This window comes from Streptomyces sp. NPDC088745 (assembly GCF_044751045.1).
In the GTDB taxonomy this organism is placed as follows: domain Bacteria; phylum Actinomycetota; class Actinomycetes; order Streptomycetales; family Streptomycetaceae; genus Streptomyces; species Streptomyces cremeus.
In genome coordinates this window covers 1-55,858 of the sequence record NZ_JBIVLB010000012.1, presented here as the reverse complement: position 1 = coordinate 55,858, position 55,858 = coordinate 1, and the positions used below count along the sequence as shown (strand labels likewise).

The window sequence follows — 55,858 nt, the reverse complement described above, 5'->3', positions numbered from 1 at the left end:
TGAAGGGCGCGAGCGACGCGTCGCTGGAGGCCCTGATCGCCGGTGGCACCGCCTTCCGCGACGCCCACCAGCAGGACTTCGTACACGGCAACATCAAGGCCAGGCAGCGCATGATCGCCCAGTTCGCGGTGGCGGGCGCCAAGAACGGCCTCGTCGTCGGCACCGACCACGCGGCCGAGGCGGTCTCCGGCTTCTTCACCAAGTTCGGCGACGGCGCGGCCGACGTCGTACCGCTGACCGGCCTGACCAAGCGGCGCGTGCGTGCCGTCGGCGCCGGCCTGGGCGCGCCCGCCGAGCTGGTCGGCAAGGTGCCGACGGCCGACCTGGAGACGCTGAGCCCCGGCAAGGCCGACGAGGACGCGCTCGGGGTCACGTACGACCAGATCGACGACTTCCTGGAGGGGAAGGCCATCGACCCGGCCGCGTACGACACCATCGTGCGCCGCTACCGGGCCACCGAGCACAAGCGCCGGCTGCCGATCGCGCCCTGACCGCCCGCCGTCGGACCGGAGCGGTCCCGGGGAAGAGGCGGAACGGGGCCGGCTGAGGCATGTTGGAAGGGCCGGGACCGTACGTTCGCCGTCCGGAGGGAGAACGGCCATGGACACCAGGTGCGAGGGGTACGTCGAGTACTTCAACCGCAGCGGGGGGTACGGCTTCGTCGTCCCCTTCGGGCAGCGGGACCAGGTCTTCGTCCGGAGCGAGGACGTCGAGGGGGACGTGCAGGTGCTCACCGAGGGACAGCACGTCTCCTTCACGCTGGAACTCGGCGCCGGACGCTGGGAGGCGCACCACGTCCGGGTGTGACCGCCGCGGGCCCGGCCGCCACGGCGGGCGGGCCCGCGGCGCTCAGGGCCCGGCCACCAGCCAGGTGATCAGGACCGCGTCGAGTTCGCCGCTGTAGCGGTGCACGACCGAGATGCCGCGCCCGCCGGTGGTCTCCGGGAGCAGTTCGACGACGTACGAGTCCGAGCCCTCGCCCGCGTCGGGCACCGGGCGGCCCCGCTGCGGGTCGGTCTCCAGGGAGGCCCGCACCGCCTCCACGGCGGCCCGTTCGCGCGGGGCGAGGTCGATCCTGGCCTTCTCCGCGCCGTCGCTGTAGAAGGCCAGGGTCACCGGCGGCCGGCCTCGCCCAGCTTGCGGCGCAGCTCGGCGGCCACGTCGTCGTTGGGCCGGGCGAGCGCGGCCGCGCCGTCGGGGTCCAGACGCAGCAGGACCCGGTGCCGGTAGGCCTGGATGAGCTCGCGGACCTGGGCGAGGTCGTCCAGGTCGGCGTCGTCGAGCTCCGCCTCGAACCGCTCCAGGTCGACCGTGCTGTGGGTCCGCAGGGCGGCGCGGAGTTCGTGCAGGGTGCCCATGGGGGGCCCGGCTGCGGGCAGCTCGACGCGCTGGTGGGCCGGTTGTGCGGTCACGGGCTTGCCTCCTCGTCACTGCCCAGAAGCTACCCGGGGGACGGGACGGTACGCACCCGCCCCCCCGGGACCTGGCCTCGCCTGCAGTCGCCGGGTGACCGAACCCCCCCACCTCGCCGCCGTCCGCGAGTCCTACGACACCGTCGCCGAAGCCTACGCGGACCAGGTCCCGGCGCCCGCCCGACTCGACCCGCTCTCCCGGGCGTTGCTCGCCGCGTTCGCCGAGACGGTACGCACCGCCGCGCTCGGCCCGGTCGCCGACCTGGGCTGCGGCCCGGGCAAGGTGACCGCGCACCTGGCGGGCCTGGGCGTACCCGCCCTCGGCCTCGACCTGTCGCCGAGGATGATCGGACTGGCGCGGGCGGCCCACCCCCGTCTCCCCTTCGCGGTGGGCTCCATGACCGCGCTGCCCCTCGCCGACCGCTCGCTGGGCGGCATCCTCGCGTACTACTCCACCCACCACACCCCGCCGGACCACCTCCCCGGCGTCTTCGCGGAGTTCTGCCGCGTGCTGGCCCCCGGCGGCCACCTCATGCTGGCCGGTCACGTGGGTGAGGAAGGGATACGACGTCCCCGGCAGGCGTACGGCGGCCACCCCGTCTCGTACACGAGCCATCTCCTGCCGCCGCCCCGCGTCGCCGCGCTGCTGCGCGGGGCGGGACTCGCGCTGGACACGCACGTGGTGGACGAGCCGGCCGAGGGGGCGACCAGGTCCTTCGCCACCTTCCTGGCCCACCGGCCCGAGGCCGCGCCGACGGTCTGAGTTCCGGGGCGGGGGCGCAGACCCGCCGGTTCGAGCCGACGAGGCTCACGCGGTCCTGGCCGGAGGCGTCGCGGAGTTCGCCGGCCGCGTCCTGCGGGAGGGACGCGCGGGGTTGTCCGCCGCCTCGGCCTGCCACTAGCGTGCCCGCGTGGATCTCTTCTCGCACACATGGGCCGCCCTGCGCGCCGCGGTCGCCGGTCTCGCCGACGAGGACTTCGCCCGCCCCTCGGGCTGCGACGGCTGGCTCGTACAGGACCTGGTCTGCCATCTGATCATCGACGCCCAGGACGTACTGATCACCCTGGCCACCCCCGAGGACGGCGCGCCGACCCGCGACGAGCTGACCTACTGGGACGTCTCCGGCACCCCTCCGACCGGCGAGGACCCGCTGGACGCGCTGACGGTTCGGCTGGCCGCCGCCTACCGGGACCCCGGGCTCCTCAAGTTCCACCTGGACGACATCGGTTCGGCCGCGGGGCGGGCCGGGGCGCTGGCCGACCGGACCTCGCGGGTCGGCACGCGCGACGAGGTGCTGACCGCGGGGGCCTACCTCTCCACGTACGTCATGGAGTGGACGCTCCACCACCTCGACCTCGTCGCGCACCTCCCGGCGGGCGTACCGGGCCCGCCCGCCGAGGGGCTCGCGGCGTCGCGGCAGATGCTGGAGCGGATCGCGGGGACCTCCTTCCCGGCGTCGTTCTCCGACGAGGACGCGCTGCTGGTGGGCACGGGGCGGCGGACCGCCACGGCGAAGGAGCGGGCGGAGCTGGGGGAGTTGGCGGAGCGGCTGCCGTTCGTGCTGAACTGACGGGCCCGCACGCGTCGTACCCCCTGAGCGACGGCGGCGACGACAGTGACGACGCCGAGCCGGCCCCCGCCGGGTGTGACGCGGCCGTCAGGCGGAGCGCCGGTCGTCGACCCGCACCTCCAACTGCGGCCAGGCCCCGGCCAGTCGGAGAAGGCCCCCGGGCGTCGGCGCGCCCAGCGCGCGTACGGCCCCGTCCGGCCTGAAGCGGACCAGCGTCCAGGTCGTGCCGTCGGGCTCGACGGGCTCAAGTCCGGTGACGGGGAAGCCGTGTTCGTAACGCTGGGTCCAGGCGCCGTTGCGGCGGCGGTTGGTGTGGACGAGCCAGTCGCTGAGCGCGGCGACCACGGACATGCCGCGCCGGGGGTGGCCGTCGGGCAGCGTCCCGGCCTGCGGGAAGTCGAAGAACCGCAGGTCCTTCGTGGCCATGACCGGCTTCTTCACGGTCCGGCCGTGCTCGTCCACGCGCGTGTCCGTACCCCGCCCGAAGTCTCGGACGGACAGGGAACCGTCGGCGTGCAGTACGACGTCGCAGGAGCCCCCGCCCGCGCTGGAGCTGGACGCTTCGTCCGCGGCATGGGCGAGCACCTCCAGGAGGAGGTGCTGAGGGCCGCCCGGAGCGAATTCCTCGGGACTCCGCCGGATCCGCGCCAGATGACCGGCGTCGACGAGACCGGACCAGTCGTGCGTCGTATTGGCCCAGGAGGCCCGCGACGGGTTCACAGCTCGCCGACGAACCGGTCCAGCTCCGCGACGACCTCGCCGAGCAGTCCCACGGACGCGGCGGCGTCACCGGGAATCTCCAACCCGTGGTCCGCCGAGGGCAGTTCGAGGACCCGGTGCGGGAGGTCGCGGGCGGTCCCGGACACCCACGTCCTGTCGCCCGTGCCGCCGACCAGCAGGGCGGGGGCCGTCGCCCGCGCGAGGTTCCGGGCCACCAGGGGGAGGTGCAGCAGGGGTGTCAGCCAGACCGCCGGAATCCCGCGGTCGGCGACCAGCCCGCTCGTGAGCGAGGCCAGTGACTTGCCGATCACGGCATCGCACGCTCCGTTCTCGGCCTCGACGGCCTCCGCGACCCGCCCTTCGGCCCAGGCCGCCTGCTGCTCGGTGGACAGCTCCCGGAAACCGTCCGGCAACCGCCACCACACCTCCCGCACGGTCCAGCCGTGTTGCAGCAGCACGGAGCGGGCGAAGTGCAGCAGCGGCCGGGCGGGTGTGTATCCGGCTCCCGGTACGACGAGCGCGACCCGACCGGTGCCGGCGCCCGCACCGGTGCCGGGTTCGAAGCGATGGGCGGGCACGGGGTGCGTCATGGGCTCAGGCTAATCCGCGCCTTCGCAGGCGAGGACCCCGGGACCGGACGGAACCGCCCCCGCCCGCAGCGGACGGGAACGGCCCCCTTCCTCAGGGCCGCACAGCCCCGTGCGCGCTCACCGGCCCCTGGAGAGGGCGTACAGCTCGCCCAGCGGGCTGCCCTCTCGCGTGACCGGTTCGTCGCACGTGCCCTCCTCGCGGATGCGGCCCCGGTCCAGGACGACCACCCGGTCCGCCCTCCGGACGTTGTCCAGCCGATGGCGGCCTCCAGGCGTGGCCGCCTCCAGCGCGGCCGCGGGGCTCGCCGCGGTAAGGAGGTGGGGGAGGGCCTGCGCGACGGCGGTCGGCACGACCGCCGTGCCGAGGCCCGGCAGGAGCTGGCAGGCCGGCACGGTGATCACCATGCACCGGTCGACCGACCAGGCCGGGCGTGCGGTCTGTGCCGACGCGGTCGGAATGCGCCGGGCCACGCCGAGGAGGGTGAGGCCCTCCATGGCCCGACGGTGCCGCCGCCCGGTGTGGTCCAGTTCGGGCGGCGGGCCGGGACGCGGCCGCGCGGGCCGGGGCGGCGGGACGGTGGGGGAGGGGGCGGGCCCGGTGGCCGGGCCGTGGTGGGGCCGGCCGTGCGGGGCCGGACCGGACGTACCGGGTCGGGCGTCCTCGGATTCGCTCATGCCGCCCACCACGGTGAACGGCGTGAGGAGACGCCGGGCAGGTTCCTGACGGCGTCAACCCGGTGCCGGGAGCAGCCGAACGTACCGGGAAGGTTCTCGAACGCGAAGTGACACTGGATGCGGATGCGGACGGGATGCACGATTCCCCCGGGAGAGACGCGGTCGGACGTGACAGCGAGGAAACTCTCCTGATCAAGGACCCGTTACGGGGGTCGGGCGAGGAATCATCGAATGGAAGTGCGATTCGATGGCGCGCGCCGCACCGGTACTGCGCGAGCGGACCGTGACCCGGCGTTCGATTCACTCGAAGGTGGCCCGTCCCCCGGGGGAGGGATTGCCGGGGGGCGTCCTGATGACGTGACAGGTGCGGCGGGCCCGGCGGTGCGGTCGCCCGGGGCCGTCGGGCCGCCGTGCCGCAGCCCCGGTCGGCCGCCGAGCCGTCCCCAAGGCGGCCGGGGAGGGCTCGGCGGCCGTTCACGGGCAGCGCGTCGCGAGCACGCAGAATTCGTTGCCCTCCGGATCCGTGAGCGTCACCCAGCTCTCCTTGCCCGTCTGGCCCACGTCCGCGTGCCGTGCCCCGAGCGCGAGCAGGCGGCGTACCTCTGTCTCCTGGTCCGTGTCGGTGGGATTGACGTCGATGTGCAGCCGGTTCTTGACCGATTTGCCCTCCGGGACCCGGGCGAACGCCAGCGTCGGCGGAACCGGGCCGGGCCGGTCCCTGCCCTCCGGCACCGCGGGCGAGCCGATCGAGACGTACTCGCCCCCGTCCTCCTCGGCCCGCGCCTCGTACCCGAGGACCGCGCACCAGAACCCGGCCAGCCGGAGCGGGTCCGCGCAGTCGATCGCGATCTCGGTGAACTTGCTGGTCATGGCAGGACCTCCGGAGCGGTGGCGGGTGTGTCGGGAGCCCAGGTTAGTCAGGGGAGTGTCAGAGGGCGGTCGTACGCTGCCTGGAGACGGAAGGGCGGAGGGGGGTGCAGGGCCGCAGGTGCATGACACGATGAAGGGTGCCCGGCGGCCGTCCGACGGCAGCCGCGGGCCGGCAGCGCGGGACGCCCCGGACGTACGGACGAGAGGACTGCCATGACCGCCACCGTCAGCTTCGAGGGCACCGAGACCGCTCCCGGGGAACTGGACGCCAGGGCCAGGAAGCTGGCGGGCGGGCTGTACGCTCTCGGGCTGCGCGCCGGCGACGTCGTCGCGGTGCTGCTGCGCAACGACGCCGCGTACGTCGACATCATGCTCGCCTGTCGCCTCGGGGGCTTCCACTTCTGCCCGCTGAACTGGCACTTCACCCCGACCGAACTCGCGTACATCGTGAAGGACTGCGGCGCGAAGGCCGTCGTCGGCCACACCGATCTGCTGGACGCGGCCCGCCAGGCCCTTCCCGACCACCTCACCGTCCTCGCCGTCGGCTCCGGCGACACCGACGGCCCGGCCGCGCCCGCCCCCGAACTGTACGAGTCCTGGCTGGCCCAGCAGCCGGACTACGACGGCCCGTTGGTGTCCCCCGGCGCGCACATGGCCTACACCTCCGGCACCACGGGACGCCCCAAGGGCGTCGTCCGCGCGCCCGTGCCCGTCGAGGAGATCGACGAGTTCCGTGACCGCACCCTCGCCGTCGTCGGCCGGGTCTACGGACTGCGCCCCGGCTGCCGCGCCCTGATGACCGCCCCGCTCTACCACAGCGCCCCGAGCATGTTCGCCCAGTACGCGGCCATCGCCGCCGACCTCCTCGTCATCGCCCCGCGCTTCGACCCGGAACAGACCCTCGCGCTGGTCGAGCGCCACCGCATCGACGCGCTCTACTGCGTACCGACCATGTACGTACGGCTGTTGAAGCTCCCGCGCGAGGTCCGCGAGCGGTACGACCTGTCCTCGCTGCGCTTCGTCGGCTCGACCGGAGCGCCCTGCGCGCCCGAGGTCAAGCGCGCCCTCATCGACTGGCTCGGCCCGATCGTCCACGAGACGTACGCCTCCAGTGAGACCGGTTACATCACCGTCATCGACTCCCACGAGGCCCTGGAGCGCCCCGGCAGCGTCGGCCGGCCGCTCGGCGACGCGCAGATCCGCGTCGTCGACGAGAACGGCAAGGACTGCGCGCCCGGCGAGGTCGGCGTGCTGTACGTCCGCCAGCCCGCGCACACGGACTTCACCTACCGGGGCCGCCCGGAGGCCCGCGAGGAGGCCGGCCTCGACGGACTGGTCTCGGTCGGTGACATGGGGTACCTGGACGAGGACGGCTACCTCTACGTCTGCGACCGCGCCGTCGACATGGTCATCTCCGGCGGCGTCAACATCTACCCCGCCGAGATCGAAGCCGCCCTGCTCGGTCTGCCCGGTGTCCTCGACTGCGCGGTCTTCGGCGTCCCGGACCCCGAGTTCGGCGAGCGCCTGCACGCCCTCGTCCAGCCCGATCCGGGCGCGAACCCCGACCCCGACGAGCTCCGCGCCGCCCTGCGCACCACGCTCGCGGGCTTCAAGGTCCCGCGCGCGCTCGACCTCGTCCCCGACCTGCCCCGCGATCCCAACGGCAAGATCGCAAAGCACCGCATCCGGGCCGCGTACGCCCAGGGGGGTGCGTCGGGAAGGGCGGACGCGAGGTCTTCCGGCACGCGGCCCGGCGGCTGACAGCCTCCTCCCCGCCGGCCCTCGCCGACGCGGCCGGGCCGGCCCCGCACGAGGGCTGCTGGTCAGCGCTGGTGCGCGGGGCGGACGTGGCGGGTTCCGCCCCCCGCGTCCCACGGGCCCGGAGCGCCAGCATGTGGACCGCTGTGAGCGTCCTTGACATGCACTGGAACAATCACCGGTCAGACGCGTCCGCGTGCCCCGGGTACGCGGACGGGGAATTCCCGAGTCGGCGCCCGGCCGACGGGGCCCCGGGCCGTCTCCCCGGTGGGCGCCGTGCCGGATGCCGACCAGCATGGAGAGGATGTGACCGATGTCCGCGACCACTTCTGGGCACACGCACCACGGCGCCGTCAGGAACGGTGCCTTCGACGACGGCGTCATCGAGAGGCTGTACGCCGAGGTGCTGCGCCGCAACCAGGGCGAGAGCGAATTCCACCAGGCGGTGCGCGAAGTCCTGGAGACGCTCGGCCCGCTCCTCGGCGCGCGCCCCGAGTTCATGGACGCCCGCATCGTGGAGCGCGTCTGCGAGCCCGAACGGCAGTTGATCTTCCGCGTCCCGTGGGCCGACGACAAGGGCGACATCCACGTCAACCGGGGCTTCCGGGTGGAGTTCTCCAGCGCCCTCGGCCCGTACAAGGGCGGGCTGCGCTTCCACCCTTCGGTCAACCTCGGCATCGTCAAGTTCCTCGGCTTCGAGCAGATCTTCAAGAACGCCCTGACCGGCATGCCGATCGGCGGCGGCAAGGGCGGCTCCGACTTCGACCCCAAGGGCCGCTCGGACGCCGAGGTGATGCGCTTCTGTCAGTCCTTCATGACCGAGTTGCACCGTCACATCGGCGAATACACGGACGTGCCGGCCGGTGACATCGGGGTGGGCGGCCGGGAGATCGGCTACCTCTTCGGCCAGTACAAGCGGATCACGAACCGTTACGAGTCCGGCGTGCTCACCGGCAAGGGCCTGGGCTGGGGCGGCGCACAGGCCCGCACCGAGGCCACGGGCTACGGCTGCGTGATGTTCACCGCCGAGATGCTGCGCGCCAGGGGCGAGAGCCTGGAGGGCCGCCGTGTCGCCGTGTCCGGTTCCGGCAATGTGGCCATCTACGCGACCGAGAAGGCCCAGCAGCTCGGCGCGACCGTGGTGACCTGCTCGGACTCCAGCGGTTACGTCGTCGACGACAAGGGCGTCGATCTCGCGCTCCTGAAGGAGATCAAGGAGGCCGGACGCGGCCGGGTCGCGGAGTACGCGGAGCGCCGGGGCCCGCACGCCCGGTTCGTGGCGGGCCGCGGCGTCTGGAACGTGCCGTGCGACGTGGCACTGCCGTGTGCCACGCAGAACGAGCTGGACGAGGACGACGCGCGCACTCTGGTCGCCAACGGCGTCCGCGCGGTCGCCGAAGGCGCGAACATGCCGACCACGCCGGGAGCGGTGCGGATCTTCCAGGAGGCGGGCGTCGCGTTCGCACCCGGAAAGGCCGCGAACGCGGGCGGGGTGGCCACCAGCGCCCTGGAGATGCAGCAGAACGCCTCGCGCGACTCGTGGACCTTCGCCCACACCGAGGAGCGGCTGGAGGAGATCATGCGCCACATCCACGAGGCCTGCCACACCACGGCCGAGCGCTACGGGGTGCCGGGCAACTACGTGGTCGGCGCGAACATCGCCGGCTTCGAACTGGTCGCGGACGCGATGTTGGCGCAGGGCCTGATCTGAGCAACGCTCAGGGGTGCGACGCCACCGGTCCTGGGCTGGGCCTGAGGGCCGCTCAGGGGTGCGACGCCACCGGTCCTGGGCTGGGCCTGAGGGCCGCTCAGGGGTGCGACGCCACCGGTCCTGGGCTGGACCTGAGCGCCGCTCAGGGACGCGATGCCGGTCCAGGGCTGGACCCGAGCGCCACTGAGACCCCGGGCCGGACCTGATTGCCGCTCAGGCAACCGACCGCGGAGCCGCGCGGCGAGCGCTTCAGGTGACGGGGCCGAGTCCCCGGCCCGACCCGTGACCGTCCACCGGTCCGCGCCACGCCACGGCCCGTTGTCAGTGGTCGCGTCTATGTTCGTTCCATGTCCCGCCGAACCGACGGGGCCGCCTTCCCGAGGCGTGCCCCGTTGCTCGGCGTACCCGGAACGAAGGAGTTGACGTGACGGCAGAGAGCGTTCACAGGGAGAGGTCGAGCACGGTGCGCGTGATCGCACCGGCCCGGCCCCGCAAACTGGCCAAGGTGCCGTTCGTGGAACTGGCCGACGGACGCCTCCAGGGGGTCGTCTCCAGCGGGTCCGACATCCAGCGGGTGTACGTGTCGTCGGTCGCCGCCAAGGACTTCGCGTACACGTGCAGCACGAACAACAACCGCCCCTGCGGCGGCCTCCGGGGCGGTTACTGCAACCACATCCGCGCGCTGGTCACCGAAGCGGTCGTGCAGTACGGCGTCGAGCGCGTCGCCCGGTACCTGCGCGTGGAGATCGCCGGGGCCGACGCCGGCGCCGCCGACCTCGTCACCGCCATGACGGCCACCCGCCCCTCCGGCGGGGAGAGTTCGGCCGCCGCCTCGGTCTTCAGCCGCTTTCTGCGGCATCTCGCCTACCTCGAACTGGCCCCGGTCACCGCCCCGTTGCCCGAGATGCACTGGTTCCCGCCGACCCGGGCGGTGGCGTGATGCGCATGGATCTGCTGACCGACGACGTGGCGGGTCTCGACGCGGCGCTGGCCGCCGTCGACGCCTTCGACCGGGTGCTGGTGGACGGGCTGCTGCGGCCGGGTTCCGCGCAGGCCGGGGGGCTGACCGAGCTGGCCCGTGCCGTCTCGGGGAGCCCGCTGGCCGCGCGGGTCGCCCGGGCCGCCGAGAAGACCGCCGGGGGCGGTGGCGGCGAGGACGACTTCGTCGCGCTCGCCGCGGCGCGTTCCGCCCTGCTCGGAGCCGTGCACGACGCGCTGCTGGAGCGTGTCGGGGCGGCCACGGGGCGGGAGCCCGCAGCGGCCGGCTTCCCCGCTCCCGGGGCCACGGGCGGCGCGAACGTGCTGGCCGCCGCCCGGTCCTGGCTCGCCGACCTGGCGCGCGCGGGCTGGCGGGGGCTCGACCACGAAGGGGTGTCGGCCGCGGCGCCCGTCGTCTCCGCGCTCCTCGCCGACCCCGCGCTGCGCCGGCTCGCCGCCCTGCTCGACGGATTCGCCGCCGAACTCGCCGCGTCCTGTCCCGGCGCGGGCGTCGAGCAGTTCCCGGTACGCAGGTGGGCCGACCTGTGGACGAAGGGCCTGCTGCTGACCGTGCCAGGGGCGGCGGCCGGGGCCGGGGCCGAGCCGGTCACCGGGCGGCTGCTGCCGCTCGGCGTCGACCTCCAGGAGCACGCCACCGCCGTGCAGGCACAGGTCCACGCCGTGTTCGAGCCCGCCGACGGATCGCCGTCCCGGATCGTGCGGGCGAGCGTGTCGGCGCCCAAGCCGGACACCGTCGTCGGGGCAGGGCTCTGGCAACTGCTGCGGCCGCACATGTCGCTGCTGACCGCCGCGGGCGAGGGACGCGCCATGGAGCTGACCGGCATGCCGCTCACCGCCGAGGGCGACCTCCTGTGGGCCGACGTGCACGCGAAGCCGGGTGAGCCCGCCGACGCGCTCACCACCGCGCGAGTGGCCCTGCCCGCCGCGACCGGCCCGCAGACCGCGCCCCTGGACCGGCATCCGGCGCGCCTGGCGGTCCCGGTGTTCCTGGAGGGGTACGGCACCGGGACGGACGGCGACGCGGTGACGTTCGAGGTGGCCGGACAGCGGCTGGGCGTGGACGTCGACCGCATCCCGGCGGCCGGACCGCTCACCCCCCGGGCCGTCGCGGCCTCGCGGGCCTGCATTGGGCTGCTGCGCTGGGACGCCGGGGAGTTCCGGCTCCAGCCGCTCGCGGTGGAGACGCTCGTACGAAAGAAACCGGTCGGCGTGCACGCCGGGGCGTGGGCGGGCGGGACCACGGACAAGGCCGGGGCGAAGGCCGAGAAGGCGGCCACCGACGCCGCGACCGTACTGCGCGAACGAGCGGGAAGGCTGCTGCGGACATGACGACCGGAACCACGGACGACGGGGCGGAAGCCGTCTCGTACGAGAGCCGGCGGCAGGTGCAGTACTGGCGGCTGCTGTCGCGGCTCTTCGACCCCGAGGAGCAGCCGGGTCTGGAGTCGGCGAGCCTCGCCGTCGTCGAGGACCTCGGACTGCCCATGGGAGTGCTCGACGCACGGGAGTCCGTCGACACGCTGGTGCAGCGCCACCCCGAACTGGCCGCCGAGTTCGACGGGCTGATGAGCCCCGGGGGCGGGGAGCCGGACGGTGCGGACCGCGACCGGGCCGCCGAGGTGCGGCGGGCGGCGCTCGTGTCGAAGGTGCTGCTCAACGTCTTCGCACCCACCTCCGGGAACGTCTCCGCCGGGCAACTGGCGAACTGGCAGTCCGACGCGGCCTGGCTGGAACGCGCCCTGGGCTGCGGCCCCGGCGAACTGCGCGGCGGACGGGCCGGCGGCGGGCGCACCGGAGGCGGCGCGGGCCGAGGTGTCAGCCCGACCGGCAGCGGTGGCGGCGGCGCGGTGCCCGACCTCGGCCGGCTCGTCCCGGAGATCGGGCCCGAACTCGGCGCCATCGAGGCCGGCCTGGTCCGGCGGATGAGGCTGCGCGAAGTCCTCGCCGACCCCGCGCTCGCCGCGAAGCTCACGCCGAGCATGTCGCTCGTCGAGCAGCTCCTGCGCGACAAGGACAACCTCTCCGGCGTCGCCCTGGCCAACGCCAAGAAGCTGATCCGGCGGTTCGTCGACGAGGTCGCCGAAGTGCTCCGCACCCAGGTGGAGAAGTCCACCGTCGGCACGCTCGACCGGTCCGTCCCGCCCAAACGGGTCTACCGCAACCTCGATCTCGACCGCACCGTCTGGAAGAACCTCACCAACTGGGACCCCGAGCAGGAGCGCCTCTACGTCGACCGTCTCTTCTACAAGCAGACCGCCCGCAAGACCACCCCGCAGCGGCTCGTCGTCGTCGTCGACCAGTCCGGGTCCATGGTCAGCTCGATGGTCAACTGCACCATCCTGGCGTCGATCTTCGCCGGGCTGCCCAAGGTGGACGTCCATCTCGTCGCGTACGACACCCAGGCACTCGACCTGACGCCCTGGGCGCACGACCCGTTCGAGACGCTGCTGCGCACCAAGCTCGGCGGCGGCACCGACGGCACCTGCGCCATGGCCCTCGTCCAGCCGAAGATCGCCGAACCGCGCAACACGGTCGTGGTGTGGATCTCCGACTTCTACGAGTGGCAGTGCGCCGAGCTCTTCAAGAGCATGGCGGCGATCCACGCCTCGGGGGCCAAGTTCATCCCCGTCGGATCGGTCACCAGCGCCGGACGCGGTGACGTCAACCCGTGGTTCCGCGAGCGCTTCAAGGACCTGGGCACTCCCGTCCTCTCCGGCCACATACGCAAGCTGGTCCAGGAGCTGAAGACCTTCCTGGGCTGAGCCCGCCGGCCCGCGCGACGCGAGCCACCCGTGACGCTTCCCCCTTCCTCCCGCACGCCCATCGCCGTGCGTTTCCTGTCGAAAGGTACTGACATGTCCGATCTGCTGCGCGCCCCCGCCGAGATCAAGTACGCCGAGGAGCTGGACTGGCTGGAGTCCGTCGACGACGGCCACAAGCCGTTCTCCTGGCGGCTCTCGCCCAAGATGGTCCGCCTGTTCGTGCTCGGCTCCGAGCGGGCCGACGGCCTGGACCGGGAGATCTCCCAGAAGTGGTTCGGCGAGCGCTCCATCGTCGAGCGCGCCATCGTCACCCTCGCCTCGGACCGCGGCCTGCTGCTCATAGGGGACCCCGGCACCGGCAAGAGCTGGCTCGCGGAACTCCTGGCCGCCGCGATCAGCCGCAACTCCACCCTCGTCGTCCAGGGGACCGCCGGCACGACCGAGGACCACATCAAGTACGCCTGGAACGTGTCCATGGTCATCGCCAAGGGACAGTCCCGCGAGTCGATGATCCCCTCGCCGATCATGACCGCCATGGAGTCGGGACGCATCGGCCGCTTCGAGGAGCTCACCCGCTCCACCAGCGACGTCCAGGACGCCCTGATCTCCATCCTCTCCGAGAAGTACATCTCCGTCCCCGAGCTGGACAGCGACAGCGACGACAGCATCGTCTTCGCCAAGCCCGGCTTCTCCGTCATCGCCACCGCCAACAGCCGTGACCGGGGCGTCAACGACCTGTCCTCCGCGCTCAAGCGCCGCTTCAACTTCGTCCGCATCCCGGTCGTGACGAACAAGAAGAGCGAGGCCGACATCGTCCGCTTCCGCACCGAGGAACTGCTGCGCCGCCACCGGATCGAACTCGACGTGCCGCCCACCCTCCTCGACGTGCTCCTGCGGAGCTTCGCCGACCTGCGCGCCTCCGCGGCGGCAGCGGGCAGCGACGACGAGAAGCTGGAGTCGGCCCTGTCCACCGCCGAACAGATCGGCGTCCTGGAGGACTCCATCCTGCACGGCAACTTCTTCGGTGAACGCACCCTCACCGCCCGCACCCTCGCCTCCTCGCTCGTCGGCTCCCTCGCCCGCCGCGATCCCGAGGACCTGGCCATCCTCAACAAGTACCTGCACGGCGTTGTCGAGCCGCGCAGCAAGGACGAGGGCGGCGAGTGGCCGGAGTTCCTCGAAGGCGGCCGCGACGCGATCGCGACCCTGTCGTGACCGCCGCCGTGCGGCGGGCCTCCGCGAACGGGTCGGACTTCGACGCCCTCCGCCGCCAGCTCCAGGACGCGGCACGGGAGTTCGCCGACGGTCCCGGCGCCCTGGAGGGCATCCTGCTGGGCCTCGTCGACGACGTCGACCGCGCCGCCCGCGAACCCCTGGAGATCTTCCCCGTCTGCCACCACTCGCCCGCCTCCGCGACCGCCATGGCCCGCCGGCTGCGCGAGAAGCAGCCCAAGGTGATCTACCTGGAACTCTGCGAGGACATGACGCCGCTCCTCACCGAGCTGCGCAACTGCCGCCTCCCGGTGGCCGTCCAGGCGTTCGCCGCCGAGGTCGCCGGCTTCCCCGCCGACTGGGCGCCGCTGTCGGTCGTCGCCCCGATCACCGAGGCGTCCGCCGAGTACCAGGCCATCGCGTACGCACTCGACACCCCCGGCGTCGAACTCGTCCTCGTCGACCGCTCGTCGGACCACGTCTTCCAGTGGCGCACCCGCGAGGACGCGGCCGAGGTCCCCGAGGACCCCGGCCCCGACGCCCCGCCCGCCGAGGAGGAGGCAGCGCTGCACGGCGACGCGGTCGGCGTCGAGATCGGCGACCTGCGCCCGCGCTTCGCCGAACTGGAGGAACACCTCCTGCGGCACGGCAAGGTCCGGCACTGGAGCGAGTGGTGGCACCAGTACGTCGAGCAGCCGCTCGGGGCGGCGGACGTCGACCACGAGACGTACCGCCAGGTCATGTTCCTCATCGGCAGCCTCTTCCGCAGGCTCGCCCCGGGCGGCACCGGCCGGGCCGGGGTCGACGAGGACCGCGAGCGGTACATGTGGACCCGGATGCGCGCCCACCTGGCCGAGACCGGCACCGACCCCGACGACTGCCTGTACGTCTGCGGCGCGTTCCACGCGGCCAGCCGGGTCGCCGAGTTCGGGCTGCACGGCAGCGACACCTTCGAGATCACCCCGCCCAGCGGCAGCACCTGGCAGTACGGGCTGATCCCATCCAGCCACGCGGCCATCGAGGCGCAGTTCGGCCTGGCCGCCGGGTCGGTGTCGATCGCCGCGACCCAGTGGGCCAAGAACCTCAAGCGCACCAAGGTCCAGCCGTACCGGCTCGCGGGCCAGGCGGGAGCCGGGAAACCCGGCCGGAGCCGGGCCGCCGACGCCGTCGCCGCCCCGGAGCCGGGCGACAGGCTGTCCGGGTTCCTGCGGCGGGCCCCCGTCGTCGACGCCGTCGACGAGGCCGAACTCCTCGGCTGGTCCGTCGAGATCGTCCGCGCCGCCCGCAAGGCCGGCTACCTCGCCTCGACCGCCGACGCCATCGCCGTGTACGAGACGTCGATCCTGCTCGCCCGGATGCGCGAACGCGCCAGGCCCACCCCGTACGACTTCCAGGACGCGGCCGTCACCTGCATAGAGAAGGACAGCGTGCCGGGCAGGCGCGACGTCCGCAGGCTCGTCGAGATCATGCTGGGCGGGGACCGGATCGGCCGCGTGGGGTACGAGGCGCTGCCGCCCCTGGCACGCGACGTGCACGACCGGCTGGCCCCGCTCGGCCTCAAGCTCGAACAGCGCGGCGTGAAGAGGGCGCTGCTCGACCTGGCGGGACAGCCCGGACTGCGGCCGTGCTCCGACGTGCTGTGGATGCTGCGCCGCCTGCTGCCGGCCGGCGCCGCCCGCCCCATCATGGGCGAGCGCACGCTCGGCGAACAGTCCCTCCAGGAGTCCTGGGACCTGGCCATCGGCACCCACCAGCGCGCGCTCATCGAGCTGGGCTACGAGGGCGTCAGCCTCGAACAGGTCCTGGAACAACGGCTGCGGCGCGCCGCCTACGACCCGCAGGCCACCACCGCGACCGTCCTCCAGGCGGTCGAGGAGGCGACGCTGTACCTGCGCAGCCGCCGCCTCGCCGACGAACTCGGCACCCGCGCCCTGGAGGTCCTGGCCGCCGAACGCACCGTCGACGGCGCACCGGAGGTGCTGCGCAGGGTCCGCCGCCTGCTCGCGTACTACCGCACGTCCGAACCCTCGCTCCCGCAGTGGGTCGAGTCCTTCGTCAAGACCGGTTACGCGCACTACTGCACGCTGCTGCCCACGGCCTTCGCCGACGAGGACGCGGGCGCGCGCCAGGTCGCGGCGATGCTGGGCTTCCTGTTCAGCATGGAGGGCCTGGCCCTCTCGCTCGGCTGCGACCGCACGCAACTGGAGCTGGCCGTCGCCCAGTGCCACCCGCGGGAGCAGTCCCGTACGGCACTGCTGTGGGCGGCGCAGGTGCAGCTCGGGCTGCTGACCCGGGAGGAACTGCGCTCACGCTGCGACGCGCTGCTGGCCGACCCGCTCGCCCTGCCCGCCTACCCCCGCTACCTCAGCGGACTGCTGCACGCCCTGGAGCCGGTGCCGCAGTTGGTGGACTTCGTCGTCGAAGCGGTGTCGAACGCCTTCGGCCGCCTCCCCGACCGGGTGCTCCTGCCGTGGCTGCCCACGCTGGTCACCGCCCTGCGCGCGGACGGCGCGGAGCTCGCCGCCCGGCTGACCCGCGAGGCCGGGCGCGTCTTCCCGGGACGGCTCGCGGCACTGGACGCGTGGACGCCGCCGTGGCGCGAGCAGCCCGCGCCCGCGGGGTCGCCGGCCCCCGCAGCCGGGCGTGCCGTACTGCTCGCCGCACATCCGGCGGCGTGCGACGCGCTGGCGGAACTCCTGGGCTGCGAGGGCCCGTGGGCGGCACAGGACGCACCGGCCGGCGGTGCGGAGCTGCTGGACCGGTTCCCGGACGCGGCGGAGGCCTGGGAGGCGCTGCTGGCGACGGGCTGACGAAGGGGCGGGCGGGGCGTTCGTGGGCCCGCCCGCTCAGACCGTGACGAGCAGCTCGCTCAGACCGCGCATCACGAAGTTGGGTCTCCGCCCGGGTTCGGCGGCCGGGCTCAGCGCGGGGGCCCGGTCGAGCAGCGCGCGCAGGGAGGCGGCGAGTTCGATGCGGGCCAGGGGCGCGCCGATGCAGTAGTGGATGCCCGCGCTGAAGGAGATGTGCGGGTTGTCCTTCCTGGCCAGGTCGAGCCGTTCCGGGTGGTCGAAGACCGCCGGGTCGTGGTTGGCGGAGCCGAAGAGCAGGGCGACCTCGGAGCCCCGCCCGATCGTCACGCCGTCGATCTCGATGTCGTCGAGGACCCAGCGTTCGAAGAGCTGGAGGGGGGTGTCGTACCGCAGCAGCTCCTCCACGGCGGTGGGGACGAGCTCCCGCGGGTCCGCCCGGAGCGCGGCGAGCTGGCCGGGGTGGCGGAAGAGGGCGTGCCAGCCGTTGGCGGTGGCGTTCACGGTGGCCTCGTGGCCCGCGTTGAGCAGCAGGACGCAGGTGGAGATCACCTCCTGCTCGGTGAGGCGCTCGCCGTCCTCGTGGGCGGCGATGAGACCGGAGAGGAGGTCGTCGCCGGGGGAGCGGCGGCGGAAGGCGATCAGGTCCTTGAGGTACGCGGTGAACTCGCGGGAGGCGCGGACGGCCCGCTCGGCGGTCTCGGGCGGGGGATTGAGCTCGTACATGCCGCAGATGTCGGCGGACCACGGGCGCAGCGGAGCCCGGTCCCGCTCCGGGATGCCGAGCATCTGCGCGATCACGGCCACGGGCAGCGGCTCGGCCACGGAGGAGAGGAGATCCCCGCCGCCGCTCTCGACGAGGTCTGCCACGAGATCGGCGGCCAGGCCCTCGACGTACGGGGTGAGGCGGGTGACCGTGCGCGGGGTGAAGGCCTTCGCGACCAGGCGGCGGATGCGGGTGTGGTCCGGGGCCTCCAGGTCGAGCAGGCCGTGGTCGTTGAGGGTGTGGAAGGGCTCGTGCTCGGCGGGCGGAGCGCTGCGGCCGAACTCCTCGTGCGTGAAGCGGTGCTGGTACGTCCGGCCCAGCCGGCGGTCGCGGAGCAGGGCGGAGACATCGGCGTGGCGGGGGACCAGCCACTGGCCGGTGGGCTCGAAGAAGTGGACGCGGGTGCGGCTGCGGAGGGCCGCGTAGCTGGGGTAGGGGTCACTGAGGAACTCTGCTGACCAGGGGTCGAACTCATCCATGCCCGGACGCTAGCCGCCTTCCCCCGGCCTGACCACCCGCCCTCCGCGAAGGGCGGGACACGGGCCGGGCCAGGGGCAGCGTCACCGGTGACGGGAGCATCACCGCCCAGGGCGGAGTCACGCCACCGGCCGGGGCGGCGTCACCGCCGACGGCGGCGTCCGCGTCAGGAATCTCCGTCCAGCACCGCCCGCAGCGCCTTCGCGAACTCCGCCGGCTCCCCCTCCTGCCCGAACTCCCCGCCCAGGAAGCCCCCGTGGTGGCTGGGGAACATCGTCGGGGCGATGCCCAGCCGCTCGGCCACGCCCAGCGCCCCCCGGGCCGGCAGCTCGCGCTCCGACTCCCGGCCGGCCGCGATCACGAGTCGTGTCGAGGCGGCCCGCAGTGCCACGAAGTCCGGCCGGTAGCCCGTGGAGTTGCGCAGGTTCTGGCCCAGCAGCGCGTCGTCGCGGGTGCCGTCGTCCTGCGTCGGCAGGCCGAAGGCCGCCGGGTCGGGCGCGGGCCCGTCCGTCCAGTCCGCCGGGAACGGCCCCTGGTGCACCGCCGCCGCGATGAACTTCGCCATCCCCGCCCCGAACCCTTCCCGCCGGTACGTCTCGCCCATGTCCGCGAAGACCCGCAGGGCGACGTCCCGGTCCGGCAGGACCTCCGCGAGCGGCGGCTCGTGCGCGACCACGGTGCGGGCCAGCGCGGGGTGGCTCGCGACCAGGGCGAGCGTGTTGACCGCGCCGCCGCTGCTCGCGAAGACGTCCACCGTCTCCGCGCCGACCGCTTCGATCACCGCGCGGATGTCCTCCGCGTGCTCCTCGGGGTGGGACTCCGCCGCCCCGTCGGTGCGCTTGCTCCGCTCGACGCCCCGGGGGTCGTAGGTGATCACCGTACGGTCCGTGAAGTGCGCGGCGAGCGAGACGAACCCGGCCGCGCTCATCGGCGAGCCGAGCAGGAACAGGGGGACGCCGCCACCGGTGCCGGGGCGCACGTCGTAGGCCAGCTCGGCGCCGGGCACGGACAGGGTGTGGGACTCGGGCGAGGTCATGGTCGACTCCTGGGAAGGTCGGGGCGGGAAGCCGTCTGCGTTGCTGAAAGGCAGACTCCGTCCAGGTGCGGAAGTCATCGCGCGCACGGCGACCTCTTCGGCCTTTCGAGAAGCGGACCGGGAGGTTCGGGCGTCAGCGGGCGGGTGCCAGGAACACGTCGAAGGCCGCCGGGAGCCGTTCCCAGCCGTGCCGCCCCGCCGCGTACTCCGCGTCCGTCAGCAGACAGGAGTCCAGCAGGCGCGTCAGCCCCTCCCGGTCCAGGCCCGGTGAGGTGAACACCAGGTGCTGGCAGCAGTCCCCGTGCTCGGGGTGCCAGTCCAGCGCCGCCGCCGTCCGCCGGATCGGCGACTCCAGCTCCCAGGCCGCGTCCGGCAGCCCCGCCAGCCACGGGCCCGAAGCCTCCACGCACAGCGCGCCGCCCGCGCAGTCCCAGGCCAGCAGCGTGTCCGGCCGGTCCGCGAGCCAGAACCTGCCCCGGCTGCGCACCGCCCCGCAGCACAGCTCCTCCAGCGCGTCGAAGAGCCTGCCGGGGTGGAAGGGGCGGTGCCGGTGCCACACCAGGGTGGACACACCGGCCTCGTCCGCCTCCTGGGGAAGCCGGGCGCAGGCCGGATGCTGCGCCGCGGCGGCGGCCGCCACGTCGAACCCGGCGAAGGCCTCCCGCACCAGATCGTCGGAGTCGACGGACACCTGTCGGGCCGTCGGGTGGAGCTGCGCGAGCAGCGCCCGGTCCTCCGCGTCCGCGTGGCCGTCGTCGGCGAGCGCGAGCACGGAGGCGTATTCGAGCTGCCGGGCCCAGGTGTCGCCCACCGCGCGCCGGTCCGTGGCCGCGACGGCCAGGCCCGCCTCCGCGAGGTCGTCCCCGTTCCCCAGACTCGGGAGTACGAGAGCGGGGTCGACGGCGGTGATCACCCCGGTCAGCCGCAGGCTCTCGCCGCCATGGGCGGCGACGGCCTCCGCCGTCGCGCGCGGCTCCACCGCGTCCCACAGCTCCACGACCGCGAGCCGGGTGAGCCCGAGCGCGGCGATGCGCCGCAGCTCGGGCAGCAGGTCCGCACGCAAGGCGCAGCACGCGCAGTCGTTGACCAGCGGTGTCTCGCCCCGGGTCAGCTCGCCCGTGGCATCGCGGACCGTGCGCAGCACCGCCCCGGAACCGGGTGCGCGGGCCGCCTCCGCGAGGTCGTGGTGCAGGGCGACGCTGCCGGGGACGGCCGCCAGGAGGCGGTCCACCGCCCGGCGGCGGGCGTCCGCGTGGAGCCCGCCGACCAGGGCGACCGCCAACGGGGGCGGTCCGAGCGCTCCGGGTGCCGCCTCCATCACTTCGCCCCGGGGCGGCCGTACCGGCGCTCGAACTGCTCGACGCGTCCGGCGGTGTCCAGGACGCGGGCGGTGCCGGTGTAGAAGGGGTGGCTCACCGAGGAGATCTCGACGTCGACCACCGGATAGGTGTTGCCGTCCTCCCACTCGACCGTCCTGGTGCTGGTGGCGGTGGAGCGGGTGAGGAAGGCGGAGCCGACGGCGGTGTCGCGGAAGACGACGGGGCCGTAGGCGGGGTGGATTCCGTGCTGCATGAGGGGTTCCTCCAAGAGGTGGGGCGGGTGGCGGGGGCCGGCGGTCAGCGTTCCTCGCGGAAGTCGACGTGCCGGGCGGCCTTCGGGTCGTACTTGCGCAGGACCAGCCGGTCGGGGCTGGTGCGGCGGTTCTTGCGGGTCACGTAGGTGAAGCCGGTCCCCGCCGTGGAGCGGAGCTTGACGATCGGGCGTACTTCGTTGCGAGCCATGGCGCTATCATACTGAAAACGGGAACCATTTTCAATAGCGGTTCTCCGCCGGTACGTCGCCGGGGCGTCCGCCGCCCCGGCACCGGACGCACAGAGAGGCAGGTCCCGCCCTTGTCCGCCCACTGCCAGCTGACCGGAGCCAAGCCGGGCTTCGGCAATCGCATCTCCCACTCCCACCGGCGCACCGCGCGCCGCTTCGACCCGAACATCCAGCACAAGCGCTACTGGCTGCCCAGCGAGGGGCGCGGCGTCCGGCTGACCCTCAGCGCACGCGGCATCAGGACGGTCGACGTCATCGGCATCGAGGCGGCCGTCGCCCGCATCAGGGCCCGAGGGGGGAAGGTCTGATGGCGAAGCGGAGCAAGATCGCGAAGAACGGGCAGCGGCGGGCGACCGTCGCGCGGTACGCGGCCCGCAGGGCCGAGCTGAAGGGGGTCCTGCGCCGGGCGGACGCCACCGAAGCCGAGCGCGCGGCGGCCGGCGCCGAGCTGCGCCGCCAGCCGCGCGACGCGAGCGCGACCCGGGTGCGCAACCGGGACAGCGTGGACGGCCGGCCGCGCGGGCACCTGCGGAAGTTCGGGCTCTCCCGGGTGCGGATGCGCGAGCAGGCACACGCGGGGTTCCTGCCGGGGGTCACCACGTCGTCGTGGTGAGCCGCCGGGGGGGGGCGGGCGGCGCGTGAGCCGCCGGCCCGCGGAGGGGGCGGGCGGTGAGCATGCCGCCCACCCCCTCACCGGTTCACCAGCCGATCGTGGGATGCATGCCGTTGCAGCCCGACTCCCGGGTCGGGCAGGACGGGTGCGGTTCCAAGGGAGGCGAGGGCGGCGGTTCCGGGGGGAGCGGCAGGGGCTCCGGGTTCGCGAACGCCGCGCAGTCGCAGGCCGCGCAGGCCCCCGCGTACCGCGGCTCGCCGTGCCGGAAGCGCGCGTCGCCGCACCGGCATCTGGTCGTCGCCCAGGACATCGTCCTCGCCCCCTGTCACCGGCGTGTCGCCCCCGGGATGCGCAAGGCCCTCAGGGTACGGCGCGGGGCCCGCGTGCGACCAGGGCCGCGCGCACTGTGGCGGTCGTCACCGGGCAGCGGGCGCCGCCCCGGTTGCCGCTACCGTGTGACGTGCCCGTGGCGCGGCGGAATGATCTCCGGAGCGCGGCGGTTGGACGTAACGCGACAGGTGACACAGCAGGTGACGTGATCCGTCACGCGGCACACATCGCGGCTCGTCATCCGGGCTGGGCGCGACACACCGGTTTGATTCAGAGGGGAACTTCCATGCAAGAGCGCTTCGACGTCGTCGTCCTCGGGGCGGGACCCGGTGGCTACGTCGCCGCCATCCGCGCGGCCCAACTGGGCAAGAAGGTCGCGGTGGTGGAGGAGAAGTACTGGGGCGGCGTCTGTCTGAACGTCGGCTGCATCCCGACCAAGGCGCTCCTGCGCAACGCCGAACTGGCGCACATCTTCACCCGCGAGGCCAAGACCTTCGGCATCAAGGTCGACGGCGAGGTGACCTTCGACTACGGCGAGGCCCACCGGCGCAGCCGCCGGGTCGCGGACGGCCGGGTCAAGGGCGTCCACTACCTGATGAAGAAGAACGGCATCACCGAGATCGACGGCCGGGGCACCTTCCTCGACGCGCACACCCTCCAGGTCGCCGGCTCCGACGGCACCACGCGGCAGATCTCCTTCGAGAACTGCGTCATCGCCACCGGCGCCACCCCCAAGCTGCTCCCCGGCACGGCGCGCAGCGAGCGCGTCGTGACGTACGAGGAGCAGATCCTCGCCGAGGACCTCCCGCGGTCCGTCGTCATCGCGGGCGCCGGCGCCATCGGTATCGAGTTCGCGTACGTCCTGCACAACTACGGCGTGAAGGTCACCATCGTCGAGTTCCTGGACCGGATCGCGCCGCTGGAGGACGTGGATGTCTCCACCGAACTGGCCAAGCAGTACCGGAAGCTGGGCATCGACGTGCTCACCTCGACCCGTGTCGAGTCCATCGACGAGTCCGGCGCGCAGGTCCAGGTGACGGTCACCGGCAAGGACGGCGCGCAGAAGGTGCTGGAGGCCGACAAGGTCCTCCAGGCGATCGGCTTCGCGCCGAACGTCACCGGTTACGGTCTGGAGGCGACCGGTGTCGCCGTCACCGAGCGCGGCGCGATCGAGGTCGACGGCCGCTGCCGCACCTCGGTGCCGCACATCTACGCCATCGGCGACGTCACCGCCAAGCTGATGCTCGCGCACACCGCCGAGGCCATGGGCGTCGTCGCCGCCGAGACCATCGCGGACGCCGAGACGATGGAGCTCGACTACCCGATGATCCCGCGCGCCACGTACTCGCAGCCGCAGATCGCCAGCTTCGGCTGGACCGAGGCGCAGGCCAGGGAGAAGGGCTTCGACGTCAAGGTCGCCAAGTTCCCCTTCACCGCCAACGGCAAGGCGCACGGCCTGGGCGACGCGACCGGTTTCGTGAAGCTGATCAGCGACGACACCCACGGCGAGATCATCGGCGCGCACCTGATCGGCCCCGATGTCACCGAGCTGCTCCCGGAGCTGACGCTGGCCCAGCAGTGGGACCTCACCGTCCACGAGGTCGCGCGCAACGTGCACGCGCACCCGACGCTGGGCGAGGCCGTCAAGGAGGCGGTGCACGGACTCGCCGGGCACATGATCAATTTCTGACGCGACGCGACGCGGGGCCGCGCCGGGACGGCAGGCTCGATCGGGCCTGCCGTCCCGGTCGAGCCTGCAGGCCCGGCTGCCCCGGCGGGCTACTTGGGGCAGAACTCCGCCTCCATCACCGTGTCCGTGTCCCCGCTCCAGTCCCCGTTCAGGTTCAGCGCCACCGCCTTGCCGCCGTCCTCGCTCGCCATCGCGTGCGTCGTCGAGCCGTGGATTCCTCCCGTGTGGCCCCACATCACCTTGCCGCAGGACTGCTTCTCCTGGTAGATGCCCAGGCCGTAGGCCAGGTCGGGGCGCTGGTCGCTCATCGGGACGGTGGTCTTCATCTCGGCGAGCTGCCGCTTCGGCAGGAGCTTGCCGGTGAGCAGGGCGCGGTAGAAGCGGGTCAGGTCGGCCGTGCTGGAGACCATGCCGCCCGCGGCGCCCGCCAGGGTGGGGTTCAACTCGGTGATGTCGTACTTCTTCGCCGTCGCCGGGTCCGCGCCGAAAGTGGTGTAGGCGCGGCTGCTGGGGCGCGGCAGGCGGGACTCGTCGTGCGGGACGGAGGTGGCGCGCAGCGCGAGCGGGCGCAGGATGCGCCGGTCGATCTCGGACTCGTAGGAATGCCGGGTGACCTTCTCGATGACCAACCCGGCGAGGAGGTAATTGGTGTTGGAGTAGCCCCACTTGGCGCCGGGGTCGAAGTCGGGGGCGTGGTTCATGGCGATCTTCACCAGATCCCGGGCGGGCAGGGACTCGTAGCGGCGGTCGAGGAAGGCGACGGTCATTCTCTCGCTGATGAACTTCGGGTCGCTCGTGTAGTCGTGGATGCCGCTGGTGTGCTGGAGGAGCTGCCGCAGGGTGATCCTGCTGCCGTCGTGGCCGTTGCCCCGGACCAGGCCCGGCAGCCACTTCTCGACGCGGTCGTCGAGGGAGAGCTTGCCCTCGGCCTCCAACTGGAGCACCACCGTGGCGGTGAAGGTCTTGGTGAGGGAGCCGATGCGGAAGCGGTCCCGGGGGCCGCGTTCGCGTCCGGTGGTGAGGTCGCCGACCCCGGCGGTGTCCGTCCAGGGCCGGGACCCGCCGCGGCCCTCGGAGCGGGCGACGACACCGGGAGCCCCGTCGCGTACGAGCGCGTCGACCGCCGCCCGGGTCCGGGCGTGCGGGTCGTGGGCCTGCGCGGTGGCCGGGACGACGGTGGCGGCGAGCGCCGCGGCGGTGACGGTGGCGAGGAGGACGGTGCGCGGGGCGCGGTGTGTGCGTACGGGCATGGGGTGTCCCTGCTGGCTCGGGTGCGTGCCGGGCGACGGATGCGGCGGCATGTCGCGGGAGGGGACCGGTCGGGGACCGCCGGGGTTGCCCGCCCGGCACGGGTTGAGCCGTTTCCGGCCAATCATGGGCAGGGGCCGACTACGCCCGGGGGACAGCCGCACACCGGGTCAGGAGCGCGGGGTCGGGGGTGCGGCGCGGGCCGGGCCCGGTCAGGGCCGGCCCCCATGAACGCGGACTCTCCCCACCTCGCCACCACCGCCGACGCCTACGACTCCGTCGCCTCCCTCTACGCCGAACTCTTCCGCGACGCGCTCGACGGCACACCGCTGGACCGGGCGGTCATCGCCGCCTTCGCGGAACTCGTACGGGGCGGGACCGTCGCCGAAGTCGGCTGCGGTCCCGGCGCGGTGACCTCGCACCTGCGGGGCCTCGGGCTCGACGTCTTCGGGGTCGACCTCTCGCCCGCGATGATTGCCACCGCCCGTGAGGCGTATCCGGACCTGCGGTTCGAGACCGGGTCCATGAGCGCGCTGGAGACGGCCGACGCCTCGTTGCGCGGAGTCCTCCCGTGGTACTCGCTCATCCATACGCCTCCGCACGAACTGCCCGCTCACCTGGCGGAGTTCGCGTGCGTCATCGAGCCCGGCGGCCATCTGCTGGCCGGGTTCTACGAGGCGGACGGGGGCCCCGTGACGCCCTTCGACCACAAGGTGACGACGGCCTACCGGTGGCCGGTGGACGACCTGGCGCGACTGTCCGCCGACGCCGGGTTCACCGAGGTGGCGCGCATGCTCCGGGAGCCGGGGGAGGGGGAGCGGTTCCGTGGGGGGCGGCTCCTGATGCGCCGGGAGGGGTGACGGGCGGTCAGGCCCCGCCGGGCGCGGACTCCGTCCGGCGGGGGAGCGGCAGATGGTGGGACATGAAGGGGGTCGACGTGACGAACTCCCGGAAGGCCACGGCCGCTTCCGAGAGGTGACTGTCCTTGTTCCAGGCGAGGGTGAGCCTGCGTTCGCAGTCCGGCGCGTCCAGGCCCACCCACACCACCGGCACCCGCTCGTGCGTGCCGACCTGGCGGGACACGGCCGGGATGAGGCCGATGCCCAGACCCGCACTGATCATGTCCTGGCTGGCGCCGGGTTCGTCGCCCTCGCAGGAGATCAGCGGGGCGAGCCCCTCGGCCGCGAACAGCCTTTCCAGCAGGGCCCGTTGCCAGTAACCCCGGCGCGTGGTGACGAACGGCTCGTCGGCCACCTCCGGGATCGTCACGCTCCGCCGCCCGGCCAGCCGGTGACCGTACGGAACCGCCAACAGCACCTCCTCGCGCGCCAGTTCCACCGTTTCGAGGTGGGCGCCCGACAAGGGCTGTGAGGCGAGACAGAAGTCGACCTCCCTGGTCCGCAACCGGCGGTCCATCTCCGGTGCGTCGGACTGGTGGAGCCGGACGTCGGCGCGCGGGTGGGCGGCCCGGAAGCTGCCCAGCGCCGGGGTGATCGTCAGGAGGGTCTCCGAGGCCACGGCGACCCGGCCCAGGCCCGTGTCCCGCGCCTCCCGCACCGCCCGGCGGCCGTCGTCCAGCTCGCTCAGGGCGCGCTCGACGTGGCGCAGGAAGATGGCGCCGTACTGGTTGAGCCGGATGCGGCGGCCTTCGCGGTCGAAGAGCGGCATGCCGAGGTCGGCCTCCAGGCGCGCGACGGTACGGCTGAGGGAGGGCTGCGCGACGTGCAGTTCCTCGGCGGCGCGGCTCATGTGCTCGTACCGGGCGACCGTCCGGAAGTAGCGCAGTTGCAGCAGGTCCACGGGTCCTCCGGCGGTGGCGATCAATGCCTCTGGAGGCATCTTCACATGGCGGAACTGGTCTTGGAACGCATAAGAGATTTTCCCTACGGTCAAGGGGCGGGCCGCACCGACCGCCCCGGTGCCGCCGGTGCGGAGCACGCGCGCCGCCCCGCCCCCTCCAGGGCACCACCCCACCCCCCTCCAGGAAGGCCGCCCCATGAGCGCTGCGGACCTGGCCCGACTCCAGTTCGCGGCCACGACCGGCATCCACTGGCTGTTCGTGATCCTCACCATGGGGCTGGTCCCCCTGGTCGCGATCATGCACACCCGTGCCGCCCTGAGCCGTGACCCCGCCACTCGGGCGACGTGGGAGCGCATGACCCGCTTCTGGGGTCAGCTGTACGTCGTCAACTACGCGGTCGGCATCGCCACCGGCCTCGTCATGGAGTTCCAGTTCGGGCTGAGCTGGAGCGGGTTGAGCAAATTCGCCGGGAACGTCTTCGGCGCCCCGCTCGCACTGGAGACCCTCATCGCGTTCTTCGCCGAATCCACCTTCCTGGGAATGTGGATCTTCGGCTGGGGGCGGCTGCGGAGGGGGGTCCACGTCGCACTGATCTGGCTCGTGGCCCTCACCGCGTACGCCTCCGCGTACTGGATCATGGTCGCCAACGGCTTCCTGCAACACCCCGTCGGTCATGAACTGCGCGACGGCGTGGCCTACTTGACCGATTTCGGAGCCCTGCTCACCAACGACAGCGCCCTGATCGCCCTCCAGCACGTGGCCCTCGCCGCCCTCACCACCGGCGGCGTCTTCGTCGCGGGGGTCAGCGCCTGGCACTTCCTGCGGCACACCGGGGAAGCGCGTTTGTTCCGGGCGTCGTTGCGGCTGGGGCTGTGGGTGTCGACGATCGCCTCCTTCTTCGTGGTGGTCGTCGGCGAACAGCAGCGGCCCGTCATCGCGGCCACCCAGCCGATGAAGGAGGCCGTGATCCGGGGCAGCGGGGTCGCCGAACTCCAGGAACGGCTGGCCGCCGAGCACGGGCCCGGGAACTACGTGCCCTGGGAGGAGACCGTCCGATTCTCCATGGACGCCATGACGCTCATCGGCAACACCGTGTCCACGATCACGCTGATCGCGCTCGTGCTGGTGTGGAAGGACCGGGTGGTGCGGTGGCGGCCCGTCGCGTGGGTGCTCGTGGCGATGATCCCCTTCCCCTTCCTCGCCTCGGTCGGGGGCTGGGTCGTACGGGAAGTGGGACGCCAACCCTGGCTCGTCTACGGCGAGTTGACCGTCGAGGAAGCGCTCTCGAACGTCAGCAGGAGTTCCCTGCTCGTGTCCTGCGCCGCCTTCGTCACGCTCTTCCTCGCCCTCGCCACAACGAACTGGACGCTCATCACCCGCTTCGCCCGCAAGGGGCCGGGCGCCACCCAGCTCGGCGTCACCGAGCCGTTGCCGCCGCCCGGGGGCGGACCGGAGCCCGAGGAACGGCAGCCCGTCGCGACGTACTGACGACCGACACGTGAACCCCCTCTCCCCCTCTCAGTCAACCTCTCAGTCAACGGATGGTGAGCCCGATGAGTCTGGAAGTCCTCTGGCTGGCCCTGCTCGGCCTGCTCCTCGGCGGGTACTTCGTACTCGGCGGGTACGACCTCGGCGTACAGATGCTGCACCCCTTCCTGCGCTCCCCGGGCGCGAAGGGGCCCGGCCGGAACGCGGGGCTCGACGCCATGGCCCCCTTCTTCCTCGGCAACGAGGTCTGGCTCGTCGCCTTCACCGGAGTCCTCTTCGGCGCCTTCCCGCACCTGGAGGGCGCCCTCCTGTCCGGCCTGTACCCCCTGATCGTGGCCGTCCTGCTCGGCCTGGTCACCGGCAACGCCGCCGTCCAACTGCGCGGCCGGGCGCGCACCGCCCGGGGGCGTGCCCGCTGGGACGCGCTGATCTTCACCGGCGGCGCGCTGCCCGCCGTGTGCTGGGGACTCGTGGTGGGGCTGCTGTTGCGCGGGGTGCCGCGCCGGGCGGACGGCAGCTTCCACATCGGGTTCGGGGAGGTGTTCTCGCCGTTCGTGCTGGCGTGCGGGGTGACCACGGCACTGCTCCTGGCGGCACACGGAGCGGCCTTCGTGGCGCTCCGGTCGGCCCCGGAAGCCGCCGCCGCGGCACGGCGGTCGGGGGAGGGGCTCACCCGGTGGGCCGGGGCGTTCGCGGGGCTCGCGCTGCTGCTCACGCTCTTCGGGGCGGGGGCGTCGATGACCAATCCCGTGCCCTCCGCCGTGATCGCCTGCCTGTACGCGGCCGCCATCGGGGCCGCCCGGTGGGCCCTGGTGCGCGGACACCGGGTCCGGGCCTTCGCCGCCACGAGCGCCGCGGCGCTGCTGCCCGTACCGCTCATCGGGGCGGGCCACTATCCGTACCTCCTCATCAGCTCGGCCGGAAAGGGGCTGACGATCAGTCACGCCGTAACGGACGCGGCCACCTTGAAGCTCCTGACCGCGTTCGGGGTCGTACTGATTCCGGTGATCCTCGCCTATCAGGTGTGGAGCTGGCGGACCTTCCGCGGGCGCACCGGGGTGCGGCACCCGAGCTACTTCTGACCCGAGCTACTTCTGAGGGGAGGGCGGGATGAGGACAGTTGAACAGCGGCTGCTGCGGGAAGTGCCGTCGCTGCGGCGGCACGTGCTGTGCTCGACCGGGCTCGCGCTGGTCGGCGGCGGACTGACCGTCGCCCAGGCCGCCTTGCTGGCGGGGCTCCTCGCCGACGGCTTCGGCGGGCAGGGGACCGACCTGCGCGCACCGGCCCTGGCGGCGGCGGTCATGGCCGCGCGGGCGCTGGTGACGTGGGTACGGGGAGTGCTCGCCCAGCGCGCCGCCGCCGACGCCAAGCGCGCCCTGCGGGACCTGGTCACGGGCAGCCTGCGGCGGACGAACCCGCTGCGCCTCGCGGCTGGCCGGCACGGGGAGAGCGCCACGCTGCTCACCCGGGGCCTCGACGCCCTCGACCCGTACGTCGTCGGCCACCTCCCGGCGAAGGCGGCGGCCTCGGTGGTGCCGGTGGTGGTGCTCGGATGGCTGGCGTGGACCGACTGGGCGTCGGCGCTCGTCGTACTGGTCACGCTGCCGCTGATCCCGGTCTTCGGGGCGCTGGTCGGCATGCACACCGCCCGACGCACGGCGAGGCAGTGGCAGTTGCTGGCCCGGCTGGGCGGCCACTTCCTGGACGTGGTGGCCGGGCTGCCCACGCTGCGGGCGTTCGGGCGGGAGCGGCACCAGGCGGCGGTGGTGCGGGAGATGGCGCAGGCGCACCGCAGGGCGACCCTGCGGACGCTGCGGGTGGCGTTCCTGTCGTCGCTGGTCCTGGAGACGGTCGCGACGCTGTCGGTGGCACTGGTGGCGGTGCCGGTGGGGCTGCGGCTGCTCGGCGGGGAGGTGGAGCTGTACGTGGCGCTGACGGTGCTGTTCCTGGCACCGGAGGCGTACGCGCCGCTGCGGGCGCTGGGGTCCGCGTTCCACGACGGGGCGGAGGGGGTGGAGGTGGCGGAGAAGGTCTTCGCCGTGCTGGACGCGGAGGGGCCGGGCGGGAGGGCGCCGAGGCCGGAGGGGCGGCTTCCAGTGCCGGGCGGAGACCGGGTTCCGCTGAGTCTGGAGGGGGTGACGGTGCGGTACCCGGGGCGGTCCGGGCCCGCCGTGGCGGGGGTGTCGCTGACGGTGCGGGCCGGGGAGCACGTGGCCCTGGTCGGGCCGAGCGGAGCGGGGAAGTCGACACTGCTGGCGCTGCTGCTGGGGTTCGTCGAGCCCGGGGAGGGCCGGGTCGCGGTGGGCGGCGTCGACCTCAAGGACCTCGACGCGGAGGCGTGGCGGGAGCGGGTGGCGTGGGTTCCGCAACGGCCGCACCTGTTCGCGGGGACGGTCGCGGAGAACATCCGCCTGGGACGGCCCGGGGCGAGCGGGGCGGAGGTACGGGCGGCGGCGCGGGCGGCACGGGCCGAGGGGTTCGTGGCGGAACTTCCGGACGGGTACGACACGGTGCTCGGAGAGGGCGGGGCGGGGCTCTCGGCGGGCCAGCGGCAGCGGATCGCGCTGGCCCGGGCCTTCCTGAAGGACGCGCCGGTGGTCCTGCTGGACGAGCCGACGGCGCACTTGGACGTGCGGAGCGAGGGGGAGGTGGTGCGGGCGATGCGGGAGTTGATGCGGGGGCGGACGGTGCTGGTCGTGGCACACCGGGCGGGGGTGCTGCCGCATGTGGACCGGGTGGTGGGGGTGGCTCCGCCGGTCGGGGGTGCTTTGGTGCGGCGGGCTGGGGCGGGGGTGGGGGAGGCGGGGTGAACAGGTGCGGGCGCGAGGGGTGCGGGCGGGCGTGAAGGGGTGCGGGCGGAGTGCCCCACCCGTGCCCCCGTCCCCGCTGCCCGTACGTGGGCTGTCCCTCGCCCTGCCGCCCGTACCGGCCCCGTCCGCTCCCCGGCACTCCGTACACGAGCCCCCGGCACCCGTACACACGCCCCCTCTTCCCGGAAAGGCCCCCTGGCATGACGTCCCCGCCCTACCCCACCCTCCAGCTCCTTCGGTACCTCGCCCCCCACTGGCGGCGGCTCCTGGTCGCCGCTCTGGCCGCCGGGGGCAGTGAGCTGGCCGCCGTGGCGCTGATGGGGGTGGCCGCCTGGCTCATCACCCGGGCCGCCGAACAGCCTCCGCCGGCCTCCGTCGCGCTCGCCGTCGTCGTCGTGCGGGCGCTCGCGCTGGGGCGGGGCGTGCTGCGGTACGCCGATCGGCTGCTCGGGCACGACGGGGTGCTGCGGGCCGTCGCAGATTTCCGGGCCCGGGTGTACGAGGCGCTGGTGCCGCTCGCTCCCGCGGGGATCCCCGCCTTCCGGAGCGGGGACCTGCTGACCCGCCTCGTGGATGACGTCGACGCCGCCCAGGACCTCGTCCTCCGCGTTCTGGTGCCCGTCGCCGCCGCCGGCGCGGTCGCGGCCGCGACGACCGGGACCGCCGTCGTGCTGCTGCCGGGGGCGGGGCTGCTGCTCGGGGGGACGCTCGCGCTGGCGGGCCTCCTGGTACCCGTGCTGGTACTCGTGTCGTCGCGGACTGCCGGACGTACCGAGAAGGAAGCACGCGCCCAACTCGCGGTGCTGGCAGTCGACTTGACGCGAGGGGCTGCCGATCTCGCCGCGTACGGGGCGCTGGGGCGTGCCGAGGAGCGCGCCCGGCGGGCCTCCGCGCGGATCGCCGCGCTCGAACGCCGCAAGGCCCTCACCACCACGCTCGCCGCCGCCCTCGTGCACCTGCTGCAAGCGGGTGCGACCGTCGGCGTCACCTGGCTCGCGCTGCGGGCGCACGCCGCCGGGGAGCTGGCCGCCGTCCACCTCACGGTGCTGGCGGTACTCGCCCTGGTGTCCTTCGAAGTGCTCACGCCACTTCCGGCAGCCGCACGCCGACTCGGTGAAGTACGTTCCTCCGCACGGAGGTTGATGCAAGTTCTGCACGCGCCGCCGCCCGTCGTCGAGCCGGCCGCGCCGGCCGTGCTCCCCGGCTCCGGGCCGCTCGGCGTGGAGATCGCCGACCTGCGCGTACGCCACCGCCCCGGCGGGCCCCCGGCCCTCGACGGGGTGAGCCTGCGGTTGCCGCCCGGCGAACGGGTCGTCCTGCTGGGGGAGAGCGGGTCGGGCAAGTCCACCCTGATCGCCGCGCTGATGCGCTTCGTGCCGTACGCATCCGGGAGCATCCGCGTCGCGGGGCGCGAGCTGCGCGAGTGCGCGGGCGCGGACGTACGGCGGGCGATCACCGGTGTGACGCAGGACGCCCATGTGTTCCGCGGGACGATCCGGGCCAACCTGCTCCTGGCGCGCCCCGATGCCACGCAGGCGGACCTGCGCGAGGCCGCCCGCCGGGCGCGGCTGCTGGACTGGGTCGAGTCGCTGCCGCGGAGGTGGGAGACCGGCGTCGGCGGCGACGGGGCGGAGCTGTCCGGCGGTCAGCGCCAACGCCTCCTGCTGGCACGGGCGTTGCTCGCCGACCCGCCCGTCCTCGTACTCGACGAACCGACCGAGGGCCTCGACCCGGAGACGGCCGCCGCCGTTCTGGCGGACATTCTCGACGCCACGCGCGGTCGTACGACCCTCCTCGTCACCCACGACAGGGAGGGCCTGGCCGCGGCCGACGCCATCGTGACGCTGGAGCGGGGCCGGGTGGTCGCGCCCCGGGGGCCAGGGGAGCAGTGAGGGAAGAGGTGGGGCGTGCGGCCGTCGGACGGACAGGTGCCGGGTGCGCAGGTCAGGGACCGGGCGAGGCGGTACGGGGCGGCCCGGCCGGGCCGGGGCGGCCGGGGCTTCGACGCCCCCGGCGGCCACGCGGATCGCACCGGCAGCCCGCCGAACTTGAGAGACGGGGCCGGCCCGGCCGCACGGTCAAGCTGCCGAAACCCGCCTGCCGGCCGCGCCGCCGGTCAGGAGAGCCGGATCAGGGTGACGTCGAACTCCAGCCGCACCTTCGAGGCGACCAGGACCGACGTCACGGAGTTCCAGTTCACCTCCCAGTCGTTGCGGTCGACCGTGACGCCGCCCCTCAGGCAGACCCGGAAGTCCCCCTGCGCGTCCTGCGGCCCGCCGGTCAACTCGATTCCGGCGTCCACGAGTTCGGCGTCCAGCACGGTCCGGCGGGTCACGCCGCGGATGCCCAGGTCGCCGGAGACCTTGTAGTGCGTGGCGTCGACGCGGCGCACCCCGGTCGAGGTGAAGTCGAGGGTCGGGTGGTTCCCGGCGTCCAGGAACGAGGTGCGCACCAGCTCGTCGCGCTGGGCGTTGCCGGTCGTGAGGCTCTCGGCCAGGATCGTCAGCCGGGCGCTCGACCGCTCCGGGTCCTCACCGTTCAGGGTCGCGCCGCCCTCGTACTCCGCGAAGTGGCCGCGTACGCGGGTGGACATGGTGTGCCGGGCGACGAAGCCGATCCGGGTGCGGGCGGGGTCGATGACGTAACCGCCGGTGAGCGCGCCGAGCTGGGCGATGGTGGACATGGGGATGACAACTCCTGCTGGGAGGCTGGTGGTCGGGGTCGAGGGCGGGGCCTGTCCCGGGGGCGGGCCCTGCGCCCGCCCCCGGGGGTGTCAGGCGTACTGGCCCGGCCGGTAGTCGCCCGCCGGGGTCTGCGTGATGACGTTCACCCGGTTCAGGGCGTTGAGCACGGCGATGGCCGCCACCAGGGCGCACAGCTCGTCCTCGGTGTAGTGCTTGGCGGCGTTCGCCCACACGTCGTCCGGCACGCCGCCGGCCGCGTCCGCGACCCGGGTGCCCTGCTCCGCCAGCTCCAGCGCGGCGCGCTCCGCCTCGGTGAACACCGGGGCCTCGCGCCACACCGCGACCAGGTTGAGGCGCAGCGCGGTCTCCCCGGCGTGCGCGGCGTCCTTGGTGTGCATGTCGACGCAGAAGGCGCAGCCGTTGATCTGGCTGACGCGCAGTGCCACCAGCTCACGCGTGGTGGCCGGGAACTTGTCCATGATCGACATGCCCGCGGAGGCGAGGTGCTTGATGGCCTTGGCGCCGATGGGGTTGGCCTTGATGTCGATACGGGATTCCATGGTGAACTCCTCGGGATAAGGGGGCCGTTGCACCGCCGTGGTGCACGCGTGAGGCCCGGGACGCCCTGCGTTCCGTCCTGCTCCTACGACGAGGCAGCCCGGTGGAATGTGAGGCGGGGGGCCGGAGGAGAACCGGGTGCCACGAGGGCCTCACATTTCGGCGGGCCGTTTCGTCGTACCGGAGGGGCCCTCTGTGCCGGCACGGCGCGTGGACTCCGACGTTCCGTCGCCCGCACGCGTTGTCCACATCCGATGTCCGCACCCGTAGCCCGCATCCATGACCCGTAGCCCGCACCCGTTGTACGCACCGAGGGAGCAGCACCCCATGCACACGTCGCCCCAGACCCCTGACGAGACGCTCGACGCGGTCATCAGCGAGCGCCGCCAGCTCATCAACCTCGCCTACCGCCTGCTGGGATCGCTGGCCGACGCCGAGGACGTGGTGCAGGAGGCGTACACCCGCTGGTACGCGATGACGCCCGCCCGGCGGGAGGCCATCACCGCCCCCGGCGGCTGGCTCACCACGGTCACGAGCCGCATCTGCCTCGACCTCCTGGGTTCCGCGCGGGTACGACGCGAGAGCTACGTCGGTGAATGGCTCCCGGAGCCGCTGCCGGACCACGCGGAGTGGGCCGGTGGCGCGGGGAGCGGCCGGACGGTCGACCCGGCCGACCGGGTCACCCTGGACGAGTCGGTGAACATGGCGCTGCTCGTGGTGCTCGACGCCATGACCCCCGCCGAGCGCGTCGCGTTCGTCCTGCACGACGTGTTCCGCTACTCCTTCAACGAGGTCGCCGAGATCGTCGGCCGCTCCCCGGCCGCCTGCCGCCAGCTCGCCTCCTCCGCCCGCCGCCGGGTCGACGCGTCGCGGGCGCAGGCCGCCCCGGCCGCGCGGCAGGCGGTTCTGGTGCGGCAGTTCAAGCAGGCCTGGGAGGAAAAGGACATCGCCACCCTGATCAACCTGCTCGACCCGAACGCGATGGGCCTCGCCGACGGCGGCGGCGTGGTCAACGCCGCACCGCCCACCGGCGGCAGCGAGCGGATCGCCCGCTACCTGGTCTCCATGCTCGACCTCGTACCGGACCTGACGCTCCTGGAGCGCACGGTGAACGGTCGGCCGGGGCTGGTGGTCCAGCACGACGGCGTCACCTCGACGGTCATCGCCTTCGACGTCGCGGACGACCGCATCACCCGTTTCTGGGCCATGCGCAACCCGCAGAAGCTCCGCCCGTGGACGGCGGGCTGAGCCGGGCCCCGCTCGGCATCGGCTGCCTCTGGCCGACCGCGCTCGCCGTGCGCGTGCTGCACTCATGAAGGAGCGAGCGCGGGGCGGCGCGCCGACGGCTGCGTGGCACTGCCACCGACCCCGGACGCGTATCTGCTGGAGTCCCTACCCGGAGGCGTGCCTGCGTCTCATGGTGCGGGCGGCGGGCCGGGCCGCACGGTCGTCTCCGTAGCGGTGCCGGCCGAGGGCGTCGTAGTCCGGCCCGGCGCCGTAGCCGTCGTCGTCGTACGGGTCAGGGCCCGCAGCCCCGACTCCAGTGGCCCGTAGCGCAGCGCGGTGCCGGCGAAGCAGCGCTGCCAGGCCCAGCAGCCCGCCACCGACACCGCGCTGAACCACAGCAGCGGGCCCCACCCCCGCGCGCCGCTCGCGAAGGTCGCGAGCGCGAGGGCGTGGAGGGTGTAGACCGACAGTGCCATGGTGCCCAGCACGGCGAAAGGATTCAGCAGGGCGGTCGTCCGACGGCTGCGGCACGCCAGCAGGCACAGCCCGATCAGGGCCGCCCCGACGCCCGCGTTGCCCAGGGTCTCGAACGGGGTCTGGCTGTACGGCCCGGAGAGCAGCAGCCAGTGCCAGTCGCTCGACGGAATCGCCCCGTACTGGCTGCCGAGGACGGACCGCACCGGGTCGGCCCGGTCCGTCGCCCACGCGTGGTGGCGGGCGACGGCCGCGAGGAGCGCCCGCCGGCCGCCGCCGTGTTCCACCGCGAGCCAGGACGTTCCGTATCCGACGACCGCGGTCGACGCCCCCCAGAGCACCAGCCGGACGGCCGACCGGCGCAGGTGCACGTCCACGAGCCTGCCGAGCGCCAGGCCCACGACGACGTACGGGAAGTAGGTGAGGAACGGGTACGCGCCGCTGATCAGCAGCTTGTCGAGGAAGTCCAGGACGCCGGAGCCGCTGGTCAGGTCCTGGGGCCGGGGGATGCCGCCGCGCCCGGCGGCGAAGTGGCCGGTGAACGGGCCGAGGACGTACGAGAGGAGCGGGCCCGCCACGACGCCGCCTGCCGCGAGGGCTGCCAGCGGGGCGGTGCGCAGCCGGGTGAACGGCTCCGCGGCCAGGAAGTAGACCGCGTAGAAGGTGAGGATGACGAAGACGCCCCGGCCCGGGGCGGTCAGGGCCAGGCCCAGCGCGGCCAGCACCGCGCAGCGCAGCGCGACGGCTCTGAAGCCGCCCGCGGCGGGGCGGGGTCGGCGGCCGCCGTGCGCCAGGGCCAGCGAGAAGCCCGCGATCAGGGTGAAGACGGCGGGTGCCCGGCCGTCCGCAGCGATCATGAGGTAACCCGCCCCCGAGGGCTCCGCGTAGGGGCCGACGTGCGCCGCGAACATGGCGAGCACCGCGAGGGCGCGTGCCACGTCCACGCCGGGAAGGCGCGGGGCCGGGACGGGTCTGGTGGCCGGGAGGACGGTGGCGGTCGCCGTCTGTGTCATCTGGGGCTCATGGCTTCTCGTCGGTCGTGAGCCACCGGGACCGGCGGCGTTATTACCTTACTGATCCGCTTTTGGTGGCCCCGGGCCCTGGGGGGCAACTCCGTGCCCGGGGGCCGTCGTTGCGGCTTCCGGATCCGGCGTGTCGCCGGGGCGTGATAGAAAGTGGGTCAATCGTTCAAGTTGTTTCGGTGAGGAGAGGGTCCGCGTCTTCCTCCCGGAACCGGAACAGGGGGTCGCACATGGCCAATCCGTACGCCGAACTCTTCTCCGCGCGCGGGACCAAGGCGTTCTCCGCCGCGGGACTGCTCGCCCGGCTGCCGCTGCCCATCACCCACATGGGCATCCTGACGATGCTCTCCGAACTCCGCGGCGCGTACGCGCTCGCGGGCGCCGTCGCGGGAACGTTCACCCTGTCCATGGCCCTGATCGCCCCGCAGACCTCCCGCCTCGTCGACCGGCTCGGCCAGGGGCGCGTGCTGCTGCCCGCGACCGGGATCAGCGTGGCGGCACTGGGCGGACTGGTGCTCTGCGCGACGTACGACGCCCCCGTCTGGAGCCTGTTCGTGCTGGCGTTCCTCGCCGGGTTCATGCCCAGCATGGGGGCGATGGTGCGGGCCCGCTGGACGGAGATCTACCGGGGGACGCCGCGGCTGAACGTCGCCTACTCCCTCGAAGCGGTCGTCGACGAACTCACGTACATCGTCGGGCCCGCCTTCGCGGTGATGCTCGGCACGAGCCTGTTTCCCGAGGCGGGGCCGGTGGTGGCGCTGGTGCTCCTGCTGGTCGGGGTGCTCCTGTTCGTACCGCAGAAGGCGACGGAACCCGCCGTCCGGCCGCGGTCGGCCGACGGCGCCGAGCGGCGGTCCGTGCTGCGGTCGCCGACGGTGGTGATCCTGGCGCTGATCCTGCTGTTCGGCGGGGCGATCGTCGGGACCGTCGACACGATGGCGCTCGCCTTCGCCCAGGCGAACGGCCAGAAGGGGTCCGCGGGCATCGTCTTCACCCTGTACGCCGTCGGATCGGCCCTCTCCGGACTGACCTTCGGGGCGCGGCAGTGGAAAGCGCCGCTGCCGCGCATGATGCTCGTCGGCGTCATCGGCATGGCGGTCACCACGGTGCCGTTCCTGTTCGTGAACAGCGTGGGGGCGCTGGCGGTGACGGTGTTCTTCGCGGGCGTGTTCTTCGCGCCGACCGCGGTGATGATGATGGGCATCGTCGAGCAGGTGACCCCGGCGGCCCGCCTCACCGAGGGCATGACCTGGATGATCGCGGGGCTGAACATCGGGATCGCGCTCGGCGCGGCGTTGTCCGGGCAGGTCGTGGACGCGTACGGAATCGGGGCGGGCTTCGCGGTGGCGCTCGGCTTCGGCGCACTGGCACTGCTGCTCGCGCTGGGCGGCGTCCGTCGGGTGACGACGGAACTGCGCCGGGCGGGGGAGCGGGGAGCGGCGCTGGAGGCTTCGGCCGGGGTGCGGCAGCCCGCGGAGTGCCGCTGACCTCCGGGAAGGGCCGGCCGCGGGCCGGGTAGGGTCGCGGTGACCCGTCCCGGACAGGAGCCGACCGTACCGTGAGCGAGCCGAAGGCAGTACGTGTGTCGCAGGAGGCGACCACGTCGACGACGGTGACTGAGCCGTCGGGCGTGGCCGGGTCGACGTCGTCCGGAGCGATGGCACCGTCCGGAGCGAGTGCGTGTGCCGGGGCGGAGACGCCGGGCGGGTCGGGCGCGTCGTCCCGCGCGAGCGCACCGACCGGAGCAGGTGCGTCGTCTCCGGTGGGCGCACCGTCCGGAGCGGGCGCACCGACGGGAGCGAGCGCGCTGTCCCGAGCGGGCGCATCGGCCGGCGCGGGTGCGCCGTCCGGAGCGGGCAAGTCGGTCGCCGAGGGCGTGCCCATCACCGACGGACGCCGGCTCAAGGGAGAACGCCGACGCCGCGCGCTGATCGAGGCGACCCTGCGTGTCGTCGAACGCGACGGCGCCTCCGGGGTCACCCACCGCACCGTCGCCCGCGAGGCCGGACTGCCGTCCACCGCGAGCACCTACTACTTCGAGTCCATCGACGCCCTGCTCAACGAGGCCCTGGCCACCAGCACGAACGAGGACGCCGACCGGATCGTCGCCCTCGCCGAAGGCCCCGACGACAACCGGCACCGGGCGCTGGCCGCCCTGATGGCCGAGTGCGTCGCGGACCGCGGCCGCCTGCACGCCGAGTTCGAGCTCTGCCTGCGCGCCGCCCGCCGTCCCGAACTGCGCGGCCCCAACCGCCGCTGGGCCGAGGCCCTGCGCACCTTCGCCCGCCGGCTCACCGACGACCCCCTGCGGGTCGACCTCTTCGCGCACGCCTACGACGGCCTGCTGCTCCAGGGGCTGCTCGCGGACGAGCCGCCGACGGCGGACGCGTACGAGAAGATGCTCCGCCAACTGCTGCCCTAGGCCCGGGTGCTGCCCCGGGCCCGGGTCCACGTCGCTCCGACTTTCGTCACCCCTCCCGCACGTGCAGATGCCCCTTGCCGGGGCGGGAGGGCGGCAGCGGCGGAAGGACGGCTTCCAGGGCGTACCCGCACTTCAGGGCCACCCGGCAGGAGCCTTCGTTGCCGACGGCGTGCAGCAGCTCGAGCCGCGTCACCGGAAGGGGGCATTCCGGTCCGAGTGCCCACCGGGACAGCACGTCCAGGGCGCGGGGGGCGATGCCACGCCCCCTGGCGCTGCCCGCCGTCCAGTAGCCGACCTCGGCCGAGCCCGCGGCCTTCGCCCGCTTGACGGTGATGTGCCCGACCGTGCACCCCTCCTCCACCATGGCGAAGCTGAACCGGGCGCCTGCCGCGCGCCCTTCGGTCTGCTCCCCGATCCAGCGAAGAGCCTGCGCCTCGTCGGCCAGGTGGTGTGCCAGCCAGCGGGTCAGGAGGGGGTCCCGATGTGCCGCGACGAGGCCCGGCGCGTCCTCGTCCCGCCACGGGCGAAGCGTCAGCGCGGGCGCGGACGGTGTCGGCGCGACGGACAGGTTCGTGGACACGGGGCTCCTCGGGCGGCGGCGGATGATCACCCAATCTACGCGGTGGCACCAGGCGGGTTCGGTGACACCCGGGGCGCGCAGCCGGGCCTTCTCGCTGTCATGTCGTCACCGAGCAGGGGCGAACCCGGGACCGCCTCCCGCGCATGTCGGTTCAAATGATCGGCGGGCGTCCCAGACGGGTCATGCGGGCCGCCGTGCGCCACCGCATCGGGGCGCGTTCGCCGCACGGGGTGCGGATGCCTTCCAGGAAGCCGGCGCTCCAGGCCCGTAGCCCGGAGAGGGAGCGGATACGGGCCAGGGTGAGCGTGATCCAGACGGCCACATAGACGGGGATCAAGGGAAGGGGGAGTCTGCGGCGGGCGATCCAGACGCGGTTGCGGGCGGTGAAGCGGTAGTGGACGGCGTGCCGGGCGGGGGAGGTCTTTGGGTGTTGGAGCACCAGCCCGGGTTCGTAGAGGATCTTCCAGCCCTGGTCGAGCGCCCGCCACGCGAGGTCGGACTCCTCGTGCCCGAAGCGGAATTCGCCCGCCCAGAGCCCGGTCTGCCGCAGCATCGGCACGGAGAGGGAATGGCCGCCGCCCAGGAAGCTCGTGACCAGGCCGCGCCGCATGGGGTCGGCAGCGCGCAGGCGCGGCACGTGCCGGCGCTGGGTCTCGCCGTGCCCGTCCGCGATCCGGAACGAGACGATGCCCAGCGTCGGATCGGACGCGTGGAGCCGCTGCACGGTGGCGAACACGTCGTCGGCGACCAGAAGTCCGTCGTCGTCCAGCTCGACGACGACGTCCACCTCCCCGGAGTCGAGCAGCACGCGCAGCCCTGCGTTGCGTGCGCCGGGACAACCGGGGTTCTCCGCGAGGGGAATCTTCGTGATGTCGTACGGAACGTCCGTCAGCGGCGTCGCGCTGCCGACCAGCACGGTACGCACCGCCGGCACCGACTGCCGCTCGACCGAGGCCAGCAGGGAGGCCAGCTCCCGGGGACGGTTGCCCATCGTGACGACGACGACCCCGATGCGAGGTGGGGGTGAGGGCTGCGGCATGGCCATGGGTGCTCTCCAGCGGTCGGTGAAGCTGGTGATGGTAGTGCGGTACGAGGCCGGGCGCGCCATAAGAACTGGTGCCGGGGCGGCGGTCAGTTCGCGCGATTCCGTCACGACGAGGGACAACCGGACAGGGGCCGCGCTCGGGTCGGCTGTGGTCGCCGCTCCCTGACCCGACCGCCACCGGTTCGGTGGTGTGCCGGTGAGGACGTCGCACACGGGTGTGCCGGTCATGTGGTGCATGCTCCGGACGAGTCATTCCCAAGTATTCAGTGGCCGCACAGGATGAACGACCGCATGGTCGATGCGACGGTCCTGTGGTTGTGCCGGATCGCTGCGGCCATGGCGATTACGCGCCGGGTCACGCGGACGGCGACACTGCCGAAAGTCCGGCCGCCGTGCAGTTCCAGGCTGGGTCAGCCCTTGAGAGTGCCGCAGACCCGGTAACCGGCCGAAGTCCGCGAGGCCGGTCGCACCACCCCGATGCCGGACCAGTGGCGGATGAGTTTCCACGGTGGGAGAGCCAACCGCCCACCGACGTGTGATCGATGTGCGGCCTTCGCGGGCCCCTCAGCAGCGCATCACTGATTTACCCCTCAGCCCTCTCTTCGCTGTGACTAGATTGGCCAGCATGAGCGAGAAGACGATTCCGATCCTGCCGTGTCGGACCATCCAACCCGTTCTCGACTTCTACACGACCCTTGGGTTCGAGGTGACCTTCCAGCAGAAGAGTCCCAATGTGTACGCAGCCGTCGCGCTCGGCGGCATACAGCTCCACTTCTTCGGGATGAAGGACTACGAGCCGACCGAGTCGTTCAGTACCTGCATCGTCCAGACCGATGACATCGACGGACTGCACGAGACCTTTCGGGCCCGGCTGAAGGCGGCGCACGGGCGAGTACCGGTCCGTGGGCTGCCGCGGATCGGGTCGCTGAAGGACACGTCACACGGCGTGCGGCAGTTCCTCATGACCGATCCGGGCGGCAACTGCATCCGTTTCGGGCAGCAGATGAGCGACGACCAGCATCACCGCCCCGTGCCCAGGGAGACCTTCGACCGGGCGGTGCACCAGGCTTCCCTCCTCGCCGACTCCAGGGAGGACCTGACGGGCGCCGCGAAGATCATCGACCGGGCGCTGCGCCCACGGGACGAGCGGCCCACGCCCGTGCAACTGCTGCGTCTTCTGGTGCTGCGTGCTGACGTCGCCACCCGTCTCGGCGACGAGGAGGCCGCGGCGTCCGCGCTTGCCGCGGCCAAGGCAGTCCATCTCACCGCGGAGGAACAGGAGTCCGTGCACGACGACCTCGCGCGCCTCACGCAGTTGCTGTCCTGAGGGTCGGGAAAGTGCTGGTCGCGGCCGCTCGTCGAGGACTGCGACCAGCAGGGGCGCCGCGTGGCGGACGGCGAGTTCGTCGTATCGCGTCGTGCGGTTCGGTCGCGCCTGGGACGATCGGTCCCGCACTCGGCGGCTTGCCGCTCGCGGCAGTCGGTCTTGCCTTGTCGGCCCGCACCCGGCCGGGTCTCTCGCGGGGCCGTCCGTGCCCCGACCGGGACGCCACTGTGCGGGAGTCGAGGAACGCGTGCGGCCCTGCGCCGCCGTCCTCGGGCGGCGCGGGAGTACGGGACCCGGAGGCGCCGGAGCCCCGCATCCCCTTCAGGAGCTGGACCAGTGCTGTGCGAGGTGGGACAGCCGTTCCCCGTGTTCGGCGCGGCGGGCCTTGACGTAGGCGAACTGTCGCCGCGGTGTGCAGCCGCGCGACAGCTTCACCCGGTCCGACCCGGTGGAGTAGTGGATCTGCGAAAGACCCTCGGCGAGCGCTGTCCGGAGCAATTCGTAGTAGACCAGGCCGAAGTAGAGCGGCAGCTTGCCCTGTGCCGCGTAGTCGAATCCGGCTTGGCGGGCGTACATCTCGCCCCGGTGGGTGAACGTGAGGACGAAGCCCGTCAGGTGTCCGTCGAGGTACGCGGTGGTGACGCGTGCCGCGGGGCCCGCCCGGTCGGCGATGCTGTGCAGGACCGCCTTGAAGGCGTCCGCGTCGGCCGGGGTGCCGTGTTTGGCGTAGAGCGCCAGTTCCAGCGGGGCCAGTTGCTCGATGATGTCCGCGGTGAGCGGCTGCGTGAGGTAGGTGACCCCGGCCTCGTCCAGCGCACGCAGCTCCCGCTTGATCTTCACCCGGCGTCGCTGCTCGAACCTCGCCAGGTAGGTGTCGAAGGAGCCGTCGTCCGGGACCGGCAGGGAGTACGCGGTCTGGCCGGGCAGCGCGACGTACTGCTGTTCCGTGAGGACGCCGCGCAGGAGGTCGTCGTCCTCGTCGACGTACAGGAACGACACGGCCTGCAGGTCCGCCGCCCATGCTTCCCGTTCCGCGGCCTGCACCAGGGCCGCGAGCGTCTCGTGCTGCCGGGCCCGGTCCAGGCCGGCGTGCACCCCCGCCTTGGTGTGGGAGGGGTTGCGGCCCCCGCAGGCCAGAGCCGGCAGCAGTTCGGCCGTCCAGGGGGCGTCCTCCCCGGTCGCGCTCCGGTGAATGGAGTCGACGACCCGGCCCGGACTGCAGAAGACGAACGGCGTGCCGTGCTCCAGCGGGTAGCCGGGCAGGACACCGACCGGTTCGGGGCCGTCGAACGCGGTGAAGTAGTACGGGGGCGTGGCGGCGGTGCCCTCGGCGTGCCGCAGCCAGGGGGTCGCGGCGTAGAAGCCGCGGGGTCCGAGCAGCGCGTCCCACCGTCCCGTGTCCGCCTCATCGAGGCTTCGGTGGACGGCCACGCGAACCGTCGCGGGGCGGCCCGCCCCGGGCGCGGCGCTCATCGGTCGTTCCCGGGCACGGAGGCCGCCGGGCCGACGGGGTCGATCACCGGGGTGAGCTGGCCCAGAGCCGCCTCCGCCCTGCGCACCGCGTCGCCGGTGGTGTCGCCGACCGCGACGACGTAGCCCAGCAGATCGAGGTTGTTCTCGGCCGGGCGGACCCGGTCCCCGGGGGCGGCCTCCAGGTCCACGTCCACCACGCCGGGAACGCGCAGCGCCAGGTCGCTGCCGCCGATCCCGGTCAGAGTGCCGGAGGTGCGGGCGGCCAGGTAGCGGGAGGCAGCGGCCCGGTCGCGGGTCGCCGTGAGATCGGCGGGCTGCCCCGTGTGGAGCCTGACCACCTCGCGCTGGAGGTAGACGCCTGTCGCCTCGCGGATGAGCTGAGTGATCTCCGCGCCGGGCATGCGGCCGTTGATCTCGACGATGCGGGGGCCCTTGGCGGTCACCTTCACCTCGACGTGTGCGGCGCCGAAGTCGTGTCCGACCGCTTCCAGCGCCCGGCACGCCAGCTCGGTGCACTGTTCACGCACCGGCGCGGACAGCATCGACGGAAAGGTGTCGCCCATTTCCACGAAGTACGGGTGGGCGCCGAGTGCCTTGTCGGTGACGCCCAGGACGCGGCGTTCGCCGTTCACCAGAACGGATTCGACACTCACTTCGAAGCCCAGGAGGTATTCCTCCACGAGTGCGCCGGGGCGCCGGGGCTGGCCGCGGAAGTCGGTCGGCGACGAGCTGATGTCGCGGTAGGCCGCGAGGACCTCGTCCTGCGTGCGGCACAGGGTGACGCCGATGCCGGCCGACTCGGTCATCGGCTTCACCACGCACGGGTATCCGAACCGGTCCGCGGCGTCGAGGGCCTCCTGCTCGCTCGTGGCCTGGTGGAAGCCCGGCGCCGCGACACCGGCCTCCGCGCAGGCGTACCGCGTCAGCAGCTTGTCCCGGCATGCGCGGGCGGCCTGCGGGGAGAGGTCCGGCAGGCCGAAGCGGGACGCGACCTCGGCCACGACGGGGATGTGGTAATCGGTGACCGTCATCACGCCCCGCAGCCGGCCCTCGGTATGGAACGGCCGCAAGGCATCGACGACCGCCTCCACGGAGTTGGTGTCCGCCCGGACGATCTGGTCGATGTGCTTGGCGAAGACCTCCTCGGCGATGCCGACCACGCGGTAGCGGTCCGGGTCGTTGCTCACCAGCACGGTGTGGAAGCCGAGTTCGTGGGCCGCGCGCAACGGTGTCAGCCCGAAGTTCGACAACTGGCTCTCGACGACGGCGAGTACGCCGGGTTCGGTGCTCATGAGTGTGGTTCTCCCTTGTTCGGGGCCGGCGAAGTCGAGGCCGGCGGTTCGGTGTGCTCCACCTCGGGGGCGGCAACGGCTCGGATGATCGGTTTGCGGGCTGCCAGGCTCACCAGGAGAGCGGCGAGCGTGAAGACGGCCGGCAGGCAGAGCGCCGCGGCCGAACCCAGGTGATCGGCGACCAAGCCCGTGACGGCCGAGCCCGCCGCGCCGCCGATCGCGATGACGCTGCCGACGCCCGCGAACGCCTGGGTCGCCTTGTCCTGAGCGGCCATCTCTCCGACGAGCTGGAACTCCTCCGCCCCGGCCGGAGCGATCGGCAGGCCGCTGAGCACCAGCAAGGCGCCCAGGAGTACCAGCGCCCAGGCGGCCGGCAGTCCGGCGTCGTACGCCAGCCGCGTCACCGGCAGGACGGCCAGGGCGAGCACCAGCACGACCAGCAGCCGCAGGTACCGGTGGTACGTCGTGCCGCCGAAGGTGCGGGCACCGTAGATCAGGCCGCCGACCACGCTACCGACGGACTGGAGGGCGACCAGGGTTCCGGCGAGTTCAGGCGCCGACCCCTGATCCTGCAGCGACGCGGTGACCGCCACCACGAGTCCGCTGGACAGCGCCGCCGTCAGCGCGATGGCCGCCAGCATGGCCGAGGCCGCGGTCCGCCTGGCACCGGCCCGGTCCCGTGTCTGCTCCGTCCGGGCGGCACCGGGCCGGGGTCGCGGGCCGTGCTTCCGTACGGCCGTCGCCTGCCCGTATCCGAGCCCGCCGGCTCCCAGGAGGGCCGCTGTGGCCAGCAGCGCGCCTCGCGCCCCCAGCACTGTGCCGAGCACCGTGACGGCTGTCGGCCCGAGAATGAACAGCAGCTCGCTGAGCGTCGCCTCGAAGGAGTACGCCCGCTGCCGCAGCCCCGGGTCCTCTGTGAGGCCGGTCCACAGCGCCCGCATCGACGCGCCGACCGGTGCGGTGGTCAGGCCCGCCGCGCCCGCGGCGGCGAGCACCGCACCCGTTGACGCGCCCCCGGCCCAGAGCGCGGTCACAACCAGAACGAGACCGGCGGCCGGTCCGGTGACCAGCAGCACCCGGCTCGGGCCGATCCGGTCCATCAGCCGTCCGATGACGGGCCCTCCCACGGCACTGCCGACGGCGTACGCCGCACCCGCACTGCCCCCGACCGCCAGGGAGTGGCCCGACTGGACGAGGGTCAGCAGCAACGCCAGCGGAATCATGGTGGTGGCCAGGCGCGCGAGCGCGGCGGGAACCGCCGCCGCGCTCGCGCCCGGGAGCCTCAGGAGCTCCACGTAGCTCTTGAACATCACGCTGTTCCGGGCTGCGCACCCGGCACAGCGGGATCGGCCGGGGCGAACACGTCCGCGCCGGTGGTGAAGCCCCGCGCGTTCACGCCCATATGAACTCCAGACGTCGCGTCTCGGATGTCCGGGAGGGGTCCAGGACATGAAAAGATCTTGGACAACCTAGGGAGGCGGCCCCCGAGCCACAAGACCTTGATCACTTCATGGGCTACGGGGGCCTCGACACCGTGTCGTATTGACATCACGCGTGGCCGCATGCCGGTGCCGGTCGTCGGGCTGCGCGCCGGAGGTCCACTGGTCGTTCGTCGGATCAACACGCCGCAAGCCGCGGTCACCGGCGATCAAGATCCGCTCATGCGACGGGCCCCATTGCGGCCCGCACCGCGCCCGCCCCCTGCCCCCGGGCCCGGCACGTGGCGGCGTTACAGTGCCCGCCTGACCGGACGGGCCACGGCCTGTCGGTTCCGCCGTTCCCGCCGGGGCGGCTCGACCAGGCACAGCACCACCAGGTAAGGATCGCGACCATGAAGGTTCTCATCGCCGGCGGTGCCGGATTCATCGGCTCCACCATCGCCTCCGCGTGCGCCGACCACGGCATCGACACCGTGATCCTCGACAACTACGTCACGGGCCGCGCCGAGTTCACCAAGGGCCGCACCGCCTACGAGGGCGACATCTGCGACGGCGGGCTGATCGACCGCGTCTTCGCCGAGCATCCGGACATCGACGCGGTCGTGCACGCCGCCGCGCTCATCGTCGTACCTGACTCGGTGGCCGACCCGCTCGGCTACTACCGGGAGAACGTGGCCAAGGGCGTGGAGTTCCTCCAGCACCTGGCCCGCAACAAGTGCACCCGGCTGCTCTTCTCGTCCTCGGCCTCGATCTACCGGGCGGCCGAGGACGGCAGGGTCGACGAGAACTCGCCGATCGAGACGCTCAGTCCGTACGCCAACACCAAGGCCGTCTTCGAGTCGATCCTCGCGGACGTGGCCGTGGCGGGCCCCACCAAGGTGGTCTCGCTGCGCTACTTCAACCCCATCGGCGCCGACCCGAAGCTGCGCACCGGCCTCCAGCTCCGCACGCCCAGCCACGCGCTCGGGCAGATGATCGACAAGCACCGCACCGGCGGCACCTTCCGCATCACGGGCACCGACTGGCCGACCCGCGACGGTTCGGGCATCCGCGACTACGTCCACGTCTGGGACCTCGCGCTGGCGCACGTGGCGGCCCTGCGCCGGTTCGACACGGTCACCGGGACCGACCCGTACCGGGTCGTCAACCTCGGCACCGGGAACGGGACCACGGTCCGCGAACTGGTCACCGCCTTCGAGCGGGTCACCGGCGAGTCCCTGAAGGTCGCCGAAGCGGGCCCGCGTCCCGGGGACACGGCGGGCGCGTACACGAGCAGCACCCTCGCCGCCGACCTGCTGGGCTGGCGGCCCACCCTCTCTGTCGAGGACGGCATCCGGGACTCGCTGCGCTGGGTGGCGAAGCGTGACGAGGTGCTGGGGGAGGGCTGACGGTGGCAGGGGGCGGACCGGCAGCGCCCGGTCAGGACGCCGCCCGGCGGGCCGCGTGCGTGAGGAAGGTCAGGGTCAGCATCGCCGCCGTCACGGTGAGCAGGAACAGCGGGGGCATCCCGGCCGGCGTCCCGTCCGCGGTGCGCAGGGCCCCCATGTAGTCCAGCGGCGCGATGCCGTTGACCGTGGCGAACCACAGCGGCAGGTACGTCACCTGGAACAGACGGGGGCTGTGGCTGACCGTGCCCAGGAGCAGGGCGAGGGACGGGATGGCGAGCGCGGCGACCGACCAGTGCACGAGGCCCTTCCCGTCCGCGCCGACGGCCATCCGGACCGCCGGGCCCAGGCCCGACACCGCGGTGAGCAGGAACCCGGCCAGCCACTCGGCGGCGATCCGGCGGCGGGCCGACGGGTAGGCGCCGAGGAGGGAATCGACCCCCGACCCGTGGCTCTGGGCGCCCAGTCGGGACCAGATGAGCACGGGCCAGATCCACGCCAGGATCAGGAGGTAGTGGGCCGCGGTGCCGGTGGCCAGTGGGGAGACCCCGGTGACGGTGACCACGCCTCCCCACCACCACCGGGGGATGCCCTGGAGCAGGACGCGGGTCTGGCCGGTGAGCAGGCGGAGCGTCGAACTGCCCAGCTCGACGGGGGTTCTGGGGGCGGAGGCGAAGGACGCGGAGGCGGATGTTCCGGATGTGGTCGTGGTGTGCGGCGGAGCCGAAGTGTTGTCCGCGGACAACAACGTCGATGTGTTGTCCGCGGACAACGAAGCCGTCGGCTTCCCGAGTTGCCGACCCCGCGACGGATCGAAGCGCGGGAACCACAACGCGGGCACCAGCGCCAGCGTGACGGCGAGGACCACGATCGCCAGCCGGGAGGTCAGATACCCGGCGTCAGGGTCGAAGCCGTGCCAGACGAACGTGGTCAGCGGTGCGTCGATCATGGTCAGGCCGAGGCTGAACTCACCCGCCTTCACGAGGTCGACGCCCTGCGCGGTCATGTCGCGCGTCAGCGACCGCACCACGTCGTGCACCCCGATCCCGCCGAGCGGCGCGTCGCCCGACTGGCCGCCGACCGCGAGGTACATCCAGCCGAAGAACCAGACGATGTTGCCGAAACCCGCCCGCAGCAGCGGAATCGCCTCGAAGAGGAGGGCGGCTCCCGCGGTGAACGCCATCAGCGGCAGCGCGATCAGCACGAACGGCGACACCAGGGCCACCGGGTCCACAGCCGTCACCTCGCCCCGGGCGAGCTGCATGAACAGCGCGGTCAGGACCAGTACGCCCAGCATCGAGGCCAGGACCAGCACGCTGCTGAGGAACTTCGCCGCCAGGTACGCCGTCGTGCGCAGGGGCGTGGTGGCGAGGAGACGGCCCACCCCCGTGCCGTGATCGCGGGCGATGGCATCGCGTACGACGTAGAAGCCGCCCAGCGAAAGCCACATGGCGCTCGCCAGGGCCACCACCATGCCGATGTACGCGCTGTTGTACTCGCCCCGGTACGTGCCGACCTGCATCACCACCCAGCCCGCGTCCGCACCGGGCGTGGCGAGGTGGCCGAGGCCAACGGCGGCGCACAGGATCACCACGTACGCCGGACGGCGCACCCGGTCCCGGAAGTCGGCGGTCGCGAGGCGCAGGAGCCTGCTCATCGCCGCACCCCCGCACCGAGACCGCGGGCGTTCGCGGACTCGTGGACGATCGTCAGGTACGCGTCCTCCAGGTCCGGGGCGGCCGGTTCGGCGGTCGCGTACGGAGGGGCGTCGGTGAGCAGCCGCACCCGTACCCCGCCGTCCGTCCGGATCATGCGGCTGACCAGGTGGCTCCGCTGCACGACCGGCACGTCGGCCGGGTCGACCAGCACGTCCCACACCCGGCCGCGCACCGTGGCCAGCAGTTCCTCCGGCGAGGCCCGGCGCAGCAGCCTGCCCCCGGCGACGACCGCGATGTCGGAGGCCACCGACTCGACGTCGGAGACGATGTGCGTGGAGAGCATGACCACGCGGGTGGCGGCCAGGTCGCCGAGCAGGTTGCGCAGGCGCACGCGTTCCTCGGGGTCCAGGCCGGCGGTCGGCTCGTCCACGACGATCACGGACGGGTCCGCGAGCAGCGCCTGGGCGATGCCGACCCGGCGGACCATCCCACCCGAGTAGGCGCCCAGCGGGCGCTTCACCGCATCCGTGAGGTTGACCAGTTCGAGGAGTTCGTCGATACGGGACCGGGCCGAGCGCGCGGACAGGCCCTTGGCCGCGGCGAGGTAGGAGAGGAACTGCCGGGACGTGAGGTTCGGGTAGACGCCGAAGTCCTGCGGCAGGTAGCCGAGCTCGCGGCGCAGGGTGTCGGGCCCGGCGACCGCGTCCGTGTCCCGGAAGAGCACCCGGCCCCGGGTGGGGCGGGTGACGGTGGCGGCGATGCGCATCAGGGAGGACTTTCCGGCGCCATTGGGCCCGAGGAGGCCGAGCATGCCCGGCTCCAGGCGCAGCGTCAGGCCGTCGACGGCGCGCTTGCCGCCCCGGTGGACCTTGGTGATGTCGAGGAGTTCCAGCACGGGCGGCGCCGCGGGGCTGGGCGTGGTGTTCGTCATGGCGGCCGTGTCTCCCCTCAGGCCCGGTCGCGGGCGTCGGGGACACGGGAGTGGGGCGCGGCCCCGTCCCGCCGCGGGGGCGGGGAGCCCTTGAGGTCCGTGGGCCTTCCGTCCCGCAGTACCTTCAGGCCCTCGGGCACCTCGACCCGGAACCGTACGTCGCAGTTGGCGAACCCGTCGCACGCGGCGACGAGTTCCAGCACGCCGTCCTCCAGCTTCCCACTGCTCTTGGGGTCCGTGCCCCAGCCGGTGTCGAACCAACGGGTCACCTGGATGTCCTCGCGATCGGTGGCGACCAGGTCGGCCGGACTGCCGTGCGCCTTGACGTTCAGGGAGCCCCCCGGGACGGGAAACGTCTTGACCTCGGGTTCGGCGTCCTTCGCGGCGGCGCAGCCGGTGAGGGCGAGCGCGGCGGCGAGAGTCGCGCAGGCGGCGACGGCACGGATGCGGGAAGGGGTGGGCACGGGCTGCTCCAGGGGACGGGGCGACATGGGGTCCGGCGGCGCGGGGCCTGCCGACGGACCGAGAATCGCCGAGCGGGGGCCGGGGCGCATCTGCCGTTCGGCAGAGATCGACGGACCGGTTTCCCGTACGTGCCGGACGGGGTGCCGCCTGTGGCTCACGGGCCGGGTGGGGACCTGTGGTCCACGGGCCGGGTGGGGACCTGTGGTCCACGGGCCGGGTGGGGACCTGTGGTCCACGGGCCGGATGGGGATCTGTGACCCACGGGCCCGGTGGGGGATCTGTGGTCCCTGGGCCCGGTGGGGTGACGCCCCGCCCACGGGCCCGGTGCGGCGACCTGTGGCCCAAGGCCGGTGAGGCGGCCCCTCGCCCCGCCCCCACGCCTCCTCAGACGCCGGAAGCGCTGAACTCCTCCGCCCTCTGCGCCAACGGCAGCGTCCCGCTCACCCGCCACCCGTCCCCGTGCGGGCCCGCCGACAACTCCCCTCCCAGGGAGGCGAACCGGCGCTCCAGGTCCGACAGGCCCGTGCCGCCGCCCCGACGGTCCCACCGGCCGCCGTCGTCCCTCCGGCCCCGTGGGGCGCTGCCGTCAGCGCAGTCGGTGACCGAGACCCGCAGCAGCGATCCCTCGCGGCGCGCGGCGACGCGTACTCCAGCAGCTCCCGAAGCATGGCGGCGTACGTTCGTCAGCGCCTCCAGGACCAGCGAGTACGCCGCCTCGTCGGCGTCCGGGTGCAGGGCCAGGGCGTTCACCAGCGTCTCGTCGCAATCGAGCGAGGTGGGCAGGGAGGACGACTCTCCGAAGCGGTCGACCAGGGCGGGCAGCCCGTCCAGTCCGTGCAGACGCTCCGGAAGCACCGGCCGCACCGGTGCGCGCGGGTCCGGTGCCGGGGCTTCGGCCCGGCGCAGGGCGGCCAGCGTCTCGTCCATCCGGTCCAGCGCGCGCAGCCCCGAATCCTCCAGGCGGGCGAGCAACTCCCCGTACTCCTTCGGGTCGTACGGCGTGACCCGGGCCGCCTGCACCTCCATCAGGATGCCGGTCAGCTCGTGGGCGACGTAGTCGTGCAACATCCGCGCCATGTGCAGCCGTTGCTCCCTGCGGGCGTCGAGCACGACCTGCCGGGCGCGCGCGTCGCTCCACCGCAGCCTCAGCCCGACGCCCACCGCGCCCAGCACCGGCACCAGGGCGGCCACGGCCAACAGCACGGAAGCTTCGCCCTCCGTGGCCGGATCGCGGAGGGTGAACCGCAGCGGCACCAGGACGGTCGCCAGCGCGGCGACGGCGGCCGGCACCGAACGGCCCGTCCCCCGGCGCACCAGCCGCGCCGTGAGCACGAGCAGGGCTGTGAACTCGACCGGCAGCCAGAGCAGGTTGATGCCCTGCCGACCGGAGTGCAGGACGTCCGCCCCCAGCGAGAGGACCGGCGCGGACCAGGCGGCGACGAGCGCCGGGACGCGTCCGGCGGGCCGGGGCAGCAGGACGGTCAGCACAGCGGCCACGGCCGAAGCGGCGATCAGCACCGTCTCCGGCGGGCCGAAGGCGGCAGGCGCGCCCAGCAGCACGACGGCCGCCCCGCACAGGACCTTCCGTACGCCTGACATCATGTGGGTCAGCTTAGGGAGGCAACGGTGCCACCGGGGCAGTCCGCCCCCCCCCGCGACCGTCTGCCACCCCCGTAACCGTCCCTCACCCCCGCAACCGTCCCCCCACCCCCGCAACCGTCCACCGCCCCCGCGACCGGCCTCGGCCGCCCCCGCGCCGGGTCGGCATACTCACCCTGTGATCACTGAAGACCCCTACCTCTGGCTCGAGGACGTCGAAGGTCCCGAAGCGCTCGCCTGGGTACGCGAGCGCACCGCCGAGGCCGAACAGGCACTCGGCACGCCCGCCCGCGCCGCCCTGGCGGAAGAGCTGCGCGAGGTCCTCGACGACGCCCGGCGCATCCCCCACGTCACGCGTCGCGGCCGCCACCTCTACAACTTCCGCCGGGACGCCGACCACGTACGCGGCATCTGGCGGCGTACGACGCTCGACGCGTACCGCACCGACGAACCCGCCTGGGAGACCCTCCTCGACGTCGACGCGCTCGCCGAGGCCGAGGGCACCGACTGGGTCTGGGCGGGCGCGCCCGCCCGGCGCCCCGACTTCCGGCGCGCGCTGGTCCAACTGTCCCCGTCCGGCTCCGATGCCGTGGTCGTGCGCGAGTTCGACCTGGAGACGAAGGAGTTCGTGCCGGACGGGTTCCGGGTGCCCGAGGGCAAGACCCGTATCGGATGGATCGACGACGACACCGTCTACCTCGGCGCGGACCTGGGCCCCGACACCCTCACCGCGTCCGGCTACCCGCGCACCGTACGCCGCTGGCGGCGCGGAACGCCGCCCGAGGAGGCCGAGCCGGTGCACGAGGTGTCCGCCGACGACCTCTCCGTGTCCGCATGGCGCGACCCGACGGACGGGTTCGTACGCGACTTCCTGCACGTCCAGCGCGACTTCTGGAACTCCGAGACCCATGTGCTGGGCCAGGACGGGCAATGGGTCCGGATCGACGTGCCGGGCGACGCGTACGCGCACGCGCACCGCGAGTGGCTGGTGGTGGCGCCCAAGTCGGAGTGGCTGGGGCAGCCCGCGGGCTCACTGCTGGCCTTCCGGTTCGAGGAGTTCCTGGGCGGCGCGCGCGAGCCGGTCGTGCTGTTCGCCCCGACCGGGCGGACCGCGCTCGCCGGGTACTCCTGGACCCGTGACCACCTGATCCTGGAGACGCTCAGCGACGTCGCGACGGGCATCGAGGTGCTGGAGCCCGTCGCCGGGGGCGGCGACTGGCAGCGGCGGCCGCTCGCCGAAGTCCCGCCGCTGGCCTCCGCCGGCGTGGTCGGCGCCGACGCGGACTCCGACGAGTACTTCCTGGAGACCGACGGGTTCCTCCAGCCGCCCGCCCTGCACCGGGGCGACACCGCCACCGGTGACAGCGAAGTGCTGAAGCAGGCTCCCGCGCTCTTCGACACCCGGGGGCTGTCCGTACGGCAGTACTTCGCGGTGTCCGACGACGGCACCCGCGTCCCCTACTTCGTCACCGGCCCCGACCACGACGAGCCGGCCCCGACCCTCCTGCACGGCTACGGCGGGTTCGAGCACACGCTCCTCCCCGGCTACAGCGCCCTGCACGGCCGGGGCTGGCTCGCGCGCGGCGGCCGGTACGTCCTCGCGGGCATCCGGGGCGGCGGCGAGTACGGCCCCGCCTGGCACAAGGCCGCCCTGAAGGCCGACCGGCCGCGTGCCTTCGAGGACTTCGCCGCCGTGGCCCGCGACCTCGTCGCGCGCGGCCTGACCACCCCCGGGCGGCTCGCCGCCGACGGCCGCAGCAACGGCGGCCTCCTCACCGGGGCCATGCTCGCCCGTTACCCGGACCTGTTCGGCGCGTGCGTCATCGGCTGGCCGCTGCTGGACATGCTGCGCTTCCACAAGCTCCTCGCGGGCGCGTCCTGGACGGCCGAGTACGGCGACCCCGACGACCCGGCGGACCGCCCGCACCTGGAGGCGATCTCCCCGTACCACGGCTTCCGGGCCGACCGGACGTACCCGCCGGTCCTGCTGCTCACCTCCACCAGCGACGACCGCGTCCACCCGGGCCACGCCCGCAAGGCGGCGGCGCGGCTGCGCGAGCAGGGGCACGAGGTGTACTTCCACGAGACCCCGGGCGGCGGCCACGCGGGCGCGAACGACAACGCGCAGACCGCCGACGTGTACGCGCTGAAGTACACGTTCCTGTGGCGGACACTGACGGGCGGCGCGGAACCGGGAGCTGCCGGGGACCCGGGCGGGGGCACCACGGGGGCGACCGGCTGACTACCCTGCACGGATGACCGTCGAGCTGACCCTCCTGCCGCGTGTCGCCTGCCGGGGCGAGGAGGTCACCGCGCCCCGGGTGGAGGCGCCCCTGCGACCGGCCGCCGTCGCGGCCCGGTTCCGGTGCCGTCGGGGTTCGCGCGCGCGTGCGACGATCTCGGCATGAACGATCTTCAGCTCCGGCCCGCCGTCGAGGCCGACCTCGACGATCTCGTCCGGCTGCGCGACGACGCCGCCCGCTGGATGCTCGCCCGGGGCGTCACGGGCCAGTGGCGGCCCGGCGAGCTGGACGGTGACCACTTCCGCCGGATCATGAAGGACGGCGAGGTCTGGGTGGCGCAGGACGCCGAACGGATCGTCGGGGCCTGGGAGTTGTGGTGGGAGGACGAGGACGCCTGGGGGCCGCGGCCGCCGACGGCCGGATATGTGCACCGGCTCATGGTCGACCGCAGCAGGGTCGTGCCGGGCACCGGAAGGCGGTTGCTGCGGGCGGCGGAGCGCCGGGTGGCGGAGGCGGGCCGCACCTGGGTGCGGCTGGACTGCCTGGCCGGGAACGAGCGGCTCACCGCGTTCTATGTGGACGCCGGGTACCGGATCGTCGGCAGCAAGGCGGGGAAGCCGCAGCCGGGCGGGGCGCCGAAGTCGTTCACGCTGCTGGAGAAGGCGGTACGGGCGGACTCCGAGGGCCCGTCACGGTGATCGCGACGGGCCCTCGGGACACGGCTTGCGGACGCCGGCCGGGGGGCCGGCGCCGGGTGCTGCCGGGTGCTGACGCAGGTCAGCCCTTGCGGGTTTCGACCTCGGCGGTGAGCTGGGGGACGACCTCGAAGAGGTCGCCGACGACGCCGTAGTCGACGAGTTCGAAGA

At 73.2% G+C, this 55,858-nt stretch carries 51 protein-coding genes and 1 pseudogene (1 of these 52 cut by a window edge); 27 read left to right on the top strand and 25 right to left on the bottom strand.

All coding sequences use genetic code 11. The annotated features are described in order from the left end of the window. A protein-coding gene (gene nadE, locus ACIP93_RS27225) for an ammonia-dependent NAD(+) synthetase (protein ID WP_401762529.1) crosses the window boundary here: on the top strand, positions 1-491 show its 3' portion. It extends 340 nt beyond the left edge of the window; the window shows 491 of its 831 coding nt (coding positions 341-831); its start codon lies off the left edge, out of view; the stop codon is at positions 489-491. A 109-nt stretch (positions 492-600) separates the two neighbouring features. Continuing rightward, positions 601-807: a cold shock domain-containing protein gene (locus ACIP93_RS27220; protein ID WP_345219390.1), complete on the top strand. Its 207-nt coding sequence runs from the start codon at positions 601-603 to the stop codon at positions 805-807. A gap of 42 nt (positions 808-849) precedes the next feature. Here the strand turns inward: ACIP93_RS27220 and ACIP93_RS27215 are convergent, their stop codons facing one another. Then, positions 850-1,116, bottom strand: coding sequence for a hypothetical protein (locus ACIP93_RS27215; RefSeq protein ID WP_345219391.1), 267 nt, complete (start codon positions 1,114-1,116; stop codon positions 850-852). After that, positions 1,113-1,412: a hypothetical protein gene (locus tag ACIP93_RS27210; protein ID WP_345219392.1), complete on the bottom strand. Its 300-nt coding sequence runs from the start codon at positions 1,410-1,412 to the stop codon at positions 1,113-1,115. Before ACIP93_RS27210 ends, ACIP93_RS27215 begins: the two co-directional genes overlap by 4 nt. Before the next feature lie 94 nt (positions 1,413-1,506). On the opposite strand from ACIP93_RS27210, the gene ACIP93_RS27205 reads away from it, so the two are divergent. Further along, positions 1,507-2,175, top strand: coding sequence for a class I SAM-dependent methyltransferase (locus tag ACIP93_RS27205; protein WP_401762524.1), 669 nt, complete (start codon positions 1,507-1,509; stop codon positions 2,173-2,175). A 148-nt stretch (positions 2,176-2,323) separates the two neighbouring features. Next, the gene (locus ACIP93_RS27200) at positions 2,324-2,983 is read left to right on the top strand and encodes a maleylpyruvate isomerase N-terminal domain-containing protein (RefSeq protein WP_401762521.1); all 660 of its coding nucleotides are present in this window, start codon (positions 2,324-2,326) and stop codon (positions 2,981-2,983) included. Between the two features lie 87 nt (positions 2,984-3,070). Here ACIP93_RS27200 and ACIP93_RS27195 read toward each other — a convergent pair whose 3' ends face one another. From ACIP93_RS27195 to ACIP93_RS27180, 4 genes are all read right to left on the bottom strand, one after another. After that, positions 3,071-3,703 (bottom strand): ATP-binding protein, encoded by a 633-nt coding sequence (locus ACIP93_RS27195; protein WP_401762520.1) that lies wholly within the window; start codon positions 3,701-3,703, stop codon positions 3,071-3,073. Continuing rightward, positions 3,700-4,293, bottom strand: coding sequence for an alpha/beta hydrolase (locus ACIP93_RS27190; protein WP_401762517.1), 594 nt, complete (start codon positions 4,291-4,293; stop codon positions 3,700-3,702). Before ACIP93_RS27190 ends, ACIP93_RS27195 begins: the two co-directional genes overlap by 4 nt. A 117-nt stretch (positions 4,294-4,410) precedes the next feature. Continuing rightward, positions 4,411-4,968, bottom strand: a complete 558-nt coding sequence (locus ACIP93_RS27185) for a hypothetical protein (protein WP_401762514.1) — start codon at positions 4,966-4,968, stop codon at positions 4,411-4,413. Between the two features lie 474 nt (positions 4,969-5,442). Further along, positions 5,443-5,838 (bottom strand): VOC family protein, encoded by a 396-nt coding sequence (locus ACIP93_RS27180; RefSeq protein ID WP_401762511.1) that lies wholly within the window; start codon positions 5,836-5,838, stop codon positions 5,443-5,445. A gap of 213 nt (positions 5,839-6,051) precedes the next feature. On the opposite strand from ACIP93_RS27180, the gene ACIP93_RS27175 reads away from it, so the two are divergent. From ACIP93_RS27175 to ACIP93_RS27145, 7 genes are all read left to right on the top strand, one after another. Continuing rightward, positions 6,052-7,599, top strand: a complete 1,548-nt coding sequence (locus ACIP93_RS27175; RefSeq protein ID WP_401762509.1) for an AMP-binding protein — start codon at positions 6,052-6,054, stop codon at positions 7,597-7,599. A gap of 310 nt (positions 7,600-7,909) precedes the next feature. Continuing rightward, positions 7,910-9,307 carry an NADP-specific glutamate dehydrogenase gene (gdhA, locus tag ACIP93_RS27170; protein WP_401762507.1) on the top strand — a complete coding sequence of 466 codons (1,398 nt, stop codon included), beginning with the start codon at positions 7,910-7,912 and terminating at the stop codon, positions 9,305-9,307. A 424-nt stretch (positions 9,308-9,731) separates the two neighbouring features. Further along, positions 9,732-10,247, top strand: coding sequence for a hypothetical protein (locus ACIP93_RS27165; protein WP_401762504.1), 516 nt, complete (start codon positions 9,732-9,734; stop codon positions 10,245-10,247). Next, the gene (locus ACIP93_RS27160) at positions 10,217-11,635 is read left to right on the top strand and encodes a hypothetical protein (RefSeq protein WP_401762974.1); all 1,419 of its coding nucleotides are present in this window, start codon (positions 10,217-10,219) and stop codon (positions 11,633-11,635) included. Before ACIP93_RS27165 ends, ACIP93_RS27160 begins: the two co-directional genes overlap by 31 nt. Further along, positions 11,632-13,068: a VWA domain-containing protein gene (locus ACIP93_RS27155; RefSeq protein ID WP_401762501.1), complete on the top strand. Its 1,437-nt coding sequence runs from the start codon at positions 11,632-11,634 to the stop codon at positions 13,066-13,068. Before ACIP93_RS27160 ends, ACIP93_RS27155 begins: the two co-directional genes overlap by 4 nt. Before the next feature lie 93 nt (positions 13,069-13,161). Further along, positions 13,162-14,283, top strand: coding sequence for an AAA family ATPase (locus tag ACIP93_RS27150; RefSeq protein WP_401762498.1), 1,122 nt, complete (start codon positions 13,162-13,164; stop codon positions 14,281-14,283). Beyond that, a complete protein-coding gene (locus ACIP93_RS27145) occupies positions 14,280-17,090 on the top strand; it encodes a hypothetical protein (RefSeq protein ID WP_401762495.1) in 2,811 nt (936 codons plus the stop codon). The genes ACIP93_RS27150 and ACIP93_RS27145 overlap by 4 nt, the downstream gene beginning before the upstream one ends. Before the next feature lie 36 nt (positions 17,091-17,126). On the opposite strand, the gene ACIP93_RS27140 is transcribed toward ACIP93_RS27145, so the two are convergent. The 5 genes from ACIP93_RS27140 to rpmG all read right to left on the bottom strand — a co-directional run bounded on the left by ACIP93_RS27140 (position 17,127) and on the right by rpmG (position 21,147). Continuing rightward, the gene (locus ACIP93_RS27140; RefSeq protein WP_401762492.1) at positions 17,127-18,332 is read right to left on the bottom strand and encodes a cytochrome P450; all 1,206 of its coding nucleotides are present in this window, start codon (positions 18,330-18,332) and stop codon (positions 17,127-17,129) included. Between the two features lie 164 nt (positions 18,333-18,496). Next, positions 18,497-19,366, bottom strand: coding sequence for an alpha/beta fold hydrolase (locus ACIP93_RS27135; RefSeq protein ID WP_401762489.1), 870 nt, complete (start codon positions 19,364-19,366; stop codon positions 18,497-18,499). Between the two features lie 133 nt (positions 19,367-19,499). Then, complete coding sequence (locus ACIP93_RS27130) at positions 19,500-20,684, bottom strand: CobW family GTP-binding protein (protein WP_401762486.1); 1,185 nt, start codon at positions 20,682-20,684, stop codon at positions 19,500-19,502. Further along, entirely contained in the window at positions 20,684-20,938 is a 255-nt protein-coding gene (locus ACIP93_RS27125) for a type B 50S ribosomal protein L31 (RefSeq protein ID WP_345219408.1), read from the bottom strand. Before ACIP93_RS27125 ends, ACIP93_RS27130 begins: the two co-directional genes overlap by 1 nt. A gap of 44 nt (positions 20,939-20,982) precedes the next feature. Then, positions 20,983-21,147, bottom strand: a complete 165-nt coding sequence (rpmG, locus tag ACIP93_RS27120) for a 50S ribosomal protein L33 (RefSeq protein ID WP_345219409.1) — start codon at positions 21,145-21,147, stop codon at positions 20,983-20,985. A gap of 111 nt (positions 21,148-21,258) precedes the next feature. Between rpmG and rpmB the strand changes: the two genes are divergently transcribed. The 3 genes from rpmB to lpdA all read left to right on the top strand — a co-directional run bounded on the left by rpmB (position 21,259) and on the right by lpdA (position 23,820). Further along, positions 21,259-21,495, top strand: a complete 237-nt coding sequence (rpmB, locus tag ACIP93_RS27115; protein ID WP_345219410.1) for a 50S ribosomal protein L28 — start codon at positions 21,259-21,261, stop codon at positions 21,493-21,495. Continuing rightward, positions 21,495-21,800 carry a 30S ribosomal protein S14 gene (gene rpsN / locus ACIP93_RS27110; RefSeq protein ID WP_345219411.1) on the top strand — a complete coding sequence of 102 codons (306 nt, stop codon included), beginning with the start codon at positions 21,495-21,497 and terminating at the stop codon, positions 21,798-21,800. The genes rpmB and rpsN overlap by 1 nt, the downstream gene beginning before the upstream one ends. 616 nt (positions 21,801-22,416) lie before the next feature. Beyond that, positions 22,417-23,820 carry a dihydrolipoyl dehydrogenase gene (gene lpdA, locus ACIP93_RS27105; RefSeq protein WP_345219412.1) on the top strand — a complete coding sequence of 468 codons (1,404 nt, stop codon included), beginning with the start codon at positions 22,417-22,419 and terminating at the stop codon, positions 23,818-23,820. A gap of 89 nt (positions 23,821-23,909) precedes the next feature. Here lpdA and ACIP93_RS27100 read toward each other — a convergent pair whose 3' ends face one another. Further along, entirely contained in the window at positions 23,910-25,070 is a 1,161-nt protein-coding gene (locus ACIP93_RS27100) for a serine hydrolase domain-containing protein (RefSeq protein ID WP_401762480.1), read from the bottom strand. Positions 25,071-25,295: 225 nt separating this feature from the next. Between ACIP93_RS27100 and ACIP93_RS27095 the strand changes: the two genes are divergently transcribed. Further along, a complete protein-coding gene (locus ACIP93_RS27095; RefSeq protein WP_401762477.1) occupies positions 25,296-25,928 on the top strand; it encodes a class I SAM-dependent DNA methyltransferase in 633 nt (210 codons plus the stop codon). Between the two features lie 7 nt (positions 25,929-25,935). On the opposite strand, the gene ACIP93_RS27090 is transcribed toward ACIP93_RS27095, so the two are convergent. Further along, a complete protein-coding gene (locus ACIP93_RS27090; protein WP_401762971.1) occupies positions 25,936-26,868 on the bottom strand; it encodes a LysR family transcriptional regulator in 933 nt (310 codons plus the stop codon). Positions 26,869-27,064: 196 nt separating this feature from the next. Between ACIP93_RS27090 and ACIP93_RS27085 the strand changes: the two genes are divergently transcribed. From ACIP93_RS27085 to cydC, 4 genes are all read left to right on the top strand, one after another. Further along, a complete protein-coding gene (locus ACIP93_RS27085; RefSeq protein WP_401762475.1) occupies positions 27,065-28,357 on the top strand; it encodes a cytochrome ubiquinol oxidase subunit I in 1,293 nt (430 codons plus the stop codon). A gap of 65 nt (positions 28,358-28,422) precedes the next feature. Continuing rightward, positions 28,423-29,439 carry a cytochrome d ubiquinol oxidase subunit II gene (cydB, locus tag ACIP93_RS27080; protein ID WP_401762472.1) on the top strand — a complete coding sequence of 339 codons (1,017 nt, stop codon included), beginning with the start codon at positions 28,423-28,425 and terminating at the stop codon, positions 29,437-29,439. 28 nt (positions 29,440-29,467) lie between these two features. After that, complete coding sequence (gene cydD, locus ACIP93_RS27075) at positions 29,468-31,168, top strand: thiol reductant ABC exporter subunit CydD (protein WP_401762469.1); 1,701 nt, start codon at positions 29,468-29,470, stop codon at positions 31,166-31,168. A 200-nt stretch (positions 31,169-31,368) separates the two neighbouring features. Next, positions 31,369-33,060, top strand: a complete 1,692-nt coding sequence (gene cydC, locus ACIP93_RS27070) for a thiol reductant ABC exporter subunit CydC (protein WP_401762466.1) — start codon at positions 31,369-31,371, stop codon at positions 33,058-33,060. A 224-nt stretch (positions 33,061-33,284) separates the two neighbouring features. On the opposite strand, the gene ACIP93_RS27065 is transcribed toward cydC, so the two are convergent. Both ACIP93_RS27065 and ACIP93_RS27060 read right to left on the bottom strand, forming a co-directional pair. Then, positions 33,285-33,851: a YceI family protein gene (locus ACIP93_RS27065; protein ID WP_401762463.1), complete on the bottom strand. Its 567-nt coding sequence runs from the start codon at positions 33,849-33,851 to the stop codon at positions 33,285-33,287. Between the two features lie 90 nt (positions 33,852-33,941). Continuing rightward, on the bottom strand, positions 33,942-34,412 hold the full coding sequence (locus tag ACIP93_RS27060; RefSeq protein WP_345219419.1) for a carboxymuconolactone decarboxylase family protein: 471 nt from the start codon (positions 34,410-34,412) through the stop codon (positions 33,942-33,944). Between the two features lie 325 nt (positions 34,413-34,737). On the opposite strand from ACIP93_RS27060, the gene sigJ reads away from it, so the two are divergent. Continuing rightward, positions 34,738-35,658 carry an RNA polymerase sigma factor SigJ gene (gene sigJ / locus ACIP93_RS27055; protein ID WP_345219420.1) on the top strand — a complete coding sequence of 307 codons (921 nt, stop codon included), beginning with the start codon at positions 34,738-34,740 and terminating at the stop codon, positions 35,656-35,658. A 167-nt stretch (positions 35,659-35,825) separates the two neighbouring features. Here sigJ and ACIP93_RS27050 read toward each other — a convergent pair whose 3' ends face one another. Then, the gene (locus ACIP93_RS27050) at positions 35,826-37,124 is read right to left on the bottom strand and encodes a DUF418 domain-containing protein (RefSeq protein ID WP_401762459.1); all 1,299 of its coding nucleotides are present in this window, start codon (positions 37,122-37,124) and stop codon (positions 35,826-35,828) included. Positions 37,125-37,363: 239 nt separating this feature from the next. Here ACIP93_RS27050 and ACIP93_RS27045 point away from each other — a divergent pair, with 239 nt between their 5' ends. Together ACIP93_RS27045 and ACIP93_RS27040 are read left to right on the top strand one after the other, a co-directional pair. Then, on the top strand, positions 37,364-38,620 hold the full coding sequence (locus ACIP93_RS27045) for an MFS transporter (protein ID WP_401762456.1): 1,257 nt from the start codon (positions 37,364-37,366) through the stop codon (positions 38,618-38,620). A gap of 275 nt (positions 38,621-38,895) precedes the next feature. Continuing rightward, positions 38,896-39,555, top strand: coding sequence for a TetR/AcrR family transcriptional regulator (locus tag ACIP93_RS27040; RefSeq protein ID WP_401762454.1), 660 nt, complete (start codon positions 38,896-38,898; stop codon positions 39,553-39,555). A gap of 46 nt (positions 39,556-39,601) precedes the next feature. On the opposite strand, the gene ACIP93_RS27035 is transcribed toward ACIP93_RS27040, so the two are convergent. Beyond that, positions 39,602-40,135: a GNAT family N-acetyltransferase gene (locus tag ACIP93_RS27035; protein ID WP_401762452.1), complete on the bottom strand. Its 534-nt coding sequence runs from the start codon at positions 40,133-40,135 to the stop codon at positions 39,602-39,604. Positions 40,136-40,286: 151 nt separating this feature from the next. Further along, positions 40,287-41,174: a glycosyltransferase family 2 protein gene (locus ACIP93_RS27030; protein ID WP_401762968.1), complete on the bottom strand. Its 888-nt coding sequence runs from the start codon at positions 41,172-41,174 to the stop codon at positions 40,287-40,289. Between the two features lie 631 nt (positions 41,175-41,805). Between ACIP93_RS27030 and ACIP93_RS27025 the strand changes: the two genes are divergently transcribed. Next, positions 41,806-42,507: a bleomycin resistance protein gene (locus ACIP93_RS27025; RefSeq protein ID WP_401762450.1), complete on the top strand. Its 702-nt coding sequence runs from the start codon at positions 41,806-41,808 to the stop codon at positions 42,505-42,507. Positions 42,508-42,828: 321 nt separating this feature from the next. On the opposite strand, the gene ACIP93_RS27020 is transcribed toward ACIP93_RS27025, so the two are convergent. From ACIP93_RS27020 to ACIP93_RS27010, 3 genes are read right to left on the bottom strand one after another with little or no spacing between them, the layout of a single operon-like run. Further along, a complete protein-coding gene (locus tag ACIP93_RS27020) occupies positions 42,829-43,980 on the bottom strand; it encodes a GNAT family N-acetyltransferase (RefSeq protein ID WP_401762447.1) in 1,152 nt (383 codons plus the stop codon). Further along, a complete protein-coding gene (locus ACIP93_RS27015; protein WP_401762445.1) occupies positions 43,977-45,272 on the bottom strand; it encodes an ATP-grasp domain-containing protein in 1,296 nt (431 codons plus the stop codon). The genes ACIP93_RS27020 and ACIP93_RS27015 overlap by 4 nt, the downstream gene beginning before the upstream one ends. Beyond that, positions 45,269-46,582, bottom strand: a complete 1,314-nt coding sequence (locus tag ACIP93_RS27010) for an MFS transporter (protein ID WP_401762442.1) — start codon at positions 46,580-46,582, stop codon at positions 45,269-45,271. Before ACIP93_RS27010 ends, ACIP93_RS27015 begins: the two co-directional genes overlap by 4 nt. Before the next feature lie 521 nt (positions 46,583-47,103). Between ACIP93_RS27010 and galE the strand changes: the two genes are divergently transcribed. Further along, positions 47,104-48,099, top strand: coding sequence for a UDP-glucose 4-epimerase GalE (gene galE / locus ACIP93_RS27005; RefSeq protein ID WP_401762440.1), 996 nt, complete (start codon positions 47,104-47,106; stop codon positions 48,097-48,099). Positions 48,100-48,130: 31 nt separating this feature from the next. Here the strand turns inward: galE and ACIP93_RS27000 are convergent, their stop codons facing one another. The 4 genes from ACIP93_RS27000 to ACIP93_RS26985 form a co-directional block, all read right to left on the bottom strand. Further along, positions 48,131-49,753 carry an ABC transporter permease gene (locus ACIP93_RS27000; RefSeq protein ID WP_401762437.1) on the bottom strand — a complete coding sequence of 541 codons (1,623 nt, stop codon included), beginning with the start codon at positions 49,751-49,753 and terminating at the stop codon, positions 48,131-48,133. Continuing rightward, positions 49,750-50,649 (bottom strand): ABC transporter ATP-binding protein, encoded by a 900-nt coding sequence (locus ACIP93_RS26995; RefSeq protein ID WP_401762966.1) that lies wholly within the window; start codon positions 50,647-50,649, stop codon positions 49,750-49,752. Before ACIP93_RS26995 ends, ACIP93_RS27000 begins: the two co-directional genes overlap by 4 nt. A gap of 53 nt (positions 50,650-50,702) precedes the next feature. Next, positions 50,703-51,149, bottom strand: a complete 447-nt coding sequence (locus ACIP93_RS26990; RefSeq protein WP_401762434.1) for a hypothetical protein — start codon at positions 51,147-51,149, stop codon at positions 50,703-50,705. 385 nt (positions 51,150-51,534) lie between these two features. After that, complete coding sequence (locus tag ACIP93_RS26985) at positions 51,535-52,752, bottom strand: sensor histidine kinase (RefSeq protein ID WP_401762431.1); 1,218 nt, start codon at positions 52,750-52,752, stop codon at positions 51,535-51,537. 166 nt (positions 52,753-52,918) lie between these two features. Between ACIP93_RS26985 and ACIP93_RS26980 the strand changes: the two are divergent. The 3 genes and pseudogenes from ACIP93_RS26980 to ACIP93_RS26970 form a co-directional block, all read left to right on the top strand. After that, positions 52,919-54,991 (top strand): annotated as a pseudogene (locus ACIP93_RS26980) (prolyl oligopeptidase family protein); the annotation flags it as partial. A gap of 13 nt (positions 54,992-55,004) precedes the next feature. After that, positions 55,005-55,157 carry a hypothetical protein gene (locus ACIP93_RS26975; protein ID WP_401762429.1) on the top strand — a complete coding sequence of 51 codons (153 nt, stop codon included), beginning with the start codon at positions 55,005-55,007 and terminating at the stop codon, positions 55,155-55,157. Next, positions 55,154-55,690, top strand: coding sequence for a GNAT family N-acetyltransferase (locus ACIP93_RS26970; RefSeq protein WP_401762426.1), 537 nt, complete (start codon positions 55,154-55,156; stop codon positions 55,688-55,690). The genes ACIP93_RS26975 and ACIP93_RS26970 overlap by 4 nt, the downstream gene beginning before the upstream one ends. The last annotated feature ends 168 nt before the right edge of the window (positions 55,691-55,858 follow it).

Coding starts and splice junctions, on each gene's coding strand:
- ACIP93_RS27220 (WP_345219390.1), top strand. CDS start 601: ATGGACACCAGGTGCGAGGGGTACGTCGAGTACTTCAACCGCAGCGGG.
- ACIP93_RS27190 (WP_401762517.1), bottom strand. CDS start 4,293: ATGACGCACCCCGTGCCCGCCCATCGCTTCGAACCCGGCACCGGTGCG.
- ACIP93_RS27185 (WP_401762514.1), bottom strand. CDS start 4,968: ATGAGCGAATCCGAGGACGCCCGACCCGGTACGTCCGGTCCGGCCCCG.
- ACIP93_RS27180 (WP_401762511.1), bottom strand. CDS start 5,838: ATGACCAGCAAGTTCACCGAGATCGCGATCGACTGCGCGGACCCGCTC.
- ACIP93_RS27175 (WP_401762509.1), top strand. CDS start 6,052: ATGACCGCCACCGTCAGCTTCGAGGGCACCGAGACCGCTCCCGGGGAA.
- gdhA (WP_401762507.1), top strand. CDS start 7,910: ATGTCCGCGACCACTTCTGGGCACACGCACCACGGCGCCGTCAGGAAC.
- ACIP93_RS27155 (WP_401762501.1), top strand. CDS start 11,632: ATGACGACCGGAACCACGGACGACGGGGCGGAAGCCGTCTCGTACGAG.
- ACIP93_RS27150 (WP_401762498.1), top strand. CDS start 13,162: ATGTCCGATCTGCTGCGCGCCCCCGCCGAGATCAAGTACGCCGAGGAG.
- ACIP93_RS27140 (WP_401762492.1), bottom strand. CDS start 18,332: ATGGATGAGTTCGACCCCTGGTCAGCAGAGTTCCTCAGTGACCCCTAC.
- ACIP93_RS27135 (WP_401762489.1), bottom strand. CDS start 19,366: ATGACCTCGCCCGAGTCCCACACCCTGTCCGTGCCCGGCGCCGAGCTG.
- ACIP93_RS27130 (WP_401762486.1), bottom strand. CDS start 20,684: ATGGAGGCGGCACCCGGAGCGCTCGGACCGCCCCCGTTGGCGGTCGCC.
- ACIP93_RS27125 (WP_345219408.1), bottom strand. CDS start 20,938: ATGCAGCACGGAATCCACCCCGCCTACGGCCCCGTCGTCTTCCGCGAC.
- rpmG (WP_345219409.1), bottom strand. CDS start 21,147: ATGGCTCGCAACGAAGTACGCCCGATCGTCAAGCTCCGCTCCACGGCG.
- rpsN (WP_345219411.1), top strand. CDS start 21,495: ATGGCGAAGCGGAGCAAGATCGCGAAGAACGGGCAGCGGCGGGCGACC.
- lpdA (WP_345219412.1), top strand. CDS start 22,417: ATGCAAGAGCGCTTCGACGTCGTCGTCCTCGGGGCGGGACCCGGTGGC.
- ACIP93_RS27100 (WP_401762480.1), bottom strand. CDS start 25,070: ATGCCCGTACGCACACACCGCGCCCCGCGCACCGTCCTCCTCGCCACC.
- ACIP93_RS27095 (WP_401762477.1), top strand. CDS start 25,296: ATGAACGCGGACTCTCCCCACCTCGCCACCACCGCCGACGCCTACGAC.
- ACIP93_RS27085 (WP_401762475.1), top strand. CDS start 27,065: ATGAGCGCTGCGGACCTGGCCCGACTCCAGTTCGCGGCCACGACCGGC.
- cydB (WP_401762472.1), top strand. CDS start 28,423: ATGAGTCTGGAAGTCCTCTGGCTGGCCCTGCTCGGCCTGCTCCTCGGC.
- cydD (WP_401762469.1), top strand. CDS start 29,468: ATGAGGACAGTTGAACAGCGGCTGCTGCGGGAAGTGCCGTCGCTGCGG.
- cydC (WP_401762466.1), top strand. CDS start 31,369: ATGACGTCCCCGCCCTACCCCACCCTCCAGCTCCTTCGGTACCTCGCC.
- ACIP93_RS27065 (WP_401762463.1), bottom strand. CDS start 33,851: ATGTCCACCATCGCCCAGCTCGGCGCGCTCACCGGCGGTTACGTCATC.
- ACIP93_RS27060 (WP_345219419.1), bottom strand. CDS start 34,412: ATGGAATCCCGTATCGACATCAAGGCCAACCCCATCGGCGCCAAGGCC.
- sigJ (WP_345219420.1), top strand. CDS start 34,738: ATGCACACGTCGCCCCAGACCCCTGACGAGACGCTCGACGCGGTCATC.
- ACIP93_RS27050 (WP_401762459.1), bottom strand. CDS start 37,124: ATGACACAGACGGCGACCGCCACCGTCCTCCCGGCCACCAGACCCGTC.
- ACIP93_RS27045 (WP_401762456.1), top strand. CDS start 37,364: ATGGCCAATCCGTACGCCGAACTCTTCTCCGCGCGCGGGACCAAGGCG.
- ACIP93_RS27030 (WP_401762968.1), bottom strand. CDS start 41,174: ATGCCGCAGCCCTCACCCCCACCTCGCATCGGGGTCGTCGTCGTCACG.
- ACIP93_RS27025 (WP_401762450.1), top strand. CDS start 41,806: ATGAGCGAGAAGACGATTCCGATCCTGCCGTGTCGGACCATCCAACCC.
- ACIP93_RS27020 (WP_401762447.1), bottom strand. CDS start 43,980: ATGAGCGCCGCGCCCGGGGCGGGCCGCCCCGCGACGGTTCGCGTGGCC.
- ACIP93_RS27015 (WP_401762445.1), bottom strand. CDS start 45,272: ATGAGCACCGAACCCGGCGTACTCGCCGTCGTCGAGAGCCAGTTGTCG.
- ACIP93_RS27010 (WP_401762442.1), bottom strand. CDS start 46,582: ATGTTCAAGAGCTACGTGGAGCTCCTGAGGCTCCCGGGCGCGAGCGCG.
- galE (WP_401762440.1), top strand. CDS start 47,104: ATGAAGGTTCTCATCGCCGGCGGTGCCGGATTCATCGGCTCCACCATC.
- ACIP93_RS27000 (WP_401762437.1), bottom strand. CDS start 49,753: ATGAGCAGGCTCCTGCGCCTCGCGACCGCCGACTTCCGGGACCGGGTG.
- ACIP93_RS26985 (WP_401762431.1), bottom strand. CDS start 52,752: ATGATGTCAGGCGTACGGAAGGTCCTGTGCGGGGCGGCCGTCGTGCTG.
- ACIP93_RS26975 (WP_401762429.1), top strand. CDS start 55,005: ATGACCGTCGAGCTGACCCTCCTGCCGCGTGTCGCCTGCCGGGGCGAG.
- ACIP93_RS26970 (WP_401762426.1), top strand. CDS start 55,154: ATGAACGATCTTCAGCTCCGGCCCGCCGTCGAGGCCGACCTCGACGAT.